Source organism: Streptomyces sp. NPDC030222 (genome assembly GCF_055573115.1).
In genome coordinates, this window is the sequence record NZ_JBVICA010000028.1 from 1 (window position 1) to 56,236 (window position 56,236).

The following is a 56,236-nucleotide window of genomic DNA, read 5'->3' on the forward strand; positions in this document are numbered from 1 at the left end:
CTCGGCCATGTCTTCGAGGGCGAGGGCTACCCGACGCCGACGGACCAGCGGTACTGCATCAACTCGATCTCGCTGCGGCTGGAGCCGGCCGAGGACTGAGGTCCGCGCCTTCCGGGCCGGCATCCCCCGTGCGAGTGACGCAGAGGGCTCGCGGAGATCCGGCGCGAGCAGTCGCTGACGCAGAAGGACGTGGTCCGGACCAAGGTGTGTTGCGCGAGGTGCGGCTCGCACCTCGGCCACGTCTTCGAAGGTGAGGGCTACCCACCCCCGACGGACCCAGCGCTACTGCATCGGCTCCATCCGTGGTCTTGCGTGGGTATCCCCGGCTTCAGCCGGGGAGGGAAACGCATCCTTGCCCCGGAGGCGGAGCCAACGCGTCAGCGTCGAGCCGGCGGAACTGCCGATGGGAATCACCCGTGGTGCGGTAGGGGCGTGCGGGGTGGGGTCAGGCCTGGGCCGCGTAAGAGACGAAAACGGTCCAGGCGGCGGGGGAGAGGGCGAGCCGGGGCCCCTGCTGGTCCTTGGAGTCGCGGACGTGGACGGTGGTGGGGCAGGTGGCGACCTCGACGCAGTCGTCGCCGGAGCCGCTGCTGTGGCTGGACTTGTGCCAGGAGAGGGCCACTTCGACGCAGTCGCCGGAGCCGCTGCTGCTGTAGCTGCTCTTGAACCAGGCCAGTTCGGTCGTGTTCATAGTTCTCCTCGCATCCGCCGCAGCAGGCTCACCGAGTCGTCCAGGGAAAGAGCCTGTGACCGCATCCTGGCATACCGCATCTGGAGAGTGCTGACCACTTTGGGGTCGGCGATGAGCTGCCCGCTCTCCTGCCCCTCGCAATAGGCGAGCCATTTGTTCTCCGGGGTCTCCAGCAGCTGCATTGGACCGTGCAGCCCCGCGTGGTCCTCCCGTACCAGCGGCATGACTTGAATCTCGATGTTCCTCAGCTCGTTGAGGTCGAGAATGTGGTCGATGAGGTCCCTGGTGACCTGCGTCCCGCCCGTGCGTCGCAGCAGCAGATGCTCTTCGAGGATGAAGCTGTACGCCGTGTTCGGCCGCTCCCGCAGTAGCCGCTGACGTTCAAGCCGCGCCACCAGCTGAGCCTCGATCTGCTCGTCCCCGAGCGGCGGAAGCTGATTGACGAAGAGCGTCCGCGCGTACGCCTCGGTCTGCAACAGGCCCGGAATCAACCGGCATTCGTATGTGCAGAGGCTGAGCGCCACCGCCTCCAGCCTTGCCCAGCGGCGGAACCATGCCGCCAGCCCCGGCTGCCGCGACAGATGCAGCGCCGCCCTTCGCAACGCCCCCGTATTGCCCAGGGCGGCTTCCGCGAGCTCCACGAACTCGTCGTCCGGCATGCGACGCCCCAGTTCGACCGACGCCACCGTGTGCTTGGAGAACCGCACCAGCGGCGCGAACTGCTCCCGGCTGAGACCTGCGTGCTCGCGCAGCGCCTGAACCACCGCGCCGAACGTCCTCAGACTGTCCGAGGACTCCGGCTCCACACCGTCCGTCATGTCGGCCACCTCCCGCACTCCTGCACTGCCCCGCCGCCACTCCCAACCGGGTCATCGTCACGGGCAGTTACGCGTACGGTCCACCCCGCGTGCGCGTACGCTGACGCAGCGTACACGGCTCCTGCCTGGAGAAAGGGCTCGCGCGCAGGCCACATTGGGGGCATGACGCTCCCCAGCACCGACCAACAGGCCGTTACCGTACGTGTGTTCACGCAGAGATTCAGCTCGACATCGCGAGGCGCGCGGCTCGCCCGGCATCTCGCGCTCCATCAGCTGGACGGCTGGGGCATCCCGCACGGGACCGAGGCGTCCGACATCGTCGCCGTGCTCGTGGCGGAGCTGGCGGCGAACGCGGTGACCCACGGGCGCGTACCGGGCCGGGACTTCGAGCTGTGCATCATCCGCACTCCGGGAACCGTCCGCATCGAGGTCTCCGACACGCGCGGCGAGCGCCGTCCGCCGGGGCCGGGAGAACTCGCCGTGCCGCTTCCCGGCGCCGAGAGCGGCCGGGGGCTGGTGCTCGTTGCCGCTCTCGCGGACCGGTGGGCGGTGCTCGACCGCTTACCCGTCGGGAAGACGGTCCGCGTGGAACTGGACTTGCCGCAATGACCCGACCTGGCCCCTGCACCCCGGTCAGGAGGGTTACTTCCCGGCCGGTGCTGCGCTCCACTTCGCGGGGAGCGTCCTCGACTTCCAGCGCGTGCCCGGTGCGTCGTGATCCGGGTGCGTGGGTGTACGGGCCGTTCGAAGGGTGCGGTCACGGGGCCACATCTTTCGTTGCGTCTGCTGCCTGCCGGAAAACGATCTCCTGGTTCCCGGCTGCCCATCAACGCGACGATCTGCGAAGGACTCCTTGGCCGGACTCAACGATCGGGCAGCGGTGGCCCGGCAACGTCCGCCGCGGCCCGTACGAACTCGCGTACGCGCTCGCACGGGGGGAGATCCGCCCCGGGGCGACTTCCGGACGGCGAGGGGATGGATTCCGGCCCGGAAGCTGCCGGCCGTGCCGCTATCACGCCGTACCCGGAGCCGGAAGACGTCCGGACCGGCCACGGTCCGGCCCGTCCGTCCGTGTACCGGAGTATCCCCTGTTCAGGCGCGTGTGACGGTCCGTCACCGCGGGAAGGATCGGTGTACGTGTCAGCCTGATGGCTGACACTCGGGAGGGCGACCGCGTGCCGGTCCGAATGACCAGGGGACCGGCCGGTACCGTTGACGCCCCATGAGGTGCGGCGTATCACTTTCGGCTAGTGCCGTAACTCGCTTCCCTTGGAGGTGTTCCGTCTGTGGCGACGCGACGTGCGTTCCTCGCCGGCTCGACCGCAGTTCTCTCCGCCTCTCTCCTGCCCATAACTGCCACGCGCGCCGAGGCCGCCGGGAGCCCGCTGATGCGCGAACCCGCACTGCTGGGAGTGCCGCTCGCGGACGTGCTGCTCCTGGGAGGCGCCGTCGCACCGGGACCGAACGGTGCGGCGGCGCTGTGGAACGTGTCGACGGGCAAGCCCGCGTACCTCAACGCCGTCGATCCCGCGACCGGTGAACTGCTGGTCAGCGCACCCCTGACGGGAGGTGACGGCTCATGGGCGGTGACGGCCGGGCCGTCCGGGGTGTACGCCGGCACCTACGGCAACGCCCACCTCTACCGCTGGAGCCCTGGCGGCGGGAACACCGCCGAGGACCTGGGCCTCCCGGTGGCCGGGCAGACGTTCATCTGGAGCCTCGCCACCGACGCCGACGGCAAGGTCTGGGGCGGCACCTTCCCCGGCGGCAGGCTCTTCCGCTACGACCCGGCGAACGGTACCGTCCGGGACTTCGGCCCGCCCGTGCCCAGCCAGACCTACGTCCGCAGCATCGCCTGCTGGGGCGGCAAGGTGTACACCGGCTCGCAGGCCGAGGCGCACATCGCCGAACTCGACCCGGCGACCGGCACCTTCACCGAGCTGCCTCCGCCGCCCGGACTCGGCAGCATCGTCGGCAAGGCCGTCTACGACCTCAACGCCTACGACCACCGCCTCTACGCCCGTATCGGTTCGGAGGCGCCCAGCCCGCTGTTCGTCCTCGACCTCGCCACCCGCACCTGGTCGGAGCCGATCCCCGAGGCCCACGGCCTGCACGTGTCGTCGCCCGACCCGGACGGCTCGGTGTACCTCATCCAGAAGGGCGAGCTGCGCACGTACGATCCGCGGACCGGAGCGCTCGCCGGCACCGGGCTCGCCTTCAGCGGGAAGGTGCAGAACTGCCGCTCCCTCGGGTGGGCCGAGCTGGGACTCCCGGACTATCCGGGGCGGAGCGTCGTCGGCACCCTCTGGCGCGGCGAGATGTTCCGGTACAACCCCACGACCGGGGCCCACCAGATCCTCGACACCAAGATCCGCAAGGAGCCGGTCGAGATCCTCTCGCTGGAGCGCGGCGAGCGGAAGTCGATCTACGTGGGCGGCTTCCTCAACGGCGGTCTCGCCACGGTGAAGACCTCGGACGGCAGTGAGGAGTTCCGCCGCTTCGGGCAGATCGAGGCCATTCTGCGCGCCTCCGACGGCACCGTGTGGCTGGGCCAGTACCCCGAGGCCCGGCTCTACCGCTACAAGCCCGGCGAACCCTGGAACAGCCCCGAGTACTCGCCCGGGCCGCCCGGATCCGCCGTCAACCCCGAGATGATCTTCTCGCTGCGACCTCAGCTCCAGTCACGCGCCCGCTGCCTGGCCGAGGTCGACGGCAAGATCGCGGTGGGAACCGTCCCGGACGGCAACCGCCTCGGCGGCGGCCTCGCGATCTACGACACGGAGACCGGCGAGTGGAACTTCACCCGCAACGTGGTGCAGGACCAGTCGATCCTCGCGCTGACGGGCTATCAGGGCGTGGTGTACGGCGGTGCCTCCATCGCCGGCGGACTCAGCACCACCCCGCCCACCCGGCGGACCGGGGCACTCTTCGCGTACGACGCACACACGAAGGCCAAACTCTGGGAGATCGAGCCGGTCGAGGGCGTGGGCACGGTCAGTGCCGTCGCCATCGGGCCCGACCGCCGGCTCTGGGCGCAGGCCGGGCACACGCTGATCGCCGTCGATCTCGCCACCCACGAGATCGTGGAGCGTCTGGAGCTGGGCACCCGGAGCAACAACGGCACGATCGTCGTCTCCCGCGGCAAGCTCTACGTCAGCGTGGACGGCGCGCTCATCTTCCGGGTCGACCCGTTCTTCCCGCAGCGCGACCCCGCCCTCGTCGTGAACTTCGCCCACCGCAGGCTCACCGCGCACGAGGGACGCCTGTATTTCAGCCGCGGAGCGGAGCTCTACACGGTCGATCCGCGGTGACGTCTCCGGCCCATTGACAGCCCAAAACCACGCGGCTACTTTCGGCCCAGGCCGAAAGTAGCCGGGCTCCGCGCACCTTCCTCCAAGGCCTTCCGGAGGCCCTCATGAAGACAGGCTTCACACGCGCCACCGGTCCGCTCGTTCTCCTCGCCCTGGCCTCCGCACTCACGGGCTGCGGCGGCGACAGCGGCTCCGCGTCGAACAGCGTCACCGTATGGATGTACCCGGTCATCGCGGATCCCAAGGCCAACACGGCCTACTGGGACCGGATCGAGAAGGACTTCGAGAAGGCCGAGGCCGGAACCGACCTGATCGTCGAACAGCAGCCCTGGGAGAACCGCGACGAGAAGCTCGCCACCGCACTGGGCAGCGGCAAGGGCCCCGACGTGGTGCTGCTCGGCCCCGACCAGGTCCCGCAGTACCTGAGCAACGGTGCCATCCGGCCCGTCGACGCGGCCATCGCGGACACCAAGGACACGTTCCTGCCCGGCGCCCTCGCCGCCATGACGCAGAACGGCAAGGTCTACGCGGCCCCGATCTACCACACCGTCACCACGACGATGTACAACAAGAAGCTCCTCGACAAGGCGGGCATCACCAAGCCCCCCGCCACCTGGGACGAGATCAGGGCTGCGGCACCCAAGTTCAGACAGGCCGGCGTCGCCACCCTCGACTACTCGGCGAGCAACGAAGCCACCCTCAACCTCAACTTCTACCCGCTGCTGTGGCAGGCGGGCGGCTCGGTCTTCTCCCCGGACCGCAAGAAGGCCGCGTTCAACGGACCGGAGGGCGTCGCCGCCCTCACCTTCCTGGTCGACCTCTACAAGTCCGACGGCATCCCCCGGACCGCCCTCGGCAACACCAACGTCTTCGCCGACCACGCCCTCGGCAAGCAGCAGGCCGCCATGGGATTCACCAACACGCTCGCCGACGCGGCGGCCGCGGCCAAGGCATGGGGCCCGGAGAACGTCGTCGTCGGCGAGCCGCTCACCAACGTCAAGCAGGTCGGCTTCGGCATCCCCGGCGGACTCGGCATCAACTCCAAGTCCGACAACGTCAAGGGTGCCGAGAAGTTCCTCGCCTTCATGACCCGGCCGGCCCAGATCCAGAGCATCGGCAAGGCCACCGGCTACCTCTCGCCGCGCACCGACGTCGTCGTGCCCAGCGACGCCCCGTACGCCAAGGAGTTCCAGGCCGCCCTCGCCAAGGCCTCGCCCGGCGAGCCCAGCCCCGTCGCCCGCCAGCTGATGTCGCTGATCGCCCCCGAGATCCAGGCCGCGCTCACCGGCAAGAAGAGCCCCAAGGAGGCCCTGGACGCGGCGGCCGGACAGGCCGACGACCTTCTGGCACGGCAGCGTTGACGACGGGCACGGCCGGCGAGAGGACCGCCGGTCTTCCCGCCGGCCCGGCCGCCCCCCAGGGCGGACCGGGGCCGGCGCGTCCCGGGCGCTCGGTCCTCCACCGCCGCGAGGCCCGCATTGGACTGCTGTTCGTCGCACCGATGCTGCTGCTCTTCATCGTCTTCCGCTTCCTGCCGACGTTCGGCGCAGCGTTCCTCTCGCTGACCGACTACCGGCTGAGCGGTGAATGGACGTTCATCGGCGGGGAGAACTACCGCAGGCTGCTCCACGACGACCTCTTCTGGTCCAGCCTGCGCGTCACCACCCTCTACGCGCTGGTCTTCGTCCCGCTCACGGTGTGCCTCTCCCTCGGCACCGCCCTGCTGCTGCACCGCGCGATCTGGCTGCGCGGCCTCTTCCGCGGCGTCTTCTTCCTGCCCTACGTCACCAGCATCGTGCTGGCCGCCGTCATCTGGAAGTGGATCTACGACGTCGAGGACGGCCTTCTCGACGCCGCGCTCGGCGCCGTGTCCCTCGGCCCCGTCGACTTCCTCGGCGACGAGTCCCTCGTGCTGCCGTCGATCGCCGTCACCTCGGCCTGGAAGGGCTTCGGCTATTCCATGCTGATCCTGCTCGCCGGACTCCAGTCGATCCCCCGCGAGGTCACCGAGGCCGCCGTCATCGACGGGACCAGCGGCTGGCAGCGGTTCCGCTGGGTGACCCTGCCCCTGCTGCGGCCGGTGCTCTTCTTCGTCCTCGTCATCGAGGCCATCGGCGCCTTCCAGGTGTTCGACGCGATGTACGTGATGACGGCCGGCGGCCCCGTACGCGCCAGCTACTCGCTCGTCTACCTGCTGTACGACACGGGTTTCAAGTTCTTCGACTTCGGCTACGCCAGCGCGATCGGACTGGTCCTGTTCCTCGTTGTCCTGGTCTTCTCCCTGATCCAGCGCCGCCTCATCGGACAGGAGGACTGATGGCCCGGCTGCGCCTGCCCGTCCTGCTCGTCCTGGTCGCCGTCGTCACCATGACCCCGTTCGTGGTGATGGTGCTCGTCGCGTTCGCCCCGCCCGGCGGCAAGACCCTGCCCGGCGCCCTCGACCTCACCCGCGCCACCTGGCAGAACTTCTCCGACGTCCTCGCCGGCGCCGACATCACCCGCTGGGCCGTCAACTCGCTGGTCTACTCGCTGGTGTCCGTCGTCCTGATCCTGCTGCTCTCGTCGATGGCCGGATACGCCTTCGCCAAGAAGAGGTTCCCCGGACGGGAAGTGATGTTCTGGTCGTTCCTGGCGACGCTGATGGTCCCGTTCCAGGCCACCCTCATCCCGTACTTCATCCTCGTCTCCGAGATGGGAGGGGTGAACACCTACTGGGGCCTGATCGTGCCCACCCTCGCCAACTCCCAGGCCGTCTTCCTCATGCGGCAGTTCATCCGCCAGCTCCCCGACGAGCTCTTCGAGGCCGCGAAGATCGACGGGGCGTCCGAGTGGCGCATCTACAGCCGTCTCGTGCTCCCGCTCATCACGCCCGTCCTCGCCACGCTCGGCGTGTTCGTCTTCCTCTGGCACTGGAACGACTTCCTCTGGCCGCTCGTCATCGGGCAGTCCCCCGAGATGCAGACCCTCACCGTCGGCCTCGCCACCCTGGAGGGCGAGAACGTCGCGGTCAACCAGATCATGGCCGGCGCCACCATCACCGTCCTCCCGTGCCTGCTCGTCTTCGGCCTGCTCCAGCGCTACCTCACCGACTCCATCGCCACCACCGGCCTGAAATCCTGACGGTGACCCACAGAACATGACCGTGACCGACATCAACCGGATCCTCGGGCCCGTGCCGCACGACGACGTGCCCAGCGCCGACCCCGCCGGGCTGGTCCGCGAACTCGACCGGCTGCGCATCGACACCGCGTACGTCGTGCACGCCCACGCCCTCTACGGGGACCCCCGGGACGGGAACGCGGCGCTGGACGGCCTCGACGGCACCCGGCTGCGCCCCGTACCCGTCCTCGTCCCCGGCCCCCTCGGCACCGGGGACTGGACCGGCCAGGGCGGGCTCGTCCGGCTCTGTCCCGCGGAACACGGATGGAACCTCACCGGCCGGCACGGTCTCGCCCTCGCCGCGCAGCTCACCCGCGCCGGCACCACCGCACTGCTCTCCCGCGAATGCGTCAGCGCCGACGAGGTCGACCGCCTGGCCGCCACCGGGCTGCGGCTAGTCCTCACCGGCACCGGCTACCGCATCCTGCGCGAACTGGCCGAACTCCTGGAGGAACACCCCCACGTGCACGTCGACACCTCCACCCTCTGCGGCCACGGCCAGGTCGAATGGCTCGCCCGCCGGTACGGCGCCGAACGCGTCCTGTTCGGCACCGGCGCCCCCGTCACCGACGACGCGGGCCCCCGCTTCCTGCTCGACACCCTCGACCTGCCCGACACCGACACGGCCCTGATCGCCGGCGGCAATGCGCGGCGGCTCGCGGCGGCGGGGTGACCGCGCCACCGTGGACTTCATGAACGTCATCGACGCACACGCCCACCTCGGCCGCTGGTCCGCATTCGCCGTCACCGACGGCTCCGCGGAGAGCCTGGTCTCCGTCATGGACCGCTGCGGCGTGGACGTCGCCTGCGTCTCCCACCTCCTCGGTGTGGGACCCGATGCCCGCGCCGGGAACGACCTGCTGCTCACCGCCCTCGACCGGCACCCCGAGCGCCTCCTCGGCTACGCCGTCTTCAACCCGCACGACCCGGAGGGGCCGTCCCGGCTCCGCGACCTCCTCGACACCCCCGGCGTCGTCGGGGCCAAGCTCCACCCCGAGGTCCACCAACTGCCCCTCGACCACCGGCAGTACGCCCCCGCCTTCACCGCCGCCGCCGAACGGGGCCGGATCGTTCTCGCCCACAGCCAGTACGCCAGCCCCTGGTCCGACCCCGCGCTCTTCGCAGCAGTCTCCCCCCGCTACCCGGGGCTGCCGGTCCTGATGGGGCACGCGGGCCTGTGGACCGAAGGCTTCGGACCCGCCGTCGAGGCCGCCGGGAAGTCCCCCGACCTCGTGCTGGAGATCTGCGGGTCGAGGATGACCGCCCGGCACCTCGTCCGGCTGGTCGCGGAGACCGGCGCCGACCGCATCGCCTTCGGATCCGACGCCGTCTTCCTCGACCTCCGCGTGGGCCTCGGCCGCGTCCTGCTGGCCGACCTCGACGACCCGGACCGCGCCCAGATCCTGCACGGGACCATGGAACGCCTGCTGAAGGGCCTGCGGTGACCGACGACGGCGATGACGTGGGGGCCGGCACCGAGCCCGTGAAGCCGACGATTGCCGAGCGGCCGGCCGGTGCTGCAGGGCTGCATGTCACGGGGTGGCCGGTTACTGCCGAGCGGCCGGCCGGTGCTGCAGGGCTGCATGTCACGGGGCGGCCGGTCACCGCCGAACGGCCGGTCGCCGGTGGCCGCCGGCACACCGCCGAACGGCCCGCCGCCGTGGACCCCGGACGGCCGGCCGGCGCGGACCCCGGACGTCCCGCGGCGGCCCCGGAGCCTCGCCCGGCGCCGCCGGCCCGGCCGGATCCGGGAACGCATCCTGGAACGCACGCAGAAAGGGGCACCATGACCCCGGTACGCACCGAACCCTGGCCCGAGTGGCCGCCGCCCGCCACCGAGGAGCAGCGCGCGGGGCTGCTCCGGGTGCTCGACAGCGGACGCTGGGGCGCGACCAGCGGCACCGAGACGGCGGCCTTCGCCGAGGCCTTCGCCGGGACCGTCGGGGTCCGCCACGGGGTCTGCACCGTCAACGGGACCGTCGGGCTGTTCCTGGCGCTCCGCGCGCTCGGCGTCCGTCCGGGCGACGAAGTGATCGTGCCCGCCTACACGTTCGTCGCGAGCGCCACCGCCGTCGTCCTCGCCGGTGCGACACCGCTCCTCGCGGACGTACTGCCGGACACTCTGCACCTCGATCCGGATGCGGTCGGCCGGCTCGCGGGACCCCGCACCCGGGCCGTCATGCCCGTCCATCTGGCCGGCGCCCCCGTGGACACCGACGCCCTCGCGGCCGTCGCATCCCGGCACGGCCTCGCCGTCGTCGAGGATGCCGCACAGGCCCACGGCGCGTCCCGCCACGGCCGTCCGGCCGGGTCGCTCGGGGACGCGGCCGTGTTCAGCTTCCAGTCCAGCAAGGCCATGACGGCGGGTGAGGGCGGCATCGTGGTCACCGACGACGACCACACCTACGAACGCCTCTGGTCCCTGCACAACGTCGGACGATCGCTCCAGGGCGGCTGGTACGAGCACCCCGAACTGGGCTGGAACCTCCGTATGACCGAGTTCCAGGCCGCCCTGCTGCGTCCCCAACTCGCTGTACTTGATGACCAGTTGGACCACCGTGCCGCCCGGGCCGGGACCCTGGCCCGGGAACTGGAGGCCGTCGGCGGACTCACCCTGCTGCCCGCCCCCGTCGGCACCACCCGCCACACCTGGCACCTCGCCATGCTCCGCTACGACCCGGAGGCCTTCGGAGGCCGCAGCAAAGCAGAGTTCCTCGCCGCCATGGCCGCCGAAGGCATCCCCCTCGACGCCGGATACCGCTCCCTGGCCCGGGAGGCGGCGCTCGGCCCGTACACGGCCGCCGCGCACTGCCCGGTCGCCGACGAGGCGGACCGCACCGTCGTCTGGGTCCGGCAGCAACTGCTGATGGCGGACGACCGGGCGATGGCGGACATCGCGGAGGCCGCGCACAAGGTCCGGAACGCCTTCCTGAAGGGGGCACGGTGACGGACCGGCCTCGGCCGGTCCGTCACCGGGGCTCAGCCCAGCAGTTCGCCGAACGCCTCGATGGCGCGCAGCGCGTCCGCCTGCGGCATCCCCGGCGGCTGGATCCGCAGCACCACGCCGTCCGCGCCCATCGCCTCGTACTGCGCCAGCCGTTCCGCGCACTGTGCGGGTGAGCCGATCACCGAGCGGGCCGCGATGTCGTCCCACTGCTGCGCGTACCGGGCGGCGTCCGCGGAGGTGCGCTTCCAGTCGCCGTAGGCGTCGTACAGGGCGCGCAGCGGCGGTTCCAGTGCGGCGCGGGCCTCCTTCGTGGTCGGCGCGCAGTAGCCCTCCCGGCAGACGATGACGTCCGCGCCGAGGCTGCCCGCCCCCCGCGGGTACGAGCGGTACTCGGCGATCTTGCCGGGCAGTTCACCGTCCAGCTCGTTGAACGACGTCGTCCAGCCGTCGCACATCCGGGCCGTGCGCTCCAGCGCCGCCGGGACCCGGCCGCCGTTCCAGATCCGCGGTCGTGGGCCCTGCACCGGACGGGGTGAGAGGAACGCCCCGTCGAGGGAGGTGAACCGGCCGCGGTACGTGACCTCGTCCTCGGTCCACAGCCGGGTCACCAGCTCCAGGCACTCCGTGAACCGTGCGACCCGCTCGGCGGGTTCGGTGCCGTAGAGCGTGAACTCCTCGGGCCGGTAGCCGAGGACGAACCCGGCCGTGAGCCGGCCGCCGGACAGCACGTCGATGTGCGCGAGCGTCTCGGCGAGCCACACCGGGTGGTAAACGGGCGCGATGAGCCCGGCCGTCGCAAGGCCGATCCGGTCGGTGTGCGCGGCGAGGTACGCCAGGGAGGTGACCGCCTCGTGGTAGCCCGGACGGTGCAGGTGCCGCTCGCCCAGCACCACCCACGCGAACCCGGCCTGTTCGGCGAGCCGCACCTGTTCCACCGCGTCGGCGAGCCGTGGCCGGTCCGCCGGGTCCGCATACAGATTGACGTAGAGGCCGAGACGCATGGCGCGGCTTCCTTCCTTTACGGTCCGGGCCGTAAAGGCTAGCGTGTCCGCGACGGCGGAAACAGCACGGCGGAAACGGCACGGCGGAAACAGCACGACCGGGATGACGGTGACGGGCGGTCGAGGACGGCCGCCCGCCGACCGAAGGCACCCGGACCCCGGAACGAGGAAGGCAGGGGCGGCGCATGTCCACGACCGAGGACCTGGCGGGCCGGCTGCGCGGCACACTGCTGCCCGCCGTGCTGACCCCCATGGACGGTATCGGCACCGTCGACCTGCGCGCGCTCCGCGCCTATGCGGAGCGGATCGCCGCCGGGCGGATCGGGGGAGCGGCGGTCTGGGCGCACACCGGCCGCGGCCTGTATCTGTCCGCCGCGGACCGCCGCAGGGTGCTCACGGTGTGGCGGGACACGCTGGACGTGCCGATCGTCGCCGGGGCCGGGGTGCCGCGTTCGGCCGCCGGAGCGTCCCTGGAGGCCGCGGAGGAGGCCACGGTCGCGATGGCCGCCGAGGCCGCGGAACTGGGCGCCGACGCCGTCATGGTCTATCCGATCGCCCGGTACGCCGAGCTGCCCGACGGCGAGAACCGTGCCGTATGGCTCCACGAGCGGGTGGGCGTCGTGACCGGGCTGCCCGTCCTCGGTTTCCTGCTGCACGACGAGGGCGGCGGCTACCCGTACCCCCCCGCGCTGATCCGGCGGCTGCTGGAACTGCCCGGTGCGCTCGGTGTCAAGATCGCCACCCTGGACCGGGCGGTGGCCTGCCAGGACGCCATCCGTGCGGCGCAGGACAGCGGTGCCCTGCGGGCCACCGGCGAGGACCGGATGTTCGGCCCGTCCCTGATGTGGGGTTCCGACACGGCGCTCGTCGGCATCGCCGCCGCGCGGGTCGGGCTGACCAGCGCGGTGCTCGACGCCTGGACGGCGGGCGACGCCTCCGCGTTCGTCCGGGCCTCCGCCCGGCTCGACCGCTTCGCCGAGGCCACGTTCCTCACACCGATCGAGGGCTATGTGCAGCGCATGCTGTGGGCCGCGGTCTGGGAGGGCCTGCTCCCCGAGGAGGCCGCTCAGGACCCGTACGGGCCGGTCCTCGCGCAGAGCGAGCGGCTGGCCGTCGTCGCGTGTCTGGAGGAGCTGGCCAAGGAGCAGGACTGACAGTCCGGGCCTGTCCCCGGGCCCCACACACTGCCCGGGCCTGTTCCGGGGCCGCCGCCATGCTGTCGGGGCTTGTTCCGGGGCCGCTGCCATGCTGTCGGGGGCCTGTCCCGGGCCGCTGCCACGCCGTCCCGGGCACGCGCCGGGCAGCTCCCACCCGGTTCCCGCCTTTTCCTGGGCGGGCCGGGGCACTATCCTCGCCACCGACATGGTTATGGCCCGGACCGAAAACCATTCCCGGCCAGACTTTCATCCCGGCAGCATCCCCGGTGGCATCCCGGTGGCATCCCGGCAGCGAGGAACGGAGACCGGCCGATGGCCCTCACGGTCGGCGTGATAGGCCCCGAAGACCTGGTGGACCGGGTGGTCGCGGTCGCCGGGCCCAACGCCTCGGCCCAACTGCTCGCCCTGCCGTACGGGCACGAGGACGACACGCCCGACGTGGTGCGCGAGGCCGGGTCCCGGGTCGACGCGTTCCTGTTCACGGGAGTCGTCCCGCACGCGATCGCCACCGAGGCCGGACTGCTGGACCGGCCCGCCATGTACGTCCCGTACAGCGGGGCCACCCTGCTGCGGGCGCTCGTCGAACTGCTCCGGCTCGGCCACGACGTGTCGAGGATCTCCATCGACACCATGAGCCGTGCCGAAGTACTGGAGACCCTCATGGAGGCCAAGCTCCCGACCGAGCACGTGCAGGTCATGCCGTACGCGCCGGGGGTGACCTCGGAGGACCTGGTGGACTTCCACCTCGCGGCCCGTGACCGGCACCAGGCCCGGGTCGCCCTCACCTGCCTCGGCTCCGCCTACCACCAGCTGGAACACCACACCCAGGCGGTCCGGCTCGCCCCCTCCAAGCACTCCATACGCGCAACCCTGCACGCGCTGGAGCTCGCCGCGATCGGGGCGCTCAGCGGGGACGCGCAGGTCGCGCTCGGCATCATCGACCTGCCCGCCTCCGACGAGGAACTGGCTGCCGACCTCGCCGTGCTGGGCGGCTGCCTGGCGGGCCTGCCCGACGGGCGGCGCCTGGCGGTCACCACCCGCGGCACCCTGGAGAAGGCCACCGACCAGTTCACCCGGCTGCCCTTCCTCGACGAACTCGCCGCCCGGCACGACACCGCGCACGTCGGGTTCGGGCTGGGCCGCACCGCCGCGGAGGCAGAGGCGCTCGCGCGCCGCGCCGTCAACCGCGCCCGGGCCGTCGGGCCGGTCGCCGGCGTGGTGTCGATGACCGACGACATCGACATCGTCATCGCTCCGGACGACGAGGACGGCATACCCGGCCGGTCCGTTGCCGGAACCGGCAACGGACTGCTGCTGGCCCGGCGAGTCGGCCTCAACGCCCAGACCCTCGACCGGCTCCGCGAGCTCGCCGACACCGCCGCCGACCACGGCATCACCGCACACCTGGTCGCCGAGCACCTCGCCGTGCAGCAGCGCACCGCCCGGCGCATCCTCAAGCGGCTGGAACGCGCCGGTGTCGCCGTCCCCATGGGCAGCCGTCAGGAGGGCCGGACCGGCCGTCCGCCCATCGTCTACCGCGTACGCCTCTAGACGGCCCGGGGCCTTACGGCCGGGGCCGTAAACCGAAGGAGCCTCGCTTGAAGATCGACTCGATCCGCAGTCACGTCGTCAAGGCCCCTTACCGCCGCCCGTTCGTCATCAGCAGCGGCGCCAGCCCCGAACTCGTCAGCCTGGTCGTCGAGGTGCGCACCACCGACGGCACCGTCGGGTACGGCGAGGTCTCGCCGATGACCGCCTACACCGGCGAGACCCTCGCCGGGATCCGGTCGGCGCTCGCCGAGCACCTCGCGCCCGTGCTGGTCGCCCGCGACCCGCGGGACATCGCCGGCGCCCACGCGGTCATGGACGCGGCGATCCGCGGGCAGCGGCTCGCCAAGGCCGCCCTGGACCTGGCGCTGTACGACGTGGCGGGACTGTCCTCGGGCTGGCCGGTGCACCTGCTGCTGGGCGGGTGCGTACGGGCCGAGGTGCCGACCGCCTGGGTGGTCGGCCTCGGCACCCGTGAGCAGATGGCAGAGGAGGCGGCCGAGTACGCCCGGCGGGGCTTCGTCCACATCAAGGTCAAGGGCGGCGAGGACCCCGACAAGGACGTCGAACTCGTCCGCGCGGTACGGGCGTCCGTACCGGCAGGGGTGGAGCTCTCACTCGACGCGAACGAGGGGTACGACCCGTCGACCGCGGCCGGGGCCGTCGGGCGGCTCGCCGACGCCGGACTCGACCTGATCGAACAGCCCCTGCCCCGCTGGGACCTCGACGGCCTCGCGGCGCTGCGCGGGCGGGGCGGGCCGAGGGTGATGGCCGACGAGAGCGTGCACTCGCTGCACGACGCGCTGGAGATCGTCCGTCGGGGCGCCGCCGACGTCCTCAACATCAAGATCCTCAAGGTGGGCGGCCTGTACCGGGCCCGTCAGATCGCGGCGCTCGCCGAGGCGGCCGGCCTGGCGGTCAAGATCGGCACCATGCCGGAGCTGGGCGTCGCCACCCTGGCCGCCGCGCACCTGGTCGCGGCGCTCCCCAACGCGACCGTACCGGCGGACCTCGTGGGCCCGCTCCTCGTCGACGCGGAACCCCTGGCGCCCACGTCCTTCGCCACGGCGTCCGCGACGGGCCGGGTGACCGTCCCGACCATGCCCGGCCTGGGCCACGACCTGCCGTCGACGGGCTACCCGTGGACCGGGGAGGGAGAGGGCTGAGTCCGGCGGCCGGCAGTCACGACCTTCATCGCAGTGGGCCGCCGCTGTCCGGGCCCGTCACCACCGGAAGGTCCGACGGGAGTCCCCATTCGCTCCAGGATCCGTCGTAGACGGACAGGCCGCGGTGGCCCGCCAGGTGGGCGCCCAGCGCCAGCACGCAGGCGGTGACGCCCGATCCGCAGCTGAACACCAGCGTCTCCCGGTCTCCGGCCAGGGCGGAGAAGACGGCACGGAGCTCCGGCACCGGGCGCATCCGTCCCTCGTTCTGGAGCTCGCCGAAGGGCAGGTTCACCGCCCCGGGCATATGGCCGCCGCGCAGTCCGGGGCGGGGCTCGGGGGCCGTGCCGGCGAACCGTTCCCGGGAGCGGGCGTCGAGGACGGCCACGGCCGGGTCGGCGAGGGCCGCGGCGACCTCGCCCTTGCCGACGAGCAGCCCCGGGCGGGGGCGTGCGGTGAAACCGCCGGGCCGGGGGGCGGCCGAGGGACCGTCGTTCCGCACCGGCAGCCCGGCGGCCTCCCACGCCAGCAGTCCGCCGTCGAGCACAGCGGCCCGGTCGAAGCCCATGGCCCGCAGCATCCACCAGGCACGGGCACTGGAGTAGACGCCCGCTCCGTCGTACACGACGACCGTGCTGTCGTCGTCGACGCCCAGGGCGCGGACCGCCTCGGTGAACGCCGCGGCGCCGGGCATGGTGTGGGGCAACGGCCCCGAGTGGTCGGACAGCGCACCGTCGATGTCGAAGGCCCGAGCCCCGGGGATCACCCGTTCCGCGCCGCGGTGGGCGCCCACCGAAGCGTCGAGCACCACCAGGCCGGGCGCGCCCAGCCGGGGCGCGAGCCAGTGGGGGCCGACCGTCGGGCCGGGCAGGGGGCCGATCGGTTCCGGCGAGCTCACGCGTTCCTCCTCGGTCGCTCCGATTCGGCGGACCGCCGGGATACGGATCGTCGCGGACCTATCAAATGACCCGGCCGCCGTCGACGACCGGGCCGTGCCGGACGCCGCCGACGCGGTTCGCCGCGGCGCACACAAGATCGCAGCGGTCCGCGCCGGCTGTCAACGCCGCGACGAGGTGCCGGTGGGCCGAGGGCGAGGACCGCCCCGGACGGCGGCGGCCCGCGGGTCGTCACGCGGGCTGGAGCAGGTCCCAGCGGTTGCCGTACAGGTCCTCGAAGACCGCCACCGTGCCGTACGGCTCGTGCCTGGGGTCCTCCAGGAAGGTGACGCCCGCGGCCTTCATCCGGGCGTGGTCGCGGGCGAAGTCGCCGGTGTGCAGGAAGAAGCCGACCCGGCCGCCGGTCTGCGCGCCGATGCTCGCCCGCTGGGTCCCGTCCGCGGCGCGGGCCAGCAGCAGTGCCGCGGCGCCGCCGGGCGGACGGACCACGACCCAGCGGGAGCCGTCTCCCCGGTCGGTGTCCTCGGCCAGCTCGAACCCGAGCGCACCGGTGTAGAAGGCGATGGCCTCGTCGTAGTCGTGAACGACGAGGGTGACCAGGGCGATATGGGACATGCCCCTCACGTTATACGTACAACGCCAACGGGGCAACGCGATGCGACAATGCCCGCCATGGACCACCAGCCGCTGCTCGACCGTGCCCGCCGGCTCGCCGAACCCGGCCGGCGCCGGATCCTCGGGATCGCCGGACCGCCGGGCGCCGGGAAGTCCACCCTGGCCGAACGGCTGGTCGCGGGACTCGACGGGCTCGCCGTCCTCGTGCCCATGGACGGCTTCCACCTCGCGGGCGCGGAACTGGCCCGGCTGGGCCGGGCCCAACGCAAGGGCGCCCCCGACACCTTCGACGCGGCCGGGTACGCCGCGCTCCTCACCCGGCTCCGCACCCCCGAGCCCGCCACGGTCGTCTACGCCCCCGCCTTCGACCGTTCCCTGGAGGAACCGGTCGCGGGCAGCGTGCCCGTACCGCCGGACGTGCCGCTGGTGGTCACCGAAGGGAACTACCTGCTGCACGACGAGGGGCCCTGGGCGCCCGTGCGCACTCTCCTCGACGAGGTCTGGTTCCTGGACCTCGACCCCGCCGTACGGATCCCCAGGCTCGTGGACCGCCACGTCCGCCACGGCAAACCCCGCCGGGTCGCCGAACGCTGGGTCCACGACTCGGACGAACGCAATGCCCGCCTGATCGCGCCGGGCCGCGCCCGCGCCGACCTGGTGGTCGCCGGTGAGTAGGACGGCGCGACCGCGCCGACCCGAGTGACGCGGACTCCGGCGCCGCGTCCCCGCACCACCCGCGGTGATCGCCGGGTGGGTACTCTCGGAAGTCCACGACGCGCGAACGGAAGGCTGCTGAAGTGGGGATATTCCGGCGCCGGCCGAAGCGGGACGGAAGCGATGCGCCGAGGGACCCGGAGTTCGCGTACCTCTCGGTGGACGAGGCCGCGCGGTTCCGCAGACTCGTCCGCGAGGCCTTCGCCGAGCTGGGCCTGGAGGTGACGGTCTACTCCGACTCCGTGTCGGACAGCGCCGGCCGTCAGTTCGGCCTCGGCAACCTCGCCGCGATCTGTCACCACGACCGCCGCGGGCCACGTGCCTGGCCCGAGCTGATCCGGCACCACGTGGGACTGGTGGTGCGTGCCATGGACGCGCCGTCCGCCCTGGACACCCTCCCGCCCGAGCAGATCAGGGAGCAGCTGTACCCCCGGGTGATCAGCGGCAGCGGAATGGACCGCGACACCTTCGGCTACGCCAGGGACCTCGCCCCCGGGCTGTACGAGATCCTCGCCCTCGACCTCCCCGAGAGCGTCATGATGCTCACCGACGAGGCGCTGGAGCCGCTCGGCCGGGTCGCCGATCTGCGTGCCAGGGCGTTGAGCAATCTGGCGCGGCTGCCCGTCGAGGGGCACGAGACGGTCTCCGGCGACGGCGGCCTCACGTTCGAGGTGGTCGTCGGCGACTCCTTCTACACCGCGAGCCGCGTGCTCGCCCTCGAGGCGCTGGTACGGCACGTCACCGGACGCGAACTCACCGCGGACGGCGCACTGGTGGCGTTGCCCTTCCGTCACCAGCTGGCGTTCCACGCAATCCGGGACACCGGGGTGATCCCCAGTCTGAACGCCATGGCGGCCTTCGCCGCCTCCGGGTTCCGGGACGCGCCCGGGGCCATCAGCCCGTACGTGTACTGGTGGCGGAACGGCGAACTGACGCAGCTCACCGAACTGGACGAGGAGGGACTGCGGATCCTCGTGGGCGAGGACTTCCAGGAGCTGCTGGAGCGCCTGGTCGGGGAGCAGGAAGGCGACGAGGGCCCCGGCAGCGAGTGACCGGCCGGGCCGGCTACGGCGGGGACCGTCGACGGAGCGGGCGGACGGGCGGACGGGCGGACCGACCGAACGGATGTGTGTACATGCCGAACGGACGTAACGAAGGGCCGGGCCAGGCGGACCGCCCCGGGCAGTCCGGCCGGACGGGCCGGCCGAACAGCCCGAGCAGCGACACGACATGGCAGGAGGACCCATGGCAGACGACGTATCCGCCGCCCCCGTACCGGCGCGGTTCACCGCGGACGACTACCGCGCCCGGATGGCCCGTGCGGCAGGGGCCGCCGCCGACGCGGGCCTCACCGGACTGCTCGTCGCCCCCGGACCCGACATGGCCTACTTCACCGGCCACCTCCCCCCGGAGACCGAACGCCTCACGCTGCTGGTGCTCGTACCGGGCCGCGAACCGGTCATGGTCGTCCCGGCCCTGGAGGCGGCGGACGCCGAGGGCTCCCCGGGCGGCCCGGCGCTGACCCTGCGCGACTGGACCGACGGCAAGGACCCGTACGCCGTCACCGCCCCGCTCCTCGACCCGGCCGGCCGGTACGGGGTCAGCGACAACGGCTGGGCGATGCATCTGCTCGGTCTCCAGCAGGCCCTGCCCGGCACCTCGTACGCGGCGCTCACCACGGCCCTGCCGATGCTGCGTGCGGTGAAGGACAAGCGGGAGCTGGAACGCCTGGCGGCGGCCGGCGCGGCGGCCGACGCGGCGTACGAGGAGATCCTCAAGGTCCGCTTCTCCGGCCGCACGGAGTCCGAGGTGGCCGCGGAGCTGGCCGGGCTGCTCACCCGTTTCGGGCATTCGCAGGTCGACTTCACCATCGTCGGCTCCGGGCCCAACGGCGCCGACCCGCACCACGAGGCCGGCGACCGGACGATCGAGCGGGGCGACATGGTCGTGCTGGACTTCGGCGGCCTCAAGGACGGCTACGGCTCGGACACCTCCCGGACCGTCCACGTCGGAGAGCCCACGGCCGAGGAACAGCACGTGCACGACGTGGTGCGCGCCGCCCAGCAGGCGGGCTGCGACGCCGTGCGTCCGGGAGCGGCCTGCCAGGACGTGGACCGGGCGGCCCGGGCGGTCATCGAGTCCGCCGGGTACGGCGAGCGCTTCATCCACCGCACCGGCCACGGCATCGGCGTCACCACCCATGAACCGCCCTACATGGTCGAGGGGGAGGAACAGCCGCTGGTCCCGGGCATGTGCTTCTCCGTGGAGCCGGGCATCTACCTGCCGGGCCGGTTCGGGGTGCGGATCGAGGACATCGTGACCGTGACCGGGAGCGGGGGACGCCGCCTCAACAACACGTCCCGGGAGCTGGCCGTCGTGGAGTAGGCCCGCCTCCGCCGGTCCCGCGTGCACCGCGCGGCACGACTGCCGGGCGGTGCACGCGGGGGACGTGTCACTCGCCGAGCACCGCGCACGACTCGGGCGGCAGCCGCAGCATCCCGTCCGGGCCCGGGGCATCGACGGGCTCCCAGGCCGCGAGGACCCGGCCGCCCGCGCCGAGCCGCACCTCCGCGGGCTCCGTGTTCGGATTGACCACGATCCTGGTGTCGCCGCGGCGGACGGCCAGCCAGCGGGCCCGTGCGTCGTACGCGACCTTCACCGCCGTCAGGTCCGGGTCGGTCAGGTCGGGCCTGGAGCGGCGCAGCCCGATGAGCGTCCGGTGCCAGTCGAGCAGCCGGGCGTGCGGTTCCCGGTCCGGCTCGGACCAGTCCAGGCAGGAACGCAGCCGGGTGGCCGGGTCCTGCGGGTCGGGCACCTCCTCCTCGGCCCAGCCGTGCGCCGCGAACTCCCGGCGCCGGCCGCTGCGCACGGCTTCCGCCAGACCGGGGTCGGTGTGGTCGGTGAAGTACTGCCAGGGGGTGCCGGCCCCCCACTCCTCGCCCATGAACAGCATGGGGGTGAACGGGCCGGTCAGCACGAGCGCGGCCGCGCACGCCAGCAGCCCGGGGGAGAGGGCGGCGGCGAGCCGGTCGCCGACGGCCCGGTTGCCGACCTGGTCGTGGGTCTGGGCGTAGCCGAGGAAGCGCGTCGCGGGCGTGGTCGCCCGGTCCACGGGCCGGCCGTGGGTGCGGCCGCGGAACGCGGAGTAGGTCCCGTCGTGGAGGAAGACGCCCGTGAGGGTCTTGGCGAGGGCGGCGAACGGGTCGCGGGCGAAGTCCGCGTAGTAGCCCTGCGCCTCACCGGTGAGGGCGGTGTGCAGCGCGTGGTGGAAGTCGTCGTTCCACTGTGCGTGGAGGCCGAGGCCGCCGCGGTCGCGCGGGGTCGTCGTGCGCGGGTCGCACCGGTCGGACTCGGCGATCAGGAACAGCGGCCGGCCGAGGGTTTCCGCGAGGTCGTCCACGGCCGCGGACAGTTCCTCCAGGAACGTCAGCGCGCGGGTGTCGGCCAGTGCGTGGACCGCGTCTAGGCGCAGCCCGTCGAGCCGGTAGTCGCGCAGCCAGGCCAGGGCGCTGTCCCGGAAGTACGCCCGGACCTCGTCCGAGCCCGGGGCGTCGAGATTGACGGCGGTGCCCCACGGGGTGGGGTGGGTGTCGGTGAAGTATGGGCCGTAGGCGGGCAGATGGTTGCCGGACGGACCGAGATGGTTGTGCACGACGTCCAGGACCACGCCGAGTCCCTGTTCGTGCGCGGCGTCGACGAACCGTTTCAGGCCGTCAGGTCCGCCGTACGGCTCGTGCACCGCCCAGGGCGCGACACCGTCGTAACCCCAGCCGTGCGTGCCGGGGAAGGGGCACACCGGCATCAGCTCCACATGGGTGACGCCCAGCCCGGCCAGGTGCGGCAGCCGCTCGGCGGCCGCGTCGAAGGTCCCCTCCCGGGTGTACGTACCGATGTGCAGCTCGTAGAGCACCGCGCCCGGCAGTCCGCGGCCCGGCCACGGGTGCCGCCACGCGAAGGCGGAGTGGTCGACGACTGCGCTCGGGCCGTCCGGGCCGTCCGGCAGCCGGAGCGAGCGGGGATCGGGCAGCGCGGGGCCGTCGTCGAGCACGAAACGGTAGCGTGCGCCGTCCTCCGCCGGGACGTCGGCGGTCCACCAGCCGGCCCGTTCCGGATCACGCGCCAGCGCATGCGTGACGGCCGGGGAGTGCAGGGCCGGCTCCGGCCGCAGCGCGACCTTCCCGGCGTCCGGTGCCCACACCTCGAAAAGCAACGGCGGTCCCCTCGTCGAAACGTGTCGGGCCCGGCCGGTCCTGCGGCCGGGACCCCAGCCTGGCACCCATCCTCCGCCGGAGGCGGACCATCCGCCGCGGAACCGCCGATGTCCCCGCCGGCGTCGAAGGATTCCGGGGGTGACCAGTGGTTCCGTGGGCCGCTCCTGCCCTTCTCGAAGCCGGTTGTGATCGCACGGGTGTCCGGAGGTCCGTATATGATCTTGTATGTCCGCGCTCTTCTGGACACTCCCCGTCCCCCGGCCCGACAATCACCACTGTGACGTCCTCCTACGAGTCCCACACGTATCCCGCCCGGCTGTCCGACGCCGAACGCGACCGTGTGCTCGGGGTGCTCAGGGAGGGCGCGGCGCAGGGCAAGCTGTCGCACGACACCTTCCTGCGGCGCATGGAACTGGCCCTGACCGCCCGCCGGTCCGACGAGCTGGCCGCGCTCACCGTCGACCTGGAGACCGATCGCAGCTGGTCACGGGCGCTGTTCCGGGCCGTCCGCGGTGCGTCCTCCTTCACCGTGCGGCTGCGGCGCGCCTGGCAGACGGAGCGGCTCCCGAGACTGCTGCTGCCCACGCCCGCCCTCGGCGCGCTGCGGATAGGCCGCGACCCGGGCAACGGGCTGCGGCTCAGCCATGAGACGGTCTCCCGGGTGCACGCAGAACTGAGCCACCAGGGCGGCGTCTGGGTCCTGCGCGACCTCGGTTCCACCAACGGCACCTGTGTGAACGGACGGCGGGTCACCGGCGCGGTCGTCGTCCAGGACGGCGACCAGGTCAGCTTCGGCCGGATGAGCTTCCGGCTCGCGGCGCAGTGAGACCGGGCGCCCCGCCATCGGGCGCCCCATTCCCGGCGGTTCCGGTCCCGGCGGTCCCGGTCCCGGACGCTCCGGCCCCCGGCACCGCGCTCCGGGACGCCTCGCTCTCGGGCTCGGCGAACGGCCCCGGATTCCAGGTGAGTTCCCGGGTGAGCTCGTCCGCGTGCCCCTTCGGCACCCGGGAACACGGCGCGTAGACGTCGACGAAGAGCGCGTTCCGGTGGCTGTTCCACCGCGCGTCGAGCTTGTCGCCGCTCGCCGGGTGCTCGACGCGGAAGCCCAGCTCGACGAAGTCGGTGCCCCGCCGGTCGCCCTCGTCGGTGAGCTTCCAGCCCTCCGACAGCAGGCGTGCACGCAGCCGCCGCAGTGCGGGGCCGGCGGTACGCTCCGGGACCTCCACCACGCCCCAGGAGTGACCCAGGCTGACGACCCCGGGCTCCGGCCGGTCCCAGTTGGTGATGTAGCGCAGGCCGCGTGTGTAGCACGAGTGGCTCAGCTCGAGGGAGTTGCGGTCCATGACCGTCGGCTGCGGCAGCCCGAGCGTGTCGTAGGCCTCACGGGAGTGTCCCTCGACACGTGCCGCCGCTGCGTCGGGGTCGGCCACTCCGTACGGCTCGCCGTACCAGACACGCCAGACGAACAGGACGAGGAGGAGCGACACCCCGGCGAACAGGCAGAGCGCCACGACACGCCCCACGGACTTCACCCGTCGCCGACCCGGTGCGATGCTCTGCTGGTTTCCGAACATGATCACGAAGGTAGGCGGCGGCCCGCCGGGGCGACCGAGTAGCCGTACTCAGCAACGGCACGGCGATGTGCTCAATCGCCGCTCCCGACGCCGCCGTCGCTTCGTCCGGTTGTCCCGTCAGCCCGATGCCGATCCGATGCCGTCACCGTCCGGCCGTCCGGCCCGCAACCTCAGACGTCGGCCCTGCTCAGCAGCGCCACGGGCCGGATCGCGAAGAGCTCCGCCGCGGTCACCGCGGTACCGCCCCGGAACTCCCGGCCGGGCGCCAGCACATCGGCCCAGCGGCCCTCGGGCAGTTCCAGCTCCGTGTCGTCCCAGCCGCCCGCCCGGGCCAGCCTGAGGGGCAGACGGGTCACGGCGGTGACGACCTCCTCCGAGCGGCAGTACGCCACCAGATGGTGCGCCGCCCGGCCGCGGGCCGCCAGCGGCCGGTACGAGTCGTGTGCCGAGAACGCGCCGGGGCGCTCCCGGCGCAGCAGCAGGGCCGCCCTGATGAGGGCCGTGCGTTCGTCGGGGTGTTCCAGGCGCTCCGAGTCGCAGCGGAACGGACGGCGGTTGTCCGGGTCCACGAGTGCGTGGAAGGGCAGTTCGGTGCCCTGGTAGAGGTCGGGGACGCCCGGCATGGTCAGCTGGACCAGTACCGCGCCGAGCGCCGTGGCCCGGACGAACGGGGCCAGTTCGCGCCGGAGCGCGGCGACCGCCCGCCCGGCGGTGCCCGCGAGCCCCGCAGTGACGAAATCGGTCAGGGCCCGCTCGTAGGCGGGGTCGGGCTCGGTCCAGGCGGTGTGCAGTCCGGCTTCCCGTTCGGCCTTCAGGACGGCGGCCGTGAGTCGCTCCGGTTCCGTGACGCCGAAGCCCAGTGCCGTCTGCCAGACCGTCCACTGGACCCGCCGGTCCACGGCGTCGGCCGCCACCTCGTCGAGGAGCCCGGCCCAGCGTTCCGGGCACTCGGACAGCACCGCCACCCCGGCCCGCACATCGGCGCTGCGCTTGGTGTCATGGGTGCTCAGGACCGTGCCGGTGGCGGGCCAGTCCCGGGAGAGCCGGGACGCGAAGCCGTGGAAGGCCTCCGGTTCCACGGCGGGCCGGGCCGGATCGCCCCCGACCTCGTTGGCGGAGAGCAGCGGCACGTACCGGTAGAAGGCCATGTCCTCGACCGACTTCGCGCGCAGCGCGGACGCGGTCTGGGCGAAGCGGGCGCGGAAGGCGAGCCGGTCCGGTCCGTCGCCCGGTGCGCCCAGGGCCAGGCCGCGCACCACGTCCACGGCGTCGGCCTCCTCCGGCACGTCGAACGAGGCCCGGGCCTCCGCCGCCGCCTCCGGGGTGAGCGCGGCCTCCGGTCCGGGGCCGCCGCCGGGGGTGGGCGGGTAGGGACGGTAGACCGGGATCCGGACCATCAGTTCCCGCACGGCCGCCCGCAGCGCCCAGGGGGAGTGGTCGCGCAGGGCGGGGTCGGCGGCGCAGATGCGGCGGGCGGTGCGGACCAGGAAGGCGGTCTCGGAGGCGAGGTCGTGGTCGAGGACGTGATGGGCGGCGCGCCGGGCGGTGGTCTCCCAGTCCCCGCCGAGCGCCGGATCCGCTCCGGTGAACTCCCGGTAGTGGCCGAGGAGTCGGGCCGCCCCCGCAGGGTCGGTGAACAGTCCGTCGATGTGCCGGAGCGCGTCATAGCCGGTGGTGCCGGCGACGGGCCAGTCGGAGGGGAGCCGTTCGTCGCCGGTGAGGATCTTCTCGACGACCGTCCAGCGCCCGCCCGTGGCACCGGCCAGCCGCCGCAGATACGTCCCGGGGTCGGCGAGCCCGTCCGGGTGGTCGATCCGCAGCCCGTCCACCACACCGTCCCGGACGAGTTCCAGCACCTTGCCGTGGGTCGCGAGGAACACCTCCGGCTCCTCCACCCGCACCCCGATGAGGTCGGAGATGGTGAAGAAGCGCCGGTAGTTCAGCTCGGTGCGGGCCAGCCGCCACCAGCAGAGCCGGTACCACTGGGCGTCCAGCAGCCGGGGCAGCTCCAGCCGTGCGGTGCCCTCCCGCAGCGGGAACTCGTGGTCGCCGTACCGGAGGACCTTCCCCTCGACGGTGAGCCGGTCCAGTTCGTCGCCGATCCGGCCGGCCAGGACCGGCAGCAGCACCTTGCCGCCGCCGGCGTCCCAGTCGATGTCGAACCAGCGCGCGTACGGGGACGCGGGCCCCTCCCGCAGGACCTCCCAGAACGCGCGGTTGTGGCGGGGAGCGGCCGCCATGTGGTTCGGGACGATGTCCAGGACCAGCCCGAGGCCGTGCGCACGGGCCGTGCCGGCCAGTCGGCGCAGTCCCTCCTCGCCGCCCAGCTCGGGCCGCACCACGGTGTGGTCGGTCACGTCGTAGCCGTGCCCGGACCCGGGGACGGACTCCAGCACCGGTGACAGGTGCAGATGGGAGACCCCGAGAGCGGCCAGGTACGGAACCGCCCGCTCGACGGCGGAGAACGGGAAGCCGGGCTGGAGCTGGATCCGGTAGGTCGCGTTGGGAGTCATGCGAACGTACGTACCCGCGGATCGCCGTTCTCTGTCACCCGGCAACGCGGGCGGGGGCCGTCCGGCGTACCGGCCCGGCCGGGGCGCCGGCTCACGCCGGCCGGCGCAGCACGGTCAGGCTGCGCGCGACCAGGGTGAGCCGGTCGCCCGCGTCGACTTTGACGCCCTGGCCCGGCGGGACGCCCTCCGGGCAGCCGGTGTCGACGACGATCTGCCACTGTTTCCCGTGGTTCGAGGGCACCATGAAGTCCAGCTCCTCGGCGCTGGCGTTGAACATCAGGAGGAAGGAGTCGTCCGAGATCCGCTCGCCGCGCGGTCCCGGCTCCGAGATCGCGTTGCCGTTGAGGAACACCGACAGCGCCCGCGCGTGCGCTGCCTGCCAGTTGCGCTGGGTCATCTCCTCGCCCTCGGGGGTGAACCAGGCGATGTCCGCGAGCTCGTCATGGGTGTCCTGCACCGGCCCGCCGTGGAAGAAGCGCCGCCGCCGGAACACCGGATGGTCGCGGCGCAGCCACACCATCGTCCGGGTGAACTCGAGGAGACTGCCCTCCTCGCCCTCGGTGCCCGGTTCCGGCCAGTGCACCCAGGAGGTCTCGTTGTCCTGGCAGTAGGCGTTGTTGTTGCCGCGCTGGCTGCGGGCGAACTCGTCGCCGTGACTGAGCATGGGGACGCCCTGCGACAGCATCAGGGTGGCGATGAAGTTGCGCATCTGGCGGGCGCGCAGCTCCAGGATCTCCGGGTCGTCGGTGTCCCCCTCGACGCCGCAGTTCCAGGACCGGTTGTGGTTCTCGCCGTCGCGGTTGCCCTCGGCGTTCGCCTCGTTGTGCTTCTCGTTGTACGACACCAGGTCGTGCAGCGTGAAGCCGTCGTGGCAGGTGGCGAAGTTGATGGATGCGATGGGCCGGCGCCCGTCGTCCTGGTACAGGTCCGACGAGCCGGTGAGCCGGGACGCGAACTCGGCCAGGGTGCGGGGCTGGCCCCGCCACAGATCGCGGACGGTGTCCCGGTACTTGCCGTTCCACTCCGTCCACAGCGGCGGGAAGTTCCCCACCTGGTAGCCGCCCTCGCCCAGGTCCCACGGCTCGGCGATCAGTTTGACCTGGCTGACCACGGGGTCCTGCTGTACCAGGTCGAAGAACGACGACAGCCGGTCCACCTCGTGGAACTGCCGCGCCAGGGTCGCCGCGAGGTCGAAGCGGAAGCCGTCGACGTGCATCTCGGTGACCCAGTAGCGCAGCGAGTCCATGATCAGCTGGAGGACGTGCGGGGACCGCATCAGCAGCGAGTTCCCGGTGCCGGTGGTGTCCGTGTAGTACCGGGGGTCGTCGGCGAGCCGGTAGTACGAGGCGTTGTCCAGTCCGCGGAAGGACAGTGTGGGGCCCAGGTGGTTGCCCTCCGCGGTGTGGTTGTAGACCACGTCGAGGATGACCTCGATGCCGGCCTGGTGCAGGGCGCGCACGGCCGACTTGAACTCCAGCACCTGCTGGCCGCGGTCGCCCCAGGAGGCGTACGCGTTGTGCGGGGCGAAGAAGCCGATCGTGTTGTAGCCCCAGTAGTTGGCGAGTCCCGCGTCGGAGAGCCGGTGGTCGTTGACGAACTGGTGCACCGGCATCAGCTCGATCGCCGTCACGCCCAGCTCGGTCAGATGCCCGATGATCGCCGGGTGCGCCAGCCCCGCGTAGGTGCCCCGCAGCTCCTCGGGGAGGGCGGGGTGCAGCATGGTCAGGCCCTTCACATGGGCCTCGTAGATCACCGTGCGGTGGTAGTCGGTCCGCGGCGGTCGGTCGTCCCCCCAGTCGAAGTAGGGATTGACGACGACCGAGGTCATGCAGTGCGGGGCGGAGTCGAGGTCGTTGCGGGACTCCGGTCTCCCGAAGTGGTAGCCGAAGACCGCCTCGCCCCAGTTCATCTTTCCGCTGATCGCACGTGCGTACGGATCGAGCAGCAGTTTCGCGGAATTGCACCGGTGCCCGCGCTCCGGGGCGTACGGGCCGTGGACCCGGAAGCCGTACCGCTGACCGGGCATCACACCCGGCAGATAGGCATGCCGGACGAACGCGTCGGTCTCCCGCAGCTCGACCGCGGTCTCGGAGCCGTCGTCGTGCAGCAGACACAGCTCGATACGGTGCGCGGCCTCCGAGAAGACCGCGAAATTGGTGCCGGCGCCGTCGTAGCTGGCGCCGAGGGGATATGCCTGTCCCGGCCAGACCTGCATAGGCAAGACTCTTCCATCCCGATCCGGGTGCGGTGGCCACTTCCGCCAGATCTTCCCCGAAAAGCGCGCAACCACCTAGGACTTCGGCCCCTCCTACCGGGTGACCGCGAAAGGGAGGGCGGATCGTGCGCGGCACAGTGCGCCGCCACCTGGGGTAGGTGGTGGCCGGTACGGCCATCGCAGTGACGCGGACGGCCGCGATGATCGGGGTCACTCTGCCGGGTGAAGCGGGGCCGACGACGGGCCGGCAGGACGACGAGCCGCAGGGAACGCGGCGGGCGTCGCGGACGGAGCCGGGGGCTCGGGGAGCGACGGGGGAGGCGGGGCCGCGCCGCCACCGCCGGGCGTGCTCGCCGGACCGCCGCCCGAGGGGGAGCGCGGGACGGGCCGCGACCCGCTCACCGACGACGAACTGCGCCGGGCCCGGAGTCTCGCCCTCACCCCGACGAGTCGGGGAGCGGCCGGAACGTGGACGGCGGGCAGGGGCCCCGGCACCTGGCCACCAATGTGGCGGAACCGCTCGCCGCCGAAGGGGACACGGCGCTGCGCCGGGCCCGTGTCAGGTTCTACGACTACGGCACGGACCGGCTGTCGAGCCGGACGGTCGACCTCGCGACCGGCAGCCCGCAGGGCCGGCCCGCGGGTGCGGTGACGGCCCTCGAACCCTTCGGCCCACCTGCTGCTTCACCCGTTCGCCGGCGACGACTTCCTCGACTGCGGTCGCGGTACCCCCGGGAGCGTCGACAAGTGGGTGAACGGGGAGACGCTGAGCAACCCCGTCGTCCGGGTCAACATCGGGTTCCACCATGTCGCCCGGGACGAGGACCAGCAGCCGATGCCCGTGCACTGGCAGGGATTCCGGCTCGCCCCAGGGACGTAACCGCTATGAATCCGCTCACTCCGGCAGATCTCGCCTCGCGGAACGGGCGGCATCCGTAGGAGAGTTGAGAGATCAGCCTGCCCATCCGGCTGCACCGCGCCCCGCTCGCGGGATACCCTTCCTTGATCGTTGAAGGGGGTCGGAAAGGCGGTGTACGGGTGAGCTCGGGAGGGCTGGAGCTGCCTCCTGGTGACTCGGGTCACGAGGGGGAGGACTCCACGGACGTCCCGCCCGGAGCGGTCTCCCTGGCACGGCCGCTGGAGATCGGGGCGGAGCTCGACTGGGGCGCGGACGCCTGGGGTGAGGTACGCACCCGCGCCCAGCGCGCCGGCCGTGCCTACATCTGGCTGAATCTGCTCGAACAACGCCTGCGGGCGGTCGTGGCGGCGGTCCTCCGTCCCGTGTACGAACCCGTGCACGGCGACGACTGGGTGGTCGCCGCCGCGGGCCCGGCCGGCCAGGAGTGGGTGCAGCGCGCCGTCGCCATACGGGAGGTCAGCCGGCGCAAGGGCTATCTGCTCGACCCGGCCGACGACAACGTCCTCAGCTTCCTCACCCTGCCCCAGCTGCGCGAACTCATGGTGCAGCACTGGCCCTGCTTCGAGCCGTACATCGACGACCGCCGCGAGGTGGAACTCGTCCTCGACGAACTCGAGGTGACCCGCAACGTCGTCTCCCGCAACCGTGCCCTCTCCGAGACCGTGCTGGCCCAGGCGGAGCGGGCCTCGGCGCGGCTGCTGGAGATCCTCGGCAGCGGCTCCGCCGTGCCGTCCGCACACCGGCTGCCGACCGACGCCGTCGAGGACCTCGTCGGCGACCGGTACGCCGACGTGGTCGGCGTCCACCCCGACCGGGTGCGGCTCCAGCGCCACCTGCCCGCAGAGGACCTCTTCGGCGGTGCGCGCCGGCTCGACGCGATCGGCATCGGTCTGAACCTCCTGGTGCAGAACTACTCCGGGCGCCGGCTCGTCCGGCTCGCCGGGACCGGCTGCCGGGTGCGGCTGCTCTTCCTCAACCCGGCGAGCAGCGCGGTCAAGCGGCGCGAGCGCGAACTCGGTCTGAAGAAGGGCGAACTGAGCCGCTCGGTGGAGATGAACATCCTGCACATGCGGCGGGTGCGCGCGATGCTGCGCGACCCCGGCGCCTTCGAGATCCAGGTCTTCGACGAGACCCCCCGCTTCACCGCCTACCTCGTGGACGGCGACGGCCCCGACGGCCTGGCCGTCGTCCAGTCCTATCTGCGCAGGGCACGCGGCATGGAGGCACCCGTGCTGGTGCTGCGGGGCGGCCGCCGTCCGGTGGTCAGATCCGGCCAGGACGCAGATCACGGACTCTTCTCGGTGTACCGGGAGGAATTCGAGTCCGTCTGGGCGGACTCCCGCCCCGTCTCCTGAGGGCGTTGTCAGTGGCCCGTGCGAGGGTGGTCGTCACACGGGGGAACGCACCACGAAGGGGAGGGAACGATGACCCGGCACCAGGGGACACCTGCCGGCTTCGGCCTGGAGACGTACGGCACCGATCCGCGTCGCGAGGCGCGCGTCGGAGCGGGGGCCGTGCGATGAGCTGGATCAGCGGGCCGTTGGTGGCCTTCGATCTGGAGACCACCGGGACCGACGTCGAGACCGACCGCATCGTCACGGCGGCGGTCGTGCGGGTGGAGCCCGACGGCACCGTCCCGACGGAGCGCACCTGGCTGCTCGACCCGGGGGTGGCCATACCCGAGGAGGCTTCGGCGATACACGGCATCTCCACCGCTCACGCCCGTGAGCACGGAGCCCCGGCCGCCACCGCCGTCGAGGAGATCACCGGGGCCGTCGCCGGGGTGCTGGGCTCGGGGACACCGCTGGTGGTGATGAACGCACGCTACGACCTGTCGCTGCTGGACCGCGAGTGCCGGCGGTACGGGCTCGCCTCGGTCGGCGAGCGACTGGGCGAGGTGCCCTCGCCCGTCATCGACCCCCTGGTGATCGACAAGCACGTCGACAAGTACCGGAAGGGCAAGCGTGCCCTCCAGGCCCTGTGCGCCCACTACGGCGTACCGCTCGACGGTGCCCACGACGCGAGGGCGGACGCGTTGGCCGCCGCCCGTGTCGTACGCCGCATGGGGGAGCAGCACCGGCCCGTCGGCACGATGCCGCTGGCGGACCTCCACGACCTCCAGATACGCGCGGCGGCCGAACAGTCGGCCTCGCTCCAGGCCTATCTGCGGCGCACGGCCGACCCCGCCGCGGTCGTCGAGACGGCGTGGCCGGTCATCCCCCGCCCGCGCTGACGCCTCGGCGCGGATACGGGGAACGGGGAACGGGGAACGGGCTCGCCTACGAGCCCGCTACAAGGGCGGTAAGCAGGCTAATCCGGACATGAGCGCGCGGCGCTGACCGGATGACGGGCCGGCGGACCGGCCGACCGGCCTCCGGTCCGCCCTCGGCGGGTTCCTCCCCGCCCCCGGTGTGCCCGCGCCGCGGGCGGGATGCCCTCAGGCCCCGAGAACGCGTGGGGACGCGGTGGTGCCACGTCAGGGCCCGAGAACGCGTGGAGACGCGGTGTGCCCCGTCAGAAGGCGTACCAGCGGACCCGTGGGTCGCCGTCCCGGAGGGCGGCCACCCGGCGGCGGAACTCCGCGAGCGCCGCGGGGTTCGTCGGCGCGTGCTGGGCGACCCAGGCGCAGCTCGCCGTCTCCCTGGCCCCGCGCAGCACGGCACAGCCGTCCCACGTACGGACGTCCCAGCCGTATGCCGCGGTGAACGCGTCGTACGCCTCGGGAGGCAGCCCGTAGCGGTCACGGGACAGGGCCATCACCACGAGGTCGTGCTCCCGGAGGTCCACGGAGAAGGTCTCCAGGTCGACCAGTACGGGACCGTCGGGGCCCACGTGCACATTGCGGGGGAGCGCGTCTCCGTGGACGGGGCCGGGCGGCAGATGCGGCACCAGTGCCGCCGCGGCCGTCGCGAACCCGGCACGGCGCTCGCGCAGATAGGCCGCGTCCGCCGGGTCGATCGCGTCACCGGCGAGCCGCAGCCAGCGCTCGACTCCGCCGAGCAGGTCCCGGGGCGGGAGGCCGAAGGCGGGTGGGGGCAGCCGGTGCACCTGCCGCAGCAGAGCGGCAAGGTCCTGTGGTTCCGCGGGCCGGACGGCGTCCGGCAGCCGGTGCCAGAGGGTCACCGGGTGCCCGGAAACGAGCCGTGGTTCCGGCTCGGCGGCCCGGACCGTGGGGACGCCGGATTCCGCCAGCCATGCGGCGACGGCGAGTTCTCGCCGGGCGCGTTCCAGCAAGGTGGCGTCCCTGCCCACCTTCATCACGAGCGGGCCGGCCGCGAACACCGCGTTCTCGCCGAGGGCCAGCAGCTCCGCGTCCGGATCCAGTCCCGCCCCGACCAGTACCGCGCGGGCCCGTGTCTCGTCCATCCGTTGTCTCCCGGTGAGGCGTGGCGAACCGGCCCAGTCTCGCATCCGGGGTGCCGTACCGGCCGTTCACCCCTGTCCGAATGGAAACCTCCGGCCCCTGCACCGGGTTCCCTGAAGTCGTGCGGCAGGGGGCGCAAGTGAAGGGGCCCGGCAGGCCGAGTACCCGGACCGGCCTTTGGATCAGGTTCCGCAGGCGGTGCCGGCCGGTGGCCGGAATGCCTCTTTCCGCTGGCGTATTCGCGTTCGCAGTCGACAAGTCGGCCTCCGGAAAGAGGTGATGGCCGGTTGGAAGGTTTACTTCCGCATGGTGAAGGCTCGGTGAGGATGACAATCACTGACCTTTCACTTTTGCTCACCCCCCTTCAAATGGCGTCCTGAGCTGGCGATTTGGACATGTGAGGGCTTGTTGTACATCTCACAGTGCCCGAAAGACGGTTGAACTGGTCGCGTCAATCGGACAGGGTTTCGTATCAGCTTCCCGAGTTCCGTATTCCGGGGAGCAAACCCCCCACCGGATTGACGAGGAGATCCCTCTTCATGGCCAATCACAAGCGTGCAAGCAGGCTCAAGCTCACCGTGGCGATATCCACGGCGACGGCTGTCGGCGGCGTGACCTTCCTCATTTCGCCCTTCGCCGACGCAACTCCGCCTGCCGAGGGCACGGTCTTCGGGCTCGGCGCCAAGGGCTCGATCAACGGCAGCTACATCGTCATGCTCGACGAGCAGGCTTCCAAGGCCGCCAAGCGCGGACTCGCCGACAAGTACGGCGGCAAGCTCCACCACAACTACGCGTCGGACATCAACGGCTTCTCCGTCAGCGGCCTCACCGAGACCGAGGCCAGGCGTCTCGCCGCCGACCCCGCCGTCGGGACCGTCGTCCAGAACAAGAAGTTCCACATCAACGAGACCCAGGAGAACCCGCCGTCCTGGGGCCTCGACCGTGTGGACCAGGCCGACACCGCGGGCGACGACAAGTACACCTACCCGGACAGCGCCGGCGAGGGTGTCACCGCGTACGTCATCGACACCGGTGTCCGCGTCACCCACAAGGACTTCGAGGGCCGTGCCAGCCACGGCTTCGACGCCATCGACAACGACGACAACGCCGACGACGGCAACGGCCACGGTACGCACGTCGCCGGCACCATCGCCGGTGCCGCGCACGGTGTCGCCAAGAAGGCCAAGATCGTCGCGGTCCGCGTGCTCGACGACAGCGGCTCGGGCACCACCGAGCAGGTCGTCGCCGGCATCGACTGGGTCACCCAGAACCACAAGGGCCCCTCCGTCGCCAACATGAGCCTCGGCGGCGGTGCCGACCCGGCGCTCGACGCGGCCGTCTCCAAGGCCATCGCCTCCGGCATCACCTTCGGCGTCGCCGCGGGCAACGAGTCCACCGACGCGGGACAGGGCTCTCCCGCCCGGGTGCCGGAGGCCATCACCGTCGCCTCCAGCACCAAGGAGGACGCCCAGTCGGACTTCTCCAACTTCGGTTCGATCGTGGACCTGTACGCCCCGGGCTCCGACATCACGTCGGCCTGGAAGGACAGCGACGACGCCACCAAGACCATCTCCGGCACCTCCATGGCGACGCCGCACGTCGTCGGAGCCGCGGCCGTCTACCTGGGCGCCCACCAGGACGCCACCCCTGCCCAGGTCGCCGGCGCGCTCGTCGAGGGCGCCACCCCCGACAAGATCTCGAACCCCAGCGCGGGCACCCCGAACAAGCTGCTCAAGATCGTCGAGTAACGGGACCCGTTCCCTGACGGCGGCCGTCGTGTCACCCCCCACGGGACACGACGGCCGCAATCCCGCACCCCGCCGCCCGGCCCCCCGCGGAGCCGGGCGGCTCCGTGCGTCCCACGTAGGCTGACCGCATGACGACGACGTACGCGGCGCTGCTCCGGGGCATCAACGTGGGCGGGGCGAAGAAGGTCCCGATGGCCGAGCTGCGCGGCCTGCTCTCCGGGCTCGGGCACACGGGCGTCCGCACGTATCTCAACAGCGGGAACGCCGTCTTCACCAGCAGCACCGATGACGACGAGGACGCCCTCGCCGCCGCACTGGAACGCGCGGTGGAGGAGCGCTTCGGCTTCCCCGTCGCCTGTCTGGTGCGCACCGGCGCGTATCTCCGCGCGGTGGCGGACGCCTGCCCCTTCCCCGCGGCCGAGCTCGAGGGCAGGCAGCTCCACGCCGTCTTCTACTCCGAGCCCGTCGGCCCCGGACGCTTCGCCTCCGTCGATCCGGAGACGTTCCTGCCGGAGGAGTTCCGGCTCGGTGACCGGGTGCTCTATCTGTACGCGCCCGACGGTCTCGGCCGGTCCAAGCTCGCCGAGGCGCTCGCACGGCCCGCCGTGGTCAAGGGGATCCAGGCAACCGCCCGCAACTGGAACACCGTCGACGCCCTCGTGCGGATGACCCGGGCCTGAAGTCGCCGGGACTGAAGCCGACGGGCCTGAAGTCGCCGGGCCTGAAGTCGCCGGGACTGAAGCCGACGGACGCCGCTACGCCGCGTCGGCGAACGCCGCCGTGCGGGACTCGCACACGGCGGCCCACCGGCGCAGCACCAGCCCCGCCACCTCGGGGGTGTCGCCCAGGACGTCGGAGACGACGTCCGCCTGCGCCTCCAGCGCGCCGCGGACGATCCGGTCGGGCAGGAAGCCCGGCGCGATCACATAGGGCGCCACCGCGACCCGGCGGACGCCCTCGGCGCGCAGCTCCCGCACCGCGTCCTCGGTGCGGGGAAGGGAAGCGGAGGCGAACGCAGGCCGCACGGCGCACCAACCGGTGTGCCGCCACTCCCGCGCGATTTCAGCGATCACTGCGATCGCCTCCGGGTCCGAGGATCCGGCCGAGGCCAGGACCAGTCCGGTCGAGGCCTTGTCGGCCGGTGTCAGCCCCGCCTCGTACAGCCGGCGGTCCAGGGCGGACAGCAGCAGCGGGGAGGGGCCGAGGACGTCCGCCTGCCGGATGCGCAGCGAGGGGTGGCGGACACGCGCCTCGTCCAGCAGCGACGGGATGTCGGCCTTGGCGTGGAAGGCCCGGGTGAGCAGCAGCGGGAGCGCCACCACCTCCCGTACGCCGTCGGCCGCCATCCGCTCCAGGACCTGTGGCACGGACGGCGCGTTGAAGTCGAGGAACGCCGTCGACACCCGCAGTCCCGGCCGCAGCGACCGGACCTGCCGGGTCAGGGCGTGCACCGTCGCCGCGTGGCGCGGGTCGCGACTGCCGTGGGCGATGATCAGCAGCGGGGGCTCGGGGAAGGCGGCGCGCACGGGACGTCAGCTCCTCACGAGGAGACCGCGGCTGCGCAGGACGCGCCGCTCCAGCGGGGCGAACAGCAGCAGTTCGATCCCGATGCCGACGACGAGGATGAGCAGGATCGCGCTGAGCACCCAGGACATGTCCTGGAGTTCCCGGCCCTGCTCCAGGAGCTGGCCGAGGCCCACCCCCAGGTCCGCCGCGTTCACGATGAGCTCGGCCGCCATCAGCGAGCGCCAGGAGAACGCCCAGCCCTGCTTCAGGCCGGCGAGGTAGCCGGGCAGCGCCGCGGGGAGCAGCACGTGCCGCACACCGTGCAGGCCGGTCGCCCCGATGACGCGCCCCGCCCGCAGGTACAGCGGGGGTATCTGGTCGACGCCCGCGACGAGTCCGTTGGCGATCGACGGCACGGCACCGAGCAGGACCACCGCGTAGATTGTGGCGTCGGTCAGGCCGAACCAGATGATCGCGGCAGGCACCCAGGCGACGGACGGCAGCGACTGGAGCCCCGACAGGATCGGTCCGATCGCGGCGCGCACGACCTTCACCCTGGCCACGAGCAGACCCAGGGGGGTGCCCACGGCGAGCGAGACGAGGAATCCGAGGGCGCCGCGGGACACGCTCGTCCACACGAAGCCGAGCAGGGTGCCGTCGAGCCACTTCTCCTGGATGCTGCGGCCCACGTCCGCGGGGCTGGGGAGCAGATAGTGCTCCTTCACCTCGAAGTGGTAGGCGAGCTGCCAGGCGACCAGCACCAGTGCGACGGCCACGACGGGCGGGAGGGCCTTGGACAGCAGGACCTTCCCCAGCGGGGTGCGCTGGGCGGTCCGGGTCTCCAAGGCGTCCAGGCCCGCCTCCAGCCCCGCGAGCTGGTCCGGTGCGCCGTCTGCCGACTGCTGCCTGGTGTCAGTGCTGGCCATGTCGTCGGATCTCCCCCCGCAGGTGTTCGGTGATTTCGACGGAGAGATCGGCGACCGCGGAATCCTCGATCCGGCGCGGCTGCGGGATGTCGACTCTCCATTCCCGGGCGATACGGCCCGGCCGCGACGACAACAGCACGACCCGCTGGGCGAGGCGTACGGCTTCGCGCACGTTGTGGGTGACGAAGAGGACCGAGAGGTTGGTCTCCCGCCAGATCCGGGTCAGTTCGTCGTGCAGCACGTCACGGGTGATGGCGTCGAGGGCGGCGAACGGCTCGTCCATCAGCAGCAGCCGGCTGGTCTGGGCGATGGCCCGGGCCATCGCCACGCGCTGGCGCATGCCGCCGGACAGCTCGTGCACCCGCTTCCCGTACGCCCCCTTGAGCCGTACGAGCTCCAGCAGCCGCTCGGCCTCCGGGCGCCGTTCGGCCTTGGGCACGCCCCGCATCCTCAGGGCCAGCTCGATGTTCTTGCCGGCGGTCAGCCAGGGGAACAGCGCGTGCTCCTGGAACATCAGGGCCGGACGGCCGCCGGGGACGTCGATCTCCCCGGAGGTGGGCCGGTCGAGGCCGGCGACCAGGTTGAGCAGCGTCGACTTTCCGCAGCCGGAGGCCCCGAGGAGGGTGACGAACTCGCCGGGGGCGACGTCGATGCTGATGTCGTCCAGGACGAGCTGCTGCGCGCCCGGGCGGCCGAAGGACTTGGAGACGTGGCTGATGCGTGCCGCGTGGGACACCGCGGTCTCGGCCTCGACGGGCTTGGTGAGCGTGTCGACCATGATCGCACCTCCTCGGTGGGTGGTCTCCCCCCGCCCGGAGCAGGGGGAGACCGGTCTGCTGACGGGTTCGCTGCTTACTTCGCGCCGAGTCCGGCGTCCTCTGCCGCAGGGCGGCCCTCGGCCTTCAGCACCTTGTTGAGGAGCGTCAGGTCGTAGATGCCCTTCAGGTCCGGCTCCTTCAGCAGGCCCGCCTTGACGGCGTGTTCGGCCTGGAGACGCAGGGTGGAGGCCAGGGGATCGTCGAGGACCTCGACGTTCGCGAACGCCGGGTCGATGACCTCGGGCGGCAGCGGCTTGCCCGTCTCCTTCTCCAGCGCCGCGTTGACGGCCTTCTTGGCCTGCTCGGGGTTGGCCTTGATCCACGCGTTGGTCTTCACCGTGCCGCGCAGCACCGCCTCGACGACGTCCGGGTGCTCCTTGAGGAACCTCTGGGAGACGATCACGTTCGTGATGACGAACTTCCCGTCCTTCCAGAGGGTCTTCTCGTCCAGGAGGACCCTGCCGCCCTCGGCGACCAGCTTGGAGGCGGTGGGCTCGGGCACCCAGGCACCGTCGATGTCACCCGACTTGAAGGCGACCGGGGTCACTTTGTTGTCGGTGCGGGCGATGGAGACGTCCCCCTTGCCGGAGGTCGCGTCGACCTTGTAGCCCTTCCCCGCCAGGTAGTTCAGGAGCGCGATGTCCTGGGTGTTGCCGAGCTGCGGGGTCGCGATCCTCTTGCCCTTGAGGTCGTCCAGGGACTTGATCTTCTTCGGGTCGACGACGAGCGAGACGCCGCCGGACGCGGCGCCGGCGACGATGCGCAGGCTCTTGCCCCGGGACTTGGTGTAGCCGTTGATCGAAGGGGAGGGCCCGATGAAGCCGATGTCGATCGCACCGGAGTTGAGCGCCTCGATCTCGGCGGGCCCGGCGTTGAACACCGCCGGCTTCACGGCGGTCCCGCCGAGTTCCTGCTGGATCAGCCCCTTGGTACCCAGTCCCACCAGGGCCGTGGCGTGCGTGACGTTGGCGAAGTAGCCGATCTTCACGTCGGGGGCGGAGAGCTGCTTGCCGCTCGCCGCGGGAGCGGCCGGCGCCTCGGCCTTGGCCTTGGAACCGTAGCCGCAGGAGGCGAGGGCGCCGATCAGCAACGGCAGGGCGGAGGCCACGGCGATGCGGCGATGGCGGGGGAGGGGGGAACGGGCGGCAGCCACGGAGGGTGTCCTCTCGTCGGCCCGGTGATCACGTCCTACGGGGAACTCCGTGACGCGGCCGGGAAGCAGGCGGGTCTTCGTCGGTTTCTGTGGTGCATCCGGGTGCGCGGCATGCGCGCGGTCGTCATCACGCACATCGGCCGACACCTCCCGTGCCGCTGCCGAGGACGCCGCTGCCGACGCGGCCTCCCTCCTTGGCGAAGGTCGAGTAGAAGCAGGTCATCAGAAGTCCCACTCCTCGTCCTTGTCCGGGTGACCGGCGGAGGGGTCCTTCGCGAACGCCTCGCCCGCCATGCCGGCGGTGAGCGTGGTCCCGTCCGCCGGGTCGATCAGCAGGAACGAACCGGTCTGCCGGGACACCGCGTACGGGTCGAGCGGCAGCGGCTCGGAGGTGCGCAGCACCACCGTGCCGATGTCGTTGACGCCCAGTGAGCCCGGACGGTCGAGGTGCGCCAGGTCGTGGGTGAGGTCGATCTTGTAGGGGAGATCCTTGACGACGGCCTTGACCGTGCGGGTGCCGTGCTTGAGCAGGACCCGGTCGCCCGCCGTCAGCGGACGCTCGTGGAGGTGGCAGACGGTGGCTTCGACGTCCTGGGTCGTCGCCGGGGCCGCGTCCGTGGGGGCGATGAGGTCGCCGCGGGAGATGTCGACGTCGTCGGCGAGCAGCACCGTCACGGACTGCCCCGCCCAGGCGACGTCCACGGAGTGGCCGAGGGCGTCGATCCCGGTGATCGTGGAGGTCAGCCCCGACGGCAGGACGGCGACCCGGTCGCCGACGCGCAGCACGCCGGAGGCGATCCGGCCCGCGTAGCCGCGGTAGTCGGGGTGTTCGGCGGTCTGCGGGCGGATGACGTACTGGACGGGGAAGCGGGCCGGGTCGTCGGACGGGTCGGTGCCGACGGGCACGCCCTCCAGGTGCTCCAGGACGGTGGGGCCGCCGTACCAGTCCATGTGCGCGGAGGGCTCCACGACGTTGTCGCCGGCCAGTGCCGAGATCGGGATCGCGGTGACCTCGGGGATGCCCAGGGAGGCGGCGTACGCGGTGAACTCCGCGGCGATGGACGCGAAGACGGGCTCCGTGTAGTCCACCAGGTCCATCTTGTTGACGGCGAGCACGACGTGCGGGACGCGCAGCAGCGCGGCGACGGCGGCGTGCCGGCGGGTCTGCTCGACCACGCCGTTGCGCGCGTCGACGAGGATCACGGTCAGTTCGGCGGTGGAGGCACCGGTGACCATGTTCCGGGTGTACTGCACGTGCCCGGGGGTGTCGGCCAGGATGAACCGCCGTCGCGCGGTGGCGAAGTAGCGGTAGGCGACGTCGATGGTGATGCCCTGTTCGCGTTCGGCGCGCAGGCCGTCCGTCAGCAGGGCCAGGTCCGGGGCGTCCTGTCCGCGGTTGCGGGACGCCGTCTCGACGGCTTCCAGCTGGTCCGCGAGGACCGACTTGGAGTCGTGCAGCAGCCGGCCGACCAGGGTGGACTTGCCGTCGTCGACGGAACCCGCGGTGGCGAAGCGCAGCAGCGAGGTGGCGGCGGTGTCGATGGTGGTGCTGGACATGACTAGAAGTACCCCTCGCGCTTGCGGTCTTCCATCGCGGCCTCGGAGAGCTTGTCGTCGGCCCGGGTGGCGCCCCGCTCGGTGAGCCGGGAGGCGGCGATCTCGGCGATGACCTGTTCGATCGTCACCGCGTCCGAGTCGACGGCGCCGGTGCAGGACATGTCGCCGACGGTGCGGTAGCGGATCAGACGGGTCTCGGTGGTCTCGGCGTCCTTCGGCCCGCCCCACTCGCCGGCCGTCAGCCACATGCCGTTGCGCAGGAAGACCTCCCGCTCGTGGGCGTAGTAGATCTCCGGGAGTTCGATCTTCTCTCGGGCGATGTACTGCCAGACGTCCAGCTCGGTCCAGTTCGACAGCGGGAACACGCGGACGTGCTCGCCGGGTGCGTGCCGGCCGTTGTAGAGGGCCCACAGCTCGGGGCGCTGGCGGCGCGGGTCCCACTGGGAGAACTCGTCGCGCAGGGAGAACACGCGCTCCTTGGCGCGGGCCTTCTCCTCGTCGCGGCGGCCGCCGCCGAAGACCGCGTCGAACTTCTCCTCGGCGATCTTCTCGGTCAGCGGCACGGTCTGCAGGGGGTTGCGGGTGCCGTCGGGGCGCTCGCGCAGCCGGCCGCTGTCGATGTACTCCTGCACCGAGGCGACATGCAGCCGCAGGTTGTGCCGGGCCACCGTGCGGTCGCGGTAGTCGATCACCTCGGGGAAGTTGTGTCCCGTGTCGACGTGGAGCAGCGCGAACGGCACCGGGGCCGGCGCGAACGCCTTCAGTGCCAGGTGCAGCATCACGATGGAGTCCTTGCCGCCGGAGAAGAGGATCACCGGCCGCTCGAACTCGCCCGCGACCTCGCGGAAGATGTGCACCGCCTCGGACTCCAGAGCGTCCAGGTGGGACAGCGCGAAGGGGCTGTCGACGGTGCCGTTGGCGGGCACGACGGTGGTCATCGGGCCAGTCCCTTCTCGGTGAGCAGTGCGTGCAGCGCGGCCGCGGACTCCTGCACGGTCTGCCGGTGCGACTCGATGCGCAGGTCCGGTGTCCCGGGTGCCTCGTACGGGTCGTCGACGCCGGTGAGTCCGCTGATCTCGCCGGCCGCCTGCTTGGCGTACAGGCCCTTCACGTCACGGACCGAGCACACCTCCACCGGAGTGGCGACGTGCACCTCCAGGTAGGCGGTGCCCTGGGTCTCGTGCCGCTTGCGCACCGCCTCGCGGCTGTCCGCGTACGGCGCGATGACCGGGACCAGCGCCTTCACGCCGTTGCTCGCCAGCAGTTCGGCGACGAAACCGATCCGCTGGACGTTGGTGTGCCGGTCCTCGCGGCTGAAGCCGAGGCCCGCGGAGAGGAACTCGCGGATCTCGTCGCCGTCGAGCACCTCCACCCGGTGGCCCTCCGCGCGCAGCCGGCCGGCCAGCTCGTAGGCGATGGTGGTCTTGCCGGCGCTCGGCAGGCCGGTCAGCCACACGGTGGCGCCCTGTGCCGCAACGCTCATCGAATTCTCCTGAAGCTCTGTCATCGTCGTCGTCCCCCGTCAGCCGTGCAGTCCGCACTCGGTCTTCGACCGGCCCGCCCAGCGGCCGGCCCGCGCGTCCTCGCCCTCCAGCACCCGCCGGGTGCAGGGGGCGCAGCCGACCGAGGCGTAGCCGTCCATCAGCAGCGGGTTGGTGAGCACGCCGTGCTCGGTGACGTAGGCGTCCACGTCGTCCTGGGTCCAGCGGGCGATCGGCGAGACCTTGACCTTCCGCCGCTTCTCGTCCCAGCCGACGACCGGGGTGTCCGCCCGGGTCGGGGACTCGTCGCGGCGCAGGCCGGTGGCCCAGGCGTCGTAGTCCGCGAGACCGTCCTCCAGCGGCCGGACCTTGCGCAGCCTGCAGCACAGGTCCGGGTCGCGGTCGTGCAGCTTCGGGCCGTACTCGGCGTCCTGTTCGGCCACGGTCTGCCGGGGGGTGAGGGTGATGACGTTGACATCCATCACGGCCTCGACGGCGTCCCGGGTCCCGATGGTCTCCGGGAAGTGGTAGCCGGTGTCCAGGAACACCACGTCGACCCCCGGGCGCACCCGCGAGGCGAGGTGTGCGACCACCGCGTCCTCCATCGAGGAGGTGACGCAGAAGCGGCTGCCGAACGTGTCGGCGGCCCACCCGATGATCTCCAGCGGGGAGGCGTCCTCCAGCTCGCGCCCCGCGCGCTCGGCGAGTTCCCTGAGGTCTTCCCGAACGGTCGTCATATCGAGTCCCCACCCGTGGCGTCGGTGCGAAGTCCGCGGGCAAGCAGGCCCAGGAACTTCAGCTGGAAGGCGCGGTTGCACGCGGCGCATTCCCATGCGCCGTGACCCTGCTCGCTCGGCCGCAGGTCCTCGTCACCGCAGTACGGGCAGTGGAACGGGACGGCCCTCTCGCTCACGACAGCGCCTCCTCGGATGCGCGCGCGACCCAGGTGGCGAAGCGCTCGCCGTCCTGACGTTCCTGCTGGTAGCGCGAGAGGACCCGCTCGACGTAGTCGGGCAGTTCGGCGGAGGTGACCTTGAGGCCGCGCACCTTGCGGCCGAACCCGGCCTCCAGGCCCAGCGCGCCGCCCAGGTGCACCTGGTACCCCTCGACCTGGTTGCCCGCGTCGTCGATGACCAGCTGGCCCTTGAGACCGATGTCCGCCACCTGGATGCGGGCGCAGGCGTTGGGGCAGCCGTTGATGTTGATGGTGATCGGCTGGTCGAACTCCGGGAGGCGCCGCTCCAGCTCGTCGATCAGCGACGCGCCGCGGGCCTTGGTCTCGACGATCGCCAGCTTGCAGAACTCGATACCGGTGCAGGCCATGGTGCCGCGCCGGAACGGCGAGGGGGTGACCCGCAGGTCCAGCGACTCCAGTGCCGAGACCAGCGACTCGACCTCGGATTCCTCGACGTCGAGGACGAGCATCTTCTGCTCGGCCGTGGTCCGCAGCCGGGACGAGCCGTGCGCCTCCGCCACCTCGGCGATCTTGGTCAGGGTGGCGCCGTCGACCCGGCCGACGCGCGGTGCGAAGCCCACGTAGAAACGGCCGTCCTTCTGCCGGTGCACACCGACGTGGTCGCGCCACTGCTGCACGGGCTGTTCGGGAGCGGGGCCGTCGGCCAGCCTGCGCTTCAGGTACTCGTCCTCCAGAACCTGGCGGAACTTCTCCGCGCCCCAGTCGGCGACGAGGAACTTCAGCCGGGCGCGGTTGCGCAGCCGGCGGTAGCCGTAGTCGCGGAAGATCGAGATGACGCCCTCGTACACGTCGGGCACCTCGTCCAGCGGCACCCAGGTGCCCAGCCGGACGCCGATCCGGGGATTGGTGGAGAGGCCGCCGCCGACCCAGAGGTCGAAGCCGGGGCCGTGCTCGGGGTGGTTCACCCCGACGAAGGCGATGTCGTTGATCTCGTGCGCCACGTCCAGCAGCGGCGAACCGGAGATCGCGGACTTGAACTTGCGCGGCAGGTTGGAGAAGGCCTTGTTGCCGACGACCCGGCGGTGGATCTCGTCGACGGCGGGGGTGCCGTCGATGATCTCGTCCTCGGCGATGCCCGCGACCGGGGAGCCGAGGATCACGCGGGGGGTGTCACCGCAGGCCTCGGTGGTGGACAGGCCGACCGCTTCCAGCCGCCGCCAGATCTCCGGCACGTCCTCGATGCGGATCCAGTGGTACTGCACGTTCTGCCGGTCGGTGATGTCGGCGGTGCCGCGGGCGAACTCCTGCGAGATCTCGCCGATGACCCGCAGCTGTTCGGTGGTCAGCCGGCCGCCGTCGATGCGGACCCGGAGCATGAAGAACTCGTCGTCCAGCTCCTCCGGCTCCAGGACGGCCGTCTTGCCGCCGTCGATCCCGGGCTTGCGCTGGGTGTAGAGGCCCCACCAGCGCATCCGGCCGCGGAGGTCGTTGGGGTCGATGGAGTCGAAACCGCGCTTGGAGTAGATCGTCTCAATGCGTGTCCGCACATTGAGACCGTCGTCGTCCTTCTTGAACTGCTCGTTGCCGTTCAGGGGAGTGAAGTGCCCACGTGCCCACTGGCCTTCACCGCGGTGACGCCCGGCCTTGCGGCGGGGCGACGCAGCGGATGCGGGCTGTTCAGGGGTGGCGGCCATGGCGGTACGTCCTTCGGGACTGCAGGAGGGCGGCTCTCACCGGCACAGCGGGGCGCCGGGCGGCGCGTCGTTGCGCGGGGACGGAAAAGGGGGAATCGCGGCGGTGCTGTGGCTGTCAGCTCGCCGGACAGATGGCGCTGGACATGCGGCCGAGGTCGACGTGCCGCCGACTCACCAAGGCAATTCCAGCTGAAGACATGACCGAAGACTGGCATGGGGACTCGTGGCCGGTCCACTGCTGTCCGTAATTTGGACGAGAGTGTCCCGTATCGTGGGACACTGTGTCGCCGATCACCCCGAGGGGCCTGCCGGTGCGGGGAACTACCGGGCTCCGGGCCACGGTCCGGGCGTCTCGCTCTCGGACATCTCCTCGGTCTTCGTCTCGAAGAGTGAGAATCCCCGTCGCAGATAGTTGTCCATCGCGTGCGGCCCGTCCAAGGAACAGGTGTGCAGCCACACCCGCTTCGTCGGGCCCACTCCCGGCCAGCGCTCCGCCAGGTCCCAGGCGCGGGCCGTTCCGTACGACAGCAGATGCCCGCCGATGCGGCGGCCGCGGAAGGCCGGTATCAGCCCGAAGTACGCGATCTCGACGACTCCCTCGTCCTGCGCCGCCAGCTCCACGTATCCCGCCGGGGTGCCCTTCTCGTACGCCACCCACGTCTCCGAGCCCGGGCGCTCCAGCAGCTCCTGCCACTCGTCGAACCGCAGATCCAGCCGGTCCTTCCAGTGGATGTCCCCGCCGACCGCCGTGTACAGGAACCGGCTGAACTCGGCCGAGGGCACCTCGGCGCGCACGATCCGTATGTCTCCGGCGGGAACGGAGGCGGGCCGCAGATCGTCCGGCGAGGTCTGGTGGAGGGACCAGGTGGTGACGTCGATGCTCATGCCTGCCAGGGAATCATGCACGCCCGGCCTCCGACAAAGGGGACCGGCGCCGTGACGCCTCCGCCCGCGCCGCCACCACCGCCGGCGCCGTGGAATCCGGGAGCAGGTCGGACGGGCGGCCCGGGACCACCACCTCCACACCGACGTCGTCCGCATACCGGTACGGGCGGTGGGCCAGGACCTCCGCCAGATCGTGCCGCAGCCGGGACATCTCGGCCCGGACCGTCACCGTGCGGCCGGCGTCCCCGAACAGGTCCGCGGCGAGCCGGGCCGCGCTGCACCCGTCCCGGCGCAGCGCGAGCACGTACAGCATCTCGGCGTGCCGCGGACTCAGCTCCTTCGTCCAGCTGCCCGCCTCGCCGGAGACCGTCACCGCCGCGCGCCGCGGCCGGCTGAGATCGAGGACCACGCGCCGCGGCGCGGCCTCCCGGCCCGGCTGCTCCGCGGCACGCACCAGCCAGCCCCCCGCGAGCGGCTCCACCTCGCACATGCCGAGCGAGGGCAGCCACACCCGGCCCGCCCGGAAGACCTTCGGCAGCGCCAGCCGGGGCACCGGCGGCATCCCGGTCACCGCCGCGGTCCAGCCGTGCGCGTCCACCACGAGCGCCCGGCCCGCCACCCGGCACAGCACGGGCGCGGCGACCTGCCGCAGCCGGTCGATGTCCCGCTGGTGCCGTTCCCTGAGCGTGGCCTCGGCGAGCCGGGCTACCGAGGTGACCAGTGACAGCGTCGCCGGATGCATGCTGGTCAGCGGGCCGCTGACGTCGATGGCGCCCAGCAGCCGGCCGTCCCGCGGGTCCACCACCGGCGCGCCCGCGCACGTCCAGTTGTGGTGGGTGGAGACATAGTGCTCGGCCGAGTGGACCTGGACCGGGCGGCGGGTCACCAGGGCCGTCCCCACCCCGTTCGTGCCGACCACGCCCTCGCTCCAGTCGGCGCCCACCTCGAAGCCGTGTGAATCGGCCTTCCGCAGCACCGCGCCATGGCCCTCGCGCCACAGCATCCGGCCCTCCGCGTCCGCGACGACCATGATGTGCCGGGCGGCGTCCGCCATGGACACCAGACCCTCCCGCAGCACCGGCAGCACCCCCGCGAGCGGGGACTCGCGGCGGCGCTGCTCGACGTCCTCCAGCGGCAGCAGCCCGGCACGGCAGTCCCGGTCCGGGTCGAGGCCGCGGCTGATCATCCGCTGCCAGGACTCCCGGATGTCGTCCCGCGGGGCGAGGCTGTGCCGTCGGCCCGTCAGTGCCGCGGCACGGATCCCCTTCAGCAGCCGCGCGGCCTCCACCGAGTCCATCGCGGACAGTCTGGCCACGTCGAGTGGCGTGTCGTGCACCGTTTCCTCCCCGTCGACGCCGCGGCGGCGGCCCGCCGTCCATCGTGCCGCCCCCGCCGCCGCGGTACGGCACCGCGCCCCCGCACCGCTGCAACCCTTTGCAACCCTCGCGCACCACCGCGTGTGCGTACGAAAGTGATGACGCACCGGACGTCCGGTCCGAGCGTGGGTGGTGCCGTGTCGGCGCAGCACCACCCCCGCCGGACGTTCCGGTCCTCCTCCACCGCGTCACGCCTCCCCTCGTGCCGCGCCGCCGCAGGCTCACTCCACGCCGGGCCGTGCCCTTTCCACGACCGACGCCAGGTCCAGGCTGTGCGGCAGCGTTCCGAACGCCGTGCCCCAGTCCCTTCCCAGCCGCGAGGCGCAGAACGCGTCCGCGACCTCGGGAGGTGCCCAGCGGACCAGCAGCGCTCCCTGGAGCACCAGGGCCATCCGCTCCACCAGCCGCCGGGCCCGCGCCTCGATCCCGTCCAGATCGGCGAGTTCGGTCAGCAGGTCCCTGATCGCCCCGTCCAGCCGGTGATCGGCGCCCCGGGCCCGCCCCACCTCCTGGAGGAAGGCGTTCAACGACTCGGGCTCCCGCTGCAGCGCCCGCAGCACGTCCAGCGCCTGGACATTGCCCGAGCCCTCCCAGATCGAGTTGACCGGTGACTCCCGCAGCAGCCGCGGCAGCCCCGATTCCTCCACGTAGCCGTTGCCGCCCAGGCACTCCAGGGCCTCCGCCACCACCGGAGTGCAGCGCTTGGTCACCCAGTACTTCGCCACCGGGACCGCGATCCGGGCGAACGCCCGCTCGCCGGCCGTCCCCGCGTCGTACGCCGCCGCCAGCCGGAGCGCGAGCACCGTCGCCGCCTCCGACTCCAGCGCGAGATCGGCCAGCACGTTCCGCATCAACGGCTTGTCGATCAGTACTCCGCCGAACGCACTGCGGTACGCACAGTGGTGCACCGCCTGGGCCACCGCCTGGCGCATGAGGGCCGCCGAACCCGTCGTGCAGTCCAGCCGGGTCGCCGCCACCATCCCGATGATCGTCCGGACGCCGCGGCCCTCCTCGCCGACCCGCCGTGCCCAGGTCCCGTCGAACTCCACCTCGCCCGACGCGTTGGACCGGTTGCCCAGTTTGTTCTTGAGCCGCTGGATCGCGAACACGTTCCTGGTGCCGTCCTCCAGCACCCGCGGCACGAGGAAGCAGGTCAGCCCGCCCCCGCGGCCTCCGGCACGGGAGGTACCCCCGGGCGCCTGCGCGAGCACCAGGAACCCGTCCGACATCGGCGCCGAGCAGAACCACTTGTGGCCGGTCAGCAGGTACTCGCCGGCGGCGGCCAGGGGTTCCGCCCGGGTGGTGTTCGCCTGCACGTCGCTGCCGCCCTGCTTCTCGGTCATGCCCATCCCGAACAGTGCACCGGGCTTCCTGGCCGCCGGCCACAGTTCGGGGACGTAGAGCTGCGAGGTGAGCCGCGGTTCCCACTCGGCGGCGAGGGCCGGATCGGTGCGCAGGGCCGGCACCGCCGCATGCGTCATCGACAGCGGGCACAGGTGCCCGGCCTCCGCCTGCGACCACACCAGGAACCCCGCGGTCCGGCGCACGTGCCCGGCCGGCCGGCCCCAGGCGTTCGTCAGGCCCGCGCCGACGCCCTTGCCGAGCAGCCGGTGCCAGGCCGGGTGGAAGACCACCTCGTCGATCCGGTTCCCGTACCGGTCGTGCGTCCTCAGGACCGGCGGGCTGTCGTTGGCCTGCGTCGCCCACTCCTGCACCTGCGCGGAACCGGCGGCCGTCCCGAGCAGGGTCAGCTCGTCCCGGACCTCGTCGATCAGCTCGGGACCGACATGCCGCTCGACCGCCTCCGTCAGGGCCCGGTCGGACCCGAAGACGTCGTACCCCACCAGGGGCGGGACCTGGTTGGTCACTGTGTGGGTGCTGGCTGCCATGCGGATACGGTAAGGACGTGCAGCCTGCAAATGAAACACCCGAGCGGCCCCACGGCCGGATCCATCGGGCCAGGGTCCTCTACCCGCACGTCTCGAAACGCAAGCTGGCATGGCTGCTCCTGAAGGACACCGTCAACTCCTGCATCGAGTACCGCATCCTCGGCCTGGCCGCCGAGGCCGCCTTCTTCACCCTCCTGTCCCTGCCGCCGCTGCTCCTCGGCCTGCTCGGACTCCTCGGGTACGTCGACGACTGGACCAACACCCACACCGTCGCCAGCATCGAGGAGAACATCCTCCACGCGGCCGGCACGGTCCTGTCCGACCGCGGCGTCAACGACGTCGCCAGACCCCTCCTGGAGGACGTCACCCAGGGCGGCCGGCCCGACCTGATCTCCCTGGGCTTCGGCATCGCGCTGTGGTCCGGCTCCCGGGCGGTGAACGTCTTCATCGACACCATCACCGTCATGTACGGGCTCGACGGGGTCCGCGGCATCGTCGCCACCCGGCTGCTGGCGTTCCTGCTCTACCTGATCGCCCTGGTGATCGGCGCGGTCGTGCTGCCGCTCGCGGTGGTCGGGCCGGACCGGCTCGTGGAACTCCTGCCGTTCGGCGCGGAAGTGGTCAGCGTCCTGTACTGGCCGGTGGTGATCCTGCTGTCCGTCGCGTTCCTCACCACGCTGTACCACGTGTCCGTACCCGTACGGTCGCCGTGGATCGAGGACGTCCCGGGAGCCCTGGTCGCGCTCGCCATGTGGGTGCTGGGCAGCTTCCTGCTCCGCATCTACCTGACCAGCACCGTCGAGGGCCCGACCATCTACGGCTCGCTCGCCGCGCCCATCGCCGTGCTGCTGTGGATCGGCATCTCCGCCTTCGCCGTGCTCGTCGGGGCCGCCGTCAACGCCGCACTCGACCACGTCTGGCCGTCCGTCGCGACGGCCGCGGCCCGCGCCGCCAACGAACGGGTCCGGGAGGCCGAGGCCGCCGCGATCCTCGCCCGCGCGGAGGCCGCCCGGCACGCCGAGGAGGACGGCGACGACCCGGGCATGCCGTCGGAGTTCCCCGAGCGCTGGTCGCGCTTCCTGCCGCCGGACGACGTGACGTCCCATCTGTGGACGCCCGGCGACCGCAACAAGAACGGACGCGCCTCCTGAGGACCCGTCCGGCGGACGCACCGCCCACGGTGCGCTGCGGGCCGGCTCGTCACCCCACGGCCCCGGCGTCCGTGCCGGCGCTCCCCTCCAGGGACCGCCAGACGTGCTGGGCCCACCGGAGGTCCTCCGCCGCCTCATGGCTGCAGAACACCCCGGCTGCGGTCCCGCCGGCGAGCACCGTGAACCCGTAGAGCTCGTGACGTGCCCGGCCGTGGTCGTCCGGGGTGAGCCAGAAGGCGTGGCGCACCCCCTCCGGCAGGGATTCCGTCAGCCGCTGAGCGGGCGGGGCGGCGGGGGAGCCGTCGAGCAGCGCGGTCAGGAAGTCCTCGGGGGCGCGTCCGGGCGTGTCGTCCTCGAACACGGTGATCGCCACGCTGCGCCCAGGACCGGCGAACTGGTCCACGCCGTCGGCGAACCGGCCCGACAGCCCGGCGGTGCGTTCCACGGACCAGCCCTCGCCCAGGTCGGTCCGCACGGTGACGGGAAGCGCATGCGGGAAGCGGCTGAGCACGTGGTCGCGGTCCCAGGTGTCCGTCAGGACGCAGACGGCCGTCGGGTGGTGGCCCTCGGCCACGTACGGCAGTTCCTCCGGGTCCCGGACCCGGGCGGTGACCCCGGCGCCCAGCAGGGCGTCGCCCCAGGGACGGATCGCGTTGGCGAGCGTCCCCCGCAGGGACAGCTCGGCGTAGGCGGGATCGTCCCACACCGCGTGGGCGTGCCGCAGGGTGGCCTCGTCGACCTCCAGCCAGGTCCCCATGACCAGCTCGGTGTCGCCGGTCAGCCGGACGGGGAGCAGACAGCGGACGAACGAGCCGACGCCGTCGACGCGGAGCAGCGCGGAGGGACCCGGGCTGTGCAAGGACTCCTCCGGCACGGTACGGGCCGCGTCCGGCAGACCGAAGCGGACGTCGATGCGCCGCTCGTCCGCGAGAGGGTCGCCGCAGCAGGAGCAACTGGCTGGTGGGGTGTTCACGCCCGGCAGCCTAGAGGGTGTCCCGGGGCCCGGCGGGAGAGGGGCCGGGAAGCCGGAAGGGCGGTACGCCCCTCCCCGGCGGGGGAGCGACGACCGCCCTTTCGGCCGTGGTGGGCCCGGCTTCCGGACCCGGATCAGGCAGCAGGTGAAGGCGATGAAGGCGACTTGGCGGTGGAGACGCTGCCCTCGCCGCCGGCGAGGCGCCATTCGCGGTTCAGGCTGCCGAGCGGGATGCGGTGCGAGAACACCGGCGTACCGAAGATCGACAGCTGGAGCTGGAGGTTTCCGGAGAGATCGAACCCGCCGAGCACCTGCCAGCTGCCGACGACCGAGGCGGAACCGTCGGAGGACGCGGTGGCCACGGCCTTGCCCTCGCCGCGCACGTACGGGGCGAAGTCCGCCGTGACGCCGACGGCGCCGTACAGACCGATCGACGCCTCGGCGCCGAGGGCGGCCTTGCCCTGGCCCGCGGCGGTCACCGTGGCGCGGACGGGCGTGCCCTTCACCTGGGAGGTACTGACCGGGGTCCAGCCCTTGAACGGCTTGTAGCTGCCGCCGACGCGGAAGTCACCGCGCACGTCCTGCTCGACGTCCAGGGTGATGCTGCCGTCCGCCTCGACCTGGATGTAGAGGGTGAGGCCGAGGTTGACCACGACGGGGACCGGGCCGACCTGAATCACCGGGTCGGCGTGCAGCTTGGCGAACGGGATGCGGGCCGGCTTGGCGGCCGCCGTGACCTTGCCCCTGAACGCCCACTGGGAGGACCAGTCGCCGCTCATCCCGAGGAACGCGGCGCCCGGTCCGGGCTTGCCCGCCTGGCCGTTGGCGCTGCCGTCGTACGAGAACTCGACCTTCGGCGCCAGCTGCACGAAGCCGGACACGGACGCGGCGGCGGACACGGGTGCGTCCGGAGCGGTGCCGACCGAGGTGCCGACGTCGAGCCGGAGGTTGCCCAGCGGCAGCTGCCCGCCGTTGGGACCGAAGCGGAGCCCGCCGGTCTTCGCCCAGGAGAACTTGACCCCCTTCAGCAGCGGTTCGACCTCGAAGGTGGACGGGTCCACGGCGACGGTGCCGTCGGCCTTGTCGTTGTCGAGGAGCGCGCCGAGCGTGGCCGGCTCGGTCTTGACCTCGGTGCCCTTGTCGGTCGTGCCGACGACCTCGGTGACCTTGGCGAGCAGACCCTGCGGCGCGCCGGGGGCAGGGGCGCTCGCGATGACGTCGCCGACGGCGACGGGCGCGGCGCCGGTGGGAGCGGAGGCGGACGGCTTCCCGGCCGACGGTGTCTTCGTGGCCGGCGCGGAGGCCCCGGTGCCCTGGCGGGGCACGGATATGACGGCGCGTCGGCTGGCGGCGTCGAAGGACGCGACCTTCAGGGCGCTCTTCTTCGCATTGCCGTCCTTGGCACCGGGACGGGCGACGGCCGTGGGGGTGGAGGTGCTCTGCGGCGCCGCGGCGACGTCGAGATCCTGGCTCTCGTCGACGGTCGCAGCCGCTGCCGGGGTGCTGCCGGGGGCGCTGGGGCCGGCGGCGGTGGGGGTACTGGTGGAGCATCCGCTCGCGGTGAGAGCGATCGCAGTCAGAGCGGGGACCAGGACTCTCCTGGTGAGCATGCGCACGATTGATCCTCGGGCGATGTGAGTTGGGGGGGTGGCTGTCATTACTCAGAGGTAATAACGGCAGGGATCATGCCATGCTCACGCGCTCTACGTCACACCGGAGTTCTCCCAACGGTCCAGTGGATTACGGAAGTTGAACCCATGCTCACCAGGGGTGACATCCGAGGGGGGTGGACGGCCGGCTTCGGTGGGCCCATCGCCCGGTCATGGCTGCGCCCCGTGGGCGGCCGCCTGCGTGCCGTAGCCGCTCGACGGCTGCGCGGCCCCAACCGGGCACGCTCGTAGCGCAGTTCCCCGCCATCGCGGACGGGATGTGTGTGTGTGGCGAACCGCACAAGGGCGATCCGCCATTGCCGAAACGCAGCTCGTCAACGCCTTCGAAGGGCGGCCTGTCGACCCCCTTTCGTCATCGAGGTGCGCACTTCGTCATCGAGGTGCGCACCGCGCGGTCGTCGGGGCCGGATGCGGATCCGTCGGATACGGATACGTCGGACATGGCTCCGGCCCCGCAACGGAGAGGAAATCGCGGGTTGTCAATGCTCCCGCAGGCCCCAGGGGGAGCCGTACGCGGTCAGCAGGTCCAGGAAGGGCCGGGGTGCGAACGCCTCCGCGCCGAGGACGCCGGAGCCGGACCAGGTGCCGGAGGCCAGCAGCTCCAGCGCCACGACGGGGTTGACGGCGGTCTGCCAGACCACGGCCTGGCAGCCGTACTCCTTCATCGACCACTGGTTGTCGACCACGTGGTACAGGTACACCTCGCGCGGCCGGCCGTCCTTGGTGCCCTTCACCCATGTGCCGGCACAGGTCTTCCCCTGCATGCGGTCGCCGAGCGTCGCCGGGTCGGGCAGGCACGCCGCGACCACGTCGCGCGGCGAGACCTCGACGCCCCCGGGAAGCGTCACCTTCTCCGTCCGGTCCAGGCCCAGCTTGTGCAGCGTCTTCAGCGTGTCGATGAACTCCTGGCCCAGTCCGTACTTGAAGGTGACCCGCCGTGCGTCCACCCACCGGGGGATCAGCAGCACCTCCTCGTGCTCGACGTTGACGCACTCGACCGGGCCGATGCCCTCCGGGAAGTCGAAGACCTCGGGCTCGCTGAACGGCGGCGTGGTGAACCAGCCGCGGTCCTTCTCCCAGATCACCGGCGGGTTCAGGCACTCCTCGATGGTCGTCCAGATGGAGAACGACGGTGCGAACTCGTATCCCTCGACCCTCAGGTCGGCTCCGTCCCGGACGCCGATCTCCTCGATGTCGTCGAACAGCTCCTCGGCCGCATGGCGGGCGAAGACGTCGGAGAGTCCCGGCTCCACACCGACGCCCACCAGCGCCAGCCTCCCCGCGTCCTCCCACTCCGCGGCACGCTCGAACTGCGCGTCGCCGAGCTTGACCCCGCAGGCCTCGTGCGGCCGGTCGGGGTGCGGGTAGGAGAGGGACATGGCCATGTCCAGGTAGTCGGCCCCGGCGGCCAGGGCCGCGTCGAACAGGGGCATCACGAACCGCGGGTCCGTGGCGTTGAGCAGTACGTCGCAGCGGGCCTCGGCGAGGAGCGCCGTCACGGCGGCCTTGTCGGAGGCGTCGATCCGCGCCGCACTGAACCGGGACTCCTCCTCGCCCAGGGCGGCCACCGCCGCCTCCGCGCGGGACAGGTCGTAGTCGGCGACGACCATGTGGTCGAAGAAGGAGCGGCGGGCGGCGATCCGGGTGATCGCGGTGCCCACACCACCCGCGCCCACAAGCAGTACTCGCATGGTGGAAATGCCTTTCGTCTCCGGGGACGGCGCCCCTCGGCGACGCCAGGAAACGCGGCCCCGCCACATCACGTCAATGGCGTTGACATAAGATGCGCCCGATGGGACCGGGAAGGGCGGCCGGCCGGAGCGGGCGGCACGACCTGCGGAAGGCCATCGGCGGCGCACCGCGGAGCACCTGGCGGAAGGCCACCGGTGGAAGACCACTGGCGGAAGACCGCTGGCCGAACGAGAGGGGCTGACCGTGGCCGAGCGCGTGGTAGCGGAGGAGGCCCGGCGGCGCAGACGGCCGACCAAGCAGGGCGTCGTGCTGTCCGAGCGGCTCATCGTGGAGACCGCCCTGCGGATGCTCCACGAACACGGGCGCGAAGGGCTCACCGTGCGGCGCCTCGGCACGGCGCTCGGTGCGGACCCGAGCAGCCTGTACCGGTACTTCCGCGGCACCGACGATCTGACCCTGGCGATCGCCGACGAGCTCATCGGACGCGCGATGCGCGGCTGGCGGGCCACCGGCGACTGGCGGGCCGACCTGCGCGAACTGGGACTCCGGATCCACACCGCCTACGTCGCCCACCCCGAGGCCGCCGTGCTCACCGCCAGCCGGGTCAGCGGCCGCGCCCACGAGGTCGCCGCCGACGAGACGGTGCTCGGCGTGCTGCGCGGCGCGGGCTTCCCCGACCCCGACGCCGTACGCATCTACCACGCGTTCATCGACCAGAGCCTCGCCTTCGCCGCACTCGACGCCGCGAGCCTCGCACTGCCCGAAGCGGCACGCGCCGCCGACGAGGAGGTGTGGCGGGCCACCTACGCCCGGCTGCCCGCGGACACCCACCCGAACATCGCCGCCACCGCGCCCCTGCTGGTCGCGACCATGAACCACAGCGCCTATCCGACCGCCCTCGACATGCTGCTCGACAGCGCCGCGGCGACGAGGGAGGCCACCGGGGTGCGGAAAGCCATCGGGGCGCGGAAGCCCACCGGGGCGCGGGAGACGGCGGAGGCGCGGAAGACGGCGGAGGTCCGGAAGGCGGCGGAGGCGGCACAGGCCCGGAAAAAGAATTGACGCCGCCCGTGACGGCCGGGCCAAGGTGGGCGTCATCGCCGAGGAGGGCGCTTCGAGGAGGAGTTCGCCCCGCACGCCGAGCAGGGCCTGGTGCCCGGCCGCGTGGTCCGCGGCCAGTGCGACGTCATGACCGCTGACGGCATCGTGCGCGCCGACACCGCGTTCGTCACCCCGCACGATCCGATGCGGGGCGGCTGCACAGCAGCCTCGGCTACCGCAGTCCGGCCGACTATGAGGCCGCCCTCGCGGCCTGACCACCACACCGATGGCGTCCGTCAAAGCGGAACAAGCTCATGGGGACCGAACTGATGCGGCAGGCGAAAGCGGCCGGGCACACCGCGGTCGCCACGTACGCCACCAAACCCGTCGACGGCACCCTGCCTGGCCGCGACGCCTTCAGTGTGCTGCTGTGCGCAGGGCTGCCCGGTGCGGGACGTGGGGGCGGTCGGCGGCGAGGACGAGGCGTACGGCGCGCAGGGCGTCCAGGGTTTCGAGCGGATTGCCGTCGACGACGAGGAGGTCCGCGCGGTAGCCCGCCGCCAGCCGGCCGGTCTGGCCGTCCGGTCCCAGTGCCCGGGCAGTATGGTGGTGCCGTCGGGGAGGTCCACGGTCCGGCAGTCCGCTTCGGCGTGCGGCAGCACGTCTTCGCGGGCTCCGGCGGCGACGATAACGTCCCCGTCGACGAGGACGGCGCCGTCCGGGACCCGCGGACGATCGGGGTGGAGCAGGATACGTCGTGCTGTGATCAGGGTCTGGCTCACGTCGTGCTGCTCCCTTGGTCTGTGGGTACGTCCCTGGCGCGGGAGCGTGCTTCGAGTGCGTCCGACAGCCGTACGAGCTGGCGCACGTCGTCCTCCAGGCTCTGCGAGTGCGGTACGGCGACGGCGGTGGCTTGGGCCGGAACCGGCTCGCCCTGCTTGAGC

General features: G+C 72.0%; 51 protein-coding genes and 3 pseudogenes (1 of these 54 cut by a window edge). 25 read left to right on the forward strand and 29 right to left on the reverse strand.

The features are described from left to right. Positions 1 to 99 (forward strand): peptide-methionine (R)-S-oxide reductase (locus tag ACZ4Z5_RS29860; protein ID WP_468268776.1); only part of this gene is annotated, 99 nt, incomplete at its 5' end. A 90-nt stretch (positions 100 to 189) separates the two neighbouring features. Next, positions 190 to 261 (forward strand): annotated as a pseudogene (locus ACZ4Z5_RS29865) (peptide-methionine (R)-S-oxide reductase); the annotation flags it as partial. A 184-nt stretch (positions 262 to 445) separates the two neighbouring features. Here the strand turns inward: ACZ4Z5_RS29865 and ACZ4Z5_RS29870 are convergent. After that, complete coding sequence (locus ACZ4Z5_RS29870; protein ID WP_468268558.1) at positions 446 to 691, reverse strand: DUF397 domain-containing protein; 246 nt, start codon at positions 689 to 691, stop codon at positions 446 to 448. Beyond that, a complete protein-coding gene (locus tag ACZ4Z5_RS29875) occupies positions 688 to 1,509 on the reverse strand; it encodes a helix-turn-helix domain-containing protein (protein WP_468268779.1) in 822 nt (273 codons plus the stop codon). The genes ACZ4Z5_RS29870 and ACZ4Z5_RS29875 overlap by 4 nt, the downstream gene beginning before the upstream one ends. 162 nt (positions 1,510 to 1,671) lie before the next feature. Here ACZ4Z5_RS29875 and ACZ4Z5_RS29880 point away from each other — a divergent pair, with 162 nt between their 5' ends. From ACZ4Z5_RS29880 to ACZ4Z5_RS29915, 8 genes are all read left to right on the forward strand, one after another. Then, complete coding sequence (locus tag ACZ4Z5_RS29880) at positions 1,672 to 2,118, forward strand: ATP-binding protein (protein WP_468268561.1); 447 nt, start codon at positions 1,672 to 1,674, stop codon at positions 2,116 to 2,118. A 677-nt stretch (positions 2,119 to 2,795) separates the two neighbouring features. Beyond that, positions 2,796 to 4,820 (forward strand): hypothetical protein, encoded by a 2,025-nt coding sequence (locus ACZ4Z5_RS29885; protein WP_468268564.1) that lies wholly within the window; start codon positions 2,796 to 2,798, stop codon positions 4,818 to 4,820. Between the two features lie 104 nt (positions 4,821 to 4,924). Next, positions 4,925 to 6,181 (forward strand): extracellular solute-binding protein, encoded by a 1,257-nt coding sequence (locus tag ACZ4Z5_RS29890; RefSeq protein WP_468268567.1) that lies wholly within the window; start codon positions 4,925 to 4,927, stop codon positions 6,179 to 6,181. Beyond that, positions 6,178 to 7,137: a carbohydrate ABC transporter permease gene (locus ACZ4Z5_RS29895; RefSeq protein ID WP_468268570.1), complete on the forward strand. Its 960-nt coding sequence runs from the start codon at positions 6,178 to 6,180 to the stop codon at positions 7,135 to 7,137. Before ACZ4Z5_RS29890 ends, ACZ4Z5_RS29895 begins: the two co-directional genes overlap by 4 nt. Beyond that, positions 7,137 to 7,940: a carbohydrate ABC transporter permease gene (locus ACZ4Z5_RS29900; RefSeq protein ID WP_468268573.1), complete on the forward strand. Its 804-nt coding sequence runs from the start codon at positions 7,137 to 7,139 to the stop codon at positions 7,938 to 7,940. Before ACZ4Z5_RS29895 ends, ACZ4Z5_RS29900 begins: the two co-directional genes overlap by 1 nt. Before the next feature lie 16 nt (positions 7,941 to 7,956). Further along, positions 7,957 to 8,652, forward strand: coding sequence for an amidohydrolase family protein (locus ACZ4Z5_RS29905; protein WP_468268576.1), 696 nt, complete (start codon positions 7,957 to 7,959; stop codon positions 8,650 to 8,652). A 19-nt stretch (positions 8,653 to 8,671) separates the two neighbouring features. Continuing rightward, positions 8,672 to 9,424, forward strand: a complete 753-nt coding sequence (locus ACZ4Z5_RS29910; RefSeq protein ID WP_468268579.1) for an amidohydrolase family protein — start codon at positions 8,672 to 8,674, stop codon at positions 9,422 to 9,424. 341 nt (positions 9,425 to 9,765) lie between these two features. Next, positions 9,766 to 10,926, forward strand: coding sequence for a DegT/DnrJ/EryC1/StrS family aminotransferase (locus ACZ4Z5_RS29915; RefSeq protein ID WP_468268582.1), 1,161 nt, complete (start codon positions 9,766 to 9,768; stop codon positions 10,924 to 10,926). 32 nt (positions 10,927 to 10,958) lie between these two features. Here the strand turns inward: ACZ4Z5_RS29915 and ACZ4Z5_RS29920 are convergent, their stop codons facing one another. Next, complete coding sequence (locus ACZ4Z5_RS29920) at positions 10,959 to 11,927, reverse strand: LLM class flavin-dependent oxidoreductase (RefSeq protein WP_468268585.1); 969 nt, start codon at positions 11,925 to 11,927, stop codon at positions 10,959 to 10,961. Positions 11,928 to 12,112: 185 nt separating this feature from the next. Between ACZ4Z5_RS29920 and ACZ4Z5_RS29925 the strand changes: the two genes are divergently transcribed. From ACZ4Z5_RS29925 to ACZ4Z5_RS29935, 3 genes are all read left to right on the forward strand, one after another. After that, the gene (locus tag ACZ4Z5_RS29925; protein ID WP_468268588.1) at positions 12,113 to 13,081 is read left to right on the forward strand and encodes a dihydrodipicolinate synthase family protein; all 969 of its coding nucleotides are present in this window, start codon (positions 12,113 to 12,115) and stop codon (positions 13,079 to 13,081) included. Positions 13,082 to 13,396: 315 nt separating this feature from the next. Further along, positions 13,397 to 14,635, forward strand: a complete 1,239-nt coding sequence (locus tag ACZ4Z5_RS29930; protein WP_468268591.1) for a hypothetical protein — start codon at positions 13,397 to 13,399, stop codon at positions 14,633 to 14,635. A 47-nt stretch (positions 14,636 to 14,682) separates the two neighbouring features. Then, complete coding sequence (locus ACZ4Z5_RS29935) at positions 14,683 to 15,798, forward strand: mandelate racemase/muconate lactonizing enzyme family protein (protein ID WP_468268594.1); 1,116 nt, start codon at positions 14,683 to 14,685, stop codon at positions 15,796 to 15,798. 25 nt (positions 15,799 to 15,823) lie between these two features. Here ACZ4Z5_RS29935 and ACZ4Z5_RS29940 read toward each other — a convergent pair whose 3' ends face one another. Next, positions 15,824 to 16,693: a sulfurtransferase gene (locus ACZ4Z5_RS29940; RefSeq protein WP_468268597.1), complete on the reverse strand. Its 870-nt coding sequence runs from the start codon at positions 16,691 to 16,693 to the stop codon at positions 15,824 to 15,826. A gap of 229 nt (positions 16,694 to 16,922) precedes the next feature. Next, positions 16,923 to 17,306: a VOC family protein gene (locus ACZ4Z5_RS29945; RefSeq protein ID WP_468268600.1), complete on the reverse strand. Its 384-nt coding sequence runs from the start codon at positions 17,304 to 17,306 to the stop codon at positions 16,923 to 16,925. Between the two features lie 57 nt (positions 17,307 to 17,363). On the opposite strand from ACZ4Z5_RS29945, the gene ACZ4Z5_RS29950 reads away from it, so the two are divergent. The 3 genes from ACZ4Z5_RS29950 to ACZ4Z5_RS29960 all read left to right on the forward strand — a co-directional run bounded on the left by ACZ4Z5_RS29950 (position 17,364) and on the right by ACZ4Z5_RS29960 (position 20,405). After that, positions 17,364 to 17,981 (forward strand): nucleoside/nucleotide kinase family protein, encoded by a 618-nt coding sequence (locus ACZ4Z5_RS29950; RefSeq protein WP_468268603.1) that lies wholly within the window; start codon positions 17,364 to 17,366, stop codon positions 17,979 to 17,981. 122 nt (positions 17,982 to 18,103) lie between these two features. Continuing rightward, entirely contained in the window at positions 18,104 to 19,072 is a 969-nt protein-coding gene (locus tag ACZ4Z5_RS29955; RefSeq protein ID WP_468268605.1) for a hypothetical protein, read from the forward strand. A gap of 193 nt (positions 19,073 to 19,265) precedes the next feature. Further along, the gene (locus ACZ4Z5_RS29960; RefSeq protein ID WP_468268608.1) at positions 19,266 to 20,405 is read left to right on the forward strand and encodes a M24 family metallopeptidase; all 1,140 of its coding nucleotides are present in this window, start codon (positions 19,266 to 19,268) and stop codon (positions 20,403 to 20,405) included. 67 nt (positions 20,406 to 20,472) lie between these two features. On the opposite strand, the gene treZ is transcribed toward ACZ4Z5_RS29960, so the two are convergent. Beyond that, the gene (gene treZ, locus ACZ4Z5_RS29965) at positions 20,473 to 22,230 is read right to left on the reverse strand and encodes a malto-oligosyltrehalose trehalohydrolase (RefSeq protein ID WP_468268611.1); all 1,758 of its coding nucleotides are present in this window, start codon (positions 22,228 to 22,230) and stop codon (positions 20,473 to 20,475) included. 278 nt (positions 22,231 to 22,508) lie between these two features. Here treZ and ACZ4Z5_RS29970 point away from each other — a divergent pair, with 278 nt between their 5' ends. Next, the gene (locus ACZ4Z5_RS29970; RefSeq protein ID WP_468268614.1) at positions 22,509 to 23,057 is read left to right on the forward strand and encodes a DUF1707 and FHA domain-containing protein; all 549 of its coding nucleotides are present in this window, start codon (positions 22,509 to 22,511) and stop codon (positions 23,055 to 23,057) included. Here the strand turns inward: ACZ4Z5_RS29970 and ACZ4Z5_RS29975 are convergent. From ACZ4Z5_RS29975 to glgX, 3 genes are all read right to left on the reverse strand, one after another. Further along, positions 23,017 to 23,805 (reverse strand): hypothetical protein, encoded by a 789-nt coding sequence (locus ACZ4Z5_RS29975; RefSeq protein WP_468268617.1) that lies wholly within the window; start codon positions 23,803 to 23,805, stop codon positions 23,017 to 23,019. The two genes, ACZ4Z5_RS29970 and ACZ4Z5_RS29975, sit on opposite strands and share 41 nt — an antisense overlap. 170 nt (positions 23,806 to 23,975) lie before the next feature. Further along, positions 23,976 to 26,318 carry a malto-oligosyltrehalose synthase gene (gene treY / locus ACZ4Z5_RS29980; RefSeq protein WP_468268620.1) on the reverse strand — a complete coding sequence of 781 codons (2,343 nt, stop codon included), beginning with the start codon at positions 26,316 to 26,318 and terminating at the stop codon, positions 23,976 to 23,978. A gap of 91 nt (positions 26,319 to 26,409) precedes the next feature. Beyond that, entirely contained in the window at positions 26,410 to 28,533 is a 2,124-nt protein-coding gene (gene glgX, locus ACZ4Z5_RS29985) for a glycogen debranching protein GlgX (RefSeq protein ID WP_468268623.1), read from the reverse strand. A gap of 715 nt (positions 28,534 to 29,248) precedes the next feature. Here glgX and ACZ4Z5_RS29990 point away from each other — a divergent pair. The 3 genes and pseudogenes from ACZ4Z5_RS29990 to ACZ4Z5_RS30000 form a co-directional block, all read left to right on the forward strand. Next, positions 29,249 to 29,472: pseudogene (locus ACZ4Z5_RS29990) on the forward strand (copper amine oxidase); the annotation flags it as partial. Positions 29,473 to 29,571: 99 nt separating this feature from the next. Further along, positions 29,572 to 30,807: an SAV2148 family HEPN domain-containing protein gene (locus ACZ4Z5_RS29995; RefSeq protein WP_468268626.1), complete on the forward strand. Its 1,236-nt coding sequence runs from the start codon at positions 29,572 to 29,574 to the stop codon at positions 30,805 to 30,807. A 164-nt stretch (positions 30,808 to 30,971) separates the two neighbouring features. Beyond that, the gene (locus ACZ4Z5_RS30000; protein ID WP_468268629.1) at positions 30,972 to 31,685 is read left to right on the forward strand and encodes an exonuclease domain-containing protein; all 714 of its coding nucleotides are present in this window, start codon (positions 30,972 to 30,974) and stop codon (positions 31,683 to 31,685) included. A gap of 281 nt (positions 31,686 to 31,966) precedes the next feature. On the opposite strand, the gene ACZ4Z5_RS30005 is transcribed toward ACZ4Z5_RS30000, so the two are convergent. Beyond that, positions 31,967 to 32,818: a phosphotransferase enzyme family protein gene (locus ACZ4Z5_RS30005; RefSeq protein ID WP_468268632.1), complete on the reverse strand. Its 852-nt coding sequence runs from the start codon at positions 32,816 to 32,818 to the stop codon at positions 31,967 to 31,969. Positions 32,819 to 33,355: 537 nt separating this feature from the next. Between ACZ4Z5_RS30005 and ACZ4Z5_RS30010 the strand changes: the two genes are divergently transcribed. Both ACZ4Z5_RS30010 and ACZ4Z5_RS30015 read left to right on the forward strand, forming a co-directional pair. Further along, entirely contained in the window at positions 33,356 to 34,564 is a 1,209-nt protein-coding gene (locus ACZ4Z5_RS30010) for a S8 family peptidase (protein ID WP_468268635.1), read from the forward strand. 128 nt (positions 34,565 to 34,692) lie between these two features. Further along, a complete protein-coding gene (locus ACZ4Z5_RS30015) occupies positions 34,693 to 35,244 on the forward strand; it encodes a DUF1697 domain-containing protein (protein WP_468268638.1) in 552 nt (183 codons plus the stop codon). Positions 35,245 to 35,319: 75 nt separating this feature from the next. On the opposite strand, the gene ACZ4Z5_RS30020 is transcribed toward ACZ4Z5_RS30015, so the two are convergent. From ACZ4Z5_RS30020 to ACZ4Z5_RS30085, 14 genes are all read right to left on the reverse strand, one after another. Then, entirely contained in the window at positions 35,320 to 36,090 is a 771-nt protein-coding gene (locus ACZ4Z5_RS30020; protein WP_468268641.1) for a sirohydrochlorin chelatase, read from the reverse strand. Positions 36,091 to 36,096: 6 nt separating this feature from the next. Beyond that, entirely contained in the window at positions 36,097 to 36,996 is a 900-nt protein-coding gene (locus ACZ4Z5_RS30025) for an ABC transporter permease (RefSeq protein WP_468268644.1), read from the reverse strand. Continuing rightward, on the reverse strand, positions 36,983 to 37,777 hold the full coding sequence (locus ACZ4Z5_RS30030; protein WP_468268782.1) for an ABC transporter ATP-binding protein: 795 nt from the start codon (positions 37,775 to 37,777) through the stop codon (positions 36,983 to 36,985). The genes ACZ4Z5_RS30025 and ACZ4Z5_RS30030 overlap by 14 nt, the downstream gene beginning before the upstream one ends. Before the next feature lie 71 nt (positions 37,778 to 37,848). Continuing rightward, entirely contained in the window at positions 37,849 to 38,967 is a 1,119-nt protein-coding gene (locus ACZ4Z5_RS30035) for an aliphatic sulfonate ABC transporter substrate-binding protein (protein ID WP_468268647.1), read from the reverse strand. Between the two features lie 222 nt (positions 38,968 to 39,189). Continuing rightward, positions 39,190 to 40,524, reverse strand: coding sequence for a sulfate adenylyltransferase subunit 1 (locus ACZ4Z5_RS30040; RefSeq protein WP_468268650.1), 1,335 nt, complete (start codon positions 40,522 to 40,524; stop codon positions 39,190 to 39,192). A gap of 2 nt (positions 40,525 to 40,526) precedes the next feature. Continuing rightward, the gene (cysD, locus tag ACZ4Z5_RS30045) at positions 40,527 to 41,462 is read right to left on the reverse strand and encodes a sulfate adenylyltransferase subunit CysD (RefSeq protein WP_468268653.1); all 936 of its coding nucleotides are present in this window, start codon (positions 41,460 to 41,462) and stop codon (positions 40,527 to 40,529) included. Further along, positions 41,459 to 42,007: an adenylyl-sulfate kinase gene (gene cysC, locus ACZ4Z5_RS30050; RefSeq protein WP_468268656.1), complete on the reverse strand. Its 549-nt coding sequence runs from the start codon at positions 42,005 to 42,007 to the stop codon at positions 41,459 to 41,461. The genes cysD and cysC overlap by 4 nt, the downstream gene beginning before the upstream one ends. A gap of 39 nt (positions 42,008 to 42,046) precedes the next feature. Next, positions 42,047 to 42,742, reverse strand: coding sequence for a phosphoadenylyl-sulfate reductase (locus tag ACZ4Z5_RS30055; RefSeq protein WP_468268659.1), 696 nt, complete (start codon positions 42,740 to 42,742; stop codon positions 42,047 to 42,049). Next, positions 42,739 to 42,918, reverse strand: coding sequence for a hypothetical protein (locus tag ACZ4Z5_RS30060; RefSeq protein ID WP_468268662.1), 180 nt, complete (start codon positions 42,916 to 42,918; stop codon positions 42,739 to 42,741). Before ACZ4Z5_RS30060 ends, ACZ4Z5_RS30055 begins: the two co-directional genes overlap by 4 nt. Further along, a complete protein-coding gene (locus ACZ4Z5_RS30065; RefSeq protein ID WP_468268665.1) occupies positions 42,915 to 44,615 on the reverse strand; it encodes a nitrite/sulfite reductase in 1,701 nt (566 codons plus the stop codon). Before ACZ4Z5_RS30065 ends, ACZ4Z5_RS30060 begins: the two co-directional genes overlap by 4 nt. A gap of 115 nt (positions 44,616 to 44,730) precedes the next feature. Continuing rightward, the gene (locus ACZ4Z5_RS30070; protein WP_468268784.1) at positions 44,731 to 44,814 is read right to left on the reverse strand and encodes a putative leader peptide; all 84 of its coding nucleotides are present in this window, start codon (positions 44,812 to 44,814) and stop codon (positions 44,731 to 44,733) included. A 122-nt stretch (positions 44,815 to 44,936) separates the two neighbouring features. Then, a complete protein-coding gene (locus ACZ4Z5_RS30075) occupies positions 44,937 to 45,500 on the reverse strand; it encodes a GNAT family N-acetyltransferase (RefSeq protein WP_468268668.1) in 564 nt (187 codons plus the stop codon). A 13-nt stretch (positions 45,501 to 45,513) separates the two neighbouring features. After that, a complete protein-coding gene (locus ACZ4Z5_RS30080) occupies positions 45,514 to 46,797 on the reverse strand; it encodes a GAF domain-containing protein (protein WP_468268787.1) in 1,284 nt (427 codons plus the stop codon). Positions 46,798 to 47,097: 300 nt separating this feature from the next. Continuing rightward, on the reverse strand, positions 47,098 to 48,765 hold the full coding sequence (locus tag ACZ4Z5_RS30085; RefSeq protein WP_468268670.1) for an acyl-CoA dehydrogenase family protein: 1,668 nt from the start codon (positions 48,763 to 48,765) through the stop codon (positions 47,098 to 47,100). Positions 48,766 to 48,782: 17 nt separating this feature from the next. On the opposite strand from ACZ4Z5_RS30085, the gene ACZ4Z5_RS30090 reads away from it, so the two are divergent. Then, positions 48,783 to 49,916 carry a YihY/virulence factor BrkB family protein gene (locus ACZ4Z5_RS30090; protein ID WP_468268673.1) on the forward strand — a complete coding sequence of 378 codons (1,134 nt, stop codon included), beginning with the start codon at positions 48,783 to 48,785 and terminating at the stop codon, positions 49,914 to 49,916. Positions 49,917 to 49,965: 49 nt separating this feature from the next. On the opposite strand, the gene ACZ4Z5_RS30095 is transcribed toward ACZ4Z5_RS30090, so the two are convergent. From ACZ4Z5_RS30095 to ACZ4Z5_RS30105, 3 genes are all read right to left on the reverse strand, one after another. Beyond that, positions 49,966 to 50,889, reverse strand: coding sequence for a DUF2199 domain-containing protein (locus ACZ4Z5_RS30095; RefSeq protein ID WP_468268676.1), 924 nt, complete (start codon positions 50,887 to 50,889; stop codon positions 49,966 to 49,968). A gap of 134 nt (positions 50,890 to 51,023) precedes the next feature. Next, positions 51,024 to 52,505, reverse strand: a complete 1,482-nt coding sequence (locus tag ACZ4Z5_RS30100; protein ID WP_468268679.1) for a hypothetical protein — start codon at positions 52,503 to 52,505, stop codon at positions 51,024 to 51,026. A gap of 533 nt (positions 52,506 to 53,038) precedes the next feature. Beyond that, a complete protein-coding gene (locus tag ACZ4Z5_RS30105; protein WP_468268682.1) occupies positions 53,039 to 54,250 on the reverse strand; it encodes a saccharopine dehydrogenase family protein in 1,212 nt (403 codons plus the stop codon). A gap of 244 nt (positions 54,251 to 54,494) precedes the next feature. Between ACZ4Z5_RS30105 and ACZ4Z5_RS30110 the strand changes: the two genes are divergently transcribed. Both ACZ4Z5_RS30110 and ACZ4Z5_RS30115 read left to right on the forward strand, forming a co-directional pair. Then, positions 54,495 to 55,313, forward strand: a complete 819-nt coding sequence (locus ACZ4Z5_RS30110) for a TetR/AcrR family transcriptional regulator (RefSeq protein ID WP_468268685.1) — start codon at positions 54,495 to 54,497, stop codon at positions 55,311 to 55,313. A gap of 57 nt (positions 55,314 to 55,370) precedes the next feature. After that, a pseudogene (locus ACZ4Z5_RS30115) lies at positions 55,371 to 55,553 on the forward strand (ribosome small subunit-dependent GTPase A); the annotation flags it as partial. A gap of 35 nt (positions 55,554 to 55,588) precedes the next feature. On the opposite strand, the gene ACZ4Z5_RS30120 reads toward ACZ4Z5_RS30115, so the two are convergent. Together ACZ4Z5_RS30120 and ACZ4Z5_RS30125 are read right to left on the reverse strand one after the other, a co-directional pair. Continuing rightward, on the reverse strand, positions 55,589 to 56,074 hold the full coding sequence (locus ACZ4Z5_RS30120; protein ID WP_468268688.1) for a hypothetical protein: 486 nt from the start codon (positions 56,072 to 56,074) through the stop codon (positions 55,589 to 55,591). Next, positions 56,071 to 56,236, reverse strand: partial view of an MAB_1171c family putative transporter gene (locus ACZ4Z5_RS30125; RefSeq protein WP_468268691.1) — the 3' portion only. It continues 767 nt past the right edge of the window; only the last 166 of its 933 coding nucleotides appear in the window; its start codon lies beyond the right edge, outside the window — the gene reads right to left on this strand; it ends in the stop codon at positions 56,071 to 56,073. The genes ACZ4Z5_RS30120 and ACZ4Z5_RS30125 overlap by 4 nt, the downstream gene beginning before the upstream one ends.

Excerpts from the sequence above, each read along its gene's own strand:
- ACZ4Z5_RS30010 (WP_468268635.1), top strand. The coding sequence starts at position 33,356 with ATGGCCAATCACAAGCGTGCAAGCAGGCTCAAGCTCACCGTGGCGATA.
- ACZ4Z5_RS29960 (WP_468268608.1), top strand. The coding sequence starts at position 19,266 with ATGGCAGACGACGTATCCGCCGCCCCCGTACCGGCGCGGTTCACCGCG.
- ACZ4Z5_RS29950 (WP_468268603.1), top strand. The coding sequence starts at position 17,364 with ATGGACCACCAGCCGCTGCTCGACCGTGCCCGCCGGCTCGCCGAACCC.
- ACZ4Z5_RS29875 (WP_468268779.1), bottom strand. The coding sequence starts at position 1,509 with ATGACGGACGGTGTGGAGCCGGAGTCCTCGGACAGTCTGAGGACGTTC.
- ACZ4Z5_RS30105 (WP_468268682.1), bottom strand. The coding sequence starts at position 54,250 with ATGCGAGTACTGCTTGTGGGCGCGGGTGGTGTGGGCACCGCGATCACC.
- ACZ4Z5_RS30080 (WP_468268787.1), bottom strand. The coding sequence starts at position 46,797 with ATGGACTCGGTGGAGGCCGCGCGGCTGCTGAAGGGGATCCGTGCCGCG.
- ACZ4Z5_RS30025 (WP_468268644.1), bottom strand. The coding sequence starts at position 36,996 with ATGGCCAGCACTGACACCAGGCAGCAGTCGGCAGACGGCGCACCGGAC.
- treY (WP_468268620.1), bottom strand. The coding sequence starts at position 26,318 with ATGACTCCCAACGCGACCTACCGGATCCAGCTCCAGCCCGGCTTCCCG.
- ACZ4Z5_RS29905 (WP_468268576.1), top strand. The coding sequence starts at position 7,957 with ATGACCGTGACCGACATCAACCGGATCCTCGGGCCCGTGCCGCACGAC.
- ACZ4Z5_RS30040 (WP_468268650.1), bottom strand. The coding sequence starts at position 40,524 with ATGTCCAGCACCACCATCGACACCGCCGCCACCTCGCTGCTGCGCTTC.
- ACZ4Z5_RS30000 (WP_468268629.1), top strand. The coding sequence starts at position 30,972 with ATGAGCTGGATCAGCGGGCCGTTGGTGGCCTTCGATCTGGAGACCACC.
- ACZ4Z5_RS29945 (WP_468268600.1), bottom strand. The coding sequence starts at position 17,306 with ATGTCCCATATCGCCCTGGTCACCCTCGTCGTTCACGACTACGACGAG.
- ACZ4Z5_RS30015 (WP_468268638.1), top strand. The coding sequence starts at position 34,693 with ATGACGACGACGTACGCGGCGCTGCTCCGGGGCATCAACGTGGGCGGG.
- ACZ4Z5_RS29890 (WP_468268567.1), top strand. The coding sequence starts at position 4,925 with ATGAAGACAGGCTTCACACGCGCCACCGGTCCGCTCGTTCTCCTCGCC.
- ACZ4Z5_RS29880 (WP_468268561.1), top strand. The coding sequence starts at position 1,672 with ATGACGCTCCCCAGCACCGACCAACAGGCCGTTACCGTACGTGTGTTC.
- ACZ4Z5_RS29870 (WP_468268558.1), bottom strand. The coding sequence starts at position 691 with ATGAACACGACCGAACTGGCCTGGTTCAAGAGCAGCTACAGCAGCAGC.
- ACZ4Z5_RS30065 (WP_468268665.1), bottom strand. The coding sequence starts at position 44,615 with ATGGCCGCCACCCCTGAACAGCCCGCATCCGCTGCGTCGCCCCGCCGC.
- ACZ4Z5_RS29900 (WP_468268573.1), top strand. The coding sequence starts at position 7,137 with ATGGCCCGGCTGCGCCTGCCCGTCCTGCTCGTCCTGGTCGCCGTCGTC.
- cysC (WP_468268656.1), bottom strand. The coding sequence starts at position 42,007 with ATGAGCGTTGCGGCACAGGGCGCCACCGTGTGGCTGACCGGCCTGCCG.
- ACZ4Z5_RS29920 (WP_468268585.1), bottom strand. The coding sequence starts at position 11,927 with ATGCGTCTCGGCCTCTACGTCAATCTGTATGCGGACCCGGCGGACCGG.
- ACZ4Z5_RS30005 (WP_468268632.1), bottom strand. The coding sequence starts at position 32,818 with ATGGACGAGACACGGGCCCGCGCGGTACTGGTCGGGGCGGGACTGGAT.
- ACZ4Z5_RS30070 (WP_468268784.1), bottom strand. The coding sequence starts at position 44,814 with ATGTCTTCAGCTGGAATTGCCTTGGTGAGTCGGCGGCACGTCGACCTC.
- cysD (WP_468268653.1), bottom strand. The coding sequence starts at position 41,462 with ATGACCACCGTCGTGCCCGCCAACGGCACCGTCGACAGCCCCTTCGCG.
- ACZ4Z5_RS29975 (WP_468268617.1), bottom strand. The coding sequence starts at position 23,805 with ATGTTCGGAAACCAGCAGAGCATCGCACCGGGTCGGCGACGGGTGAAG.
- ACZ4Z5_RS30055 (WP_468268659.1), bottom strand. The coding sequence starts at position 42,742 with ATGACGACCGTTCGGGAAGACCTCAGGGAACTCGCCGAGCGCGCGGGG.
- ACZ4Z5_RS29915 (WP_468268582.1), top strand. The coding sequence starts at position 9,766 with ATGACCCCGGTACGCACCGAACCCTGGCCCGAGTGGCCGCCGCCCGCC.
- glgX (WP_468268623.1), bottom strand. The coding sequence starts at position 28,533 with ATGCAGGTCTGGCCGGGACAGGCATATCCCCTCGGCGCCAGCTACGAC.
- ACZ4Z5_RS29930 (WP_468268591.1), top strand. The coding sequence starts at position 13,397 with ATGGCCCTCACGGTCGGCGTGATAGGCCCCGAAGACCTGGTGGACCGG.
- ACZ4Z5_RS30075 (WP_468268668.1), bottom strand. The coding sequence starts at position 45,500 with ATGAGCATCGACGTCACCACCTGGTCCCTCCACCAGACCTCGCCGGAC.
- ACZ4Z5_RS30085 (WP_468268670.1), bottom strand. The coding sequence starts at position 48,765 with ATGGCAGCCAGCACCCACACAGTGACCAACCAGGTCCCGCCCCTGGTG.
- ACZ4Z5_RS29925 (WP_468268588.1), top strand. The coding sequence starts at position 12,113 with ATGTCCACGACCGAGGACCTGGCGGGCCGGCTGCGCGGCACACTGCTG.
- ACZ4Z5_RS29910 (WP_468268579.1), top strand. The coding sequence starts at position 8,672 with ATGAACGTCATCGACGCACACGCCCACCTCGGCCGCTGGTCCGCATTC.